General features: G+C 34.0%; 53 protein-coding genes and 5 tRNA genes (1 of these 58 running past the window's edge). 39 read left to right on the top strand and 19 right to left on the bottom strand.

All coding sequences use genetic code 11. The features are described 5' to 3' along the window. The 7 genes from Q1B37_RS18985 to Q1B37_RS18955 all read left to right on the top strand — a co-directional run. Window positions 1-725 carry the 3' portion of an SDR family oxidoreductase gene (locus Q1B37_RS18985; protein WP_299901297.1) on the top strand. It extends 226 nt beyond the left edge of the window, so only the last 725 of its 951 coding nucleotides appear in the window; its start codon lies off the left edge, out of view; its stop codon occupies window positions 723-725. A gap of 10 nt (window positions 726-735) precedes the next feature. After that, the gene (locus Q1B37_RS18980; RefSeq protein WP_299901294.1) at window positions 736-1248 is read left to right on the top strand and encodes a hypothetical protein; all 513 of its coding nucleotides are present in this window, start codon (window positions 736-738) and stop codon (window positions 1246-1248) included. A 7-nt stretch (window positions 1249-1255) separates the two neighbouring features. Then, a complete protein-coding gene (locus Q1B37_RS18975) occupies window positions 1256-2167 on the top strand; it encodes an AraC family transcriptional regulator (RefSeq protein WP_299901292.1) in 912 nt (303 codons plus the stop codon). 86 nt (window positions 2168-2253) lie between these two features. Beyond that, the gene (locus tag Q1B37_RS18970) at window positions 2254-4677 is read left to right on the top strand and encodes a penicillin acylase family protein (protein WP_299901289.1); all 2424 of its coding nucleotides are present in this window, start codon (window positions 2254-2256) and stop codon (window positions 4675-4677) included. Beyond that, window positions 4670-5026: a hypothetical protein gene (locus tag Q1B37_RS18965; protein WP_299901286.1), complete on the top strand. Its 357-nt coding sequence runs from the start codon at window positions 4670-4672 to the stop codon at window positions 5024-5026. The genes Q1B37_RS18970 and Q1B37_RS18965 overlap by 8 nt, the downstream gene beginning before the upstream one ends. Before the next feature lie 133 nt (window positions 5027-5159). Beyond that, the gene (locus Q1B37_RS18960) at window positions 5160-5642 is read left to right on the top strand and encodes a hypothetical protein (protein WP_299901283.1); all 483 of its coding nucleotides are present in this window, start codon (window positions 5160-5162) and stop codon (window positions 5640-5642) included. Between the two features lie 155 nt (window positions 5643-5797). Next, a complete protein-coding gene (locus Q1B37_RS18955) occupies window positions 5798-7423 on the top strand; it encodes an amidohydrolase (protein WP_299901281.1) in 1626 nt (541 codons plus the stop codon). 24 nt (window positions 7424-7447) lie between these two features. Here the strand turns inward: Q1B37_RS18955 and Q1B37_RS18950 are convergent, their stop codons facing one another. Both Q1B37_RS18950 and Q1B37_RS18945 read right to left on the bottom strand, forming a co-directional pair. Further along, complete coding sequence (locus tag Q1B37_RS18950) at window positions 7448-8128, bottom strand: glyoxalase (protein WP_299901278.1); 681 nt, start codon at window positions 8126-8128, stop codon at window positions 7448-7450. A 74-nt stretch (window positions 8129-8202) separates the two neighbouring features. Then, entirely contained in the window at window positions 8203-8973 is a 771-nt protein-coding gene (locus tag Q1B37_RS18945; protein ID WP_299901275.1) for a hypothetical protein, read from the bottom strand. A gap of 42 nt (window positions 8974-9015) precedes the next feature. On the opposite strand from Q1B37_RS18945, the gene Q1B37_RS18940 reads away from it, so the two are divergent. Next, complete coding sequence (locus Q1B37_RS18940; RefSeq protein WP_299901272.1) at window positions 9016-9546, top strand: DUF2059 domain-containing protein; 531 nt, start codon at window positions 9016-9018, stop codon at window positions 9544-9546. Here Q1B37_RS18940 and Q1B37_RS18935 read toward each other — a convergent pair. Continuing rightward, window positions 9524-10246, bottom strand: coding sequence for a class I SAM-dependent methyltransferase (locus tag Q1B37_RS18935; protein WP_299901271.1), 723 nt, complete (start codon window positions 10244-10246; stop codon window positions 9524-9526). The two genes, Q1B37_RS18940 and Q1B37_RS18935, sit on opposite strands and share 23 nt — an antisense overlap. A 52-nt stretch (window positions 10247-10298) precedes the next feature. Here Q1B37_RS18935 and Q1B37_RS18930 point away from each other — a divergent pair, with 52 nt between their 5' ends. After that, the gene (locus Q1B37_RS18930) at window positions 10299-10817 is read left to right on the top strand and encodes a YkgJ family cysteine cluster protein (protein WP_299901269.1); all 519 of its coding nucleotides are present in this window, start codon (window positions 10299-10301) and stop codon (window positions 10815-10817) included. 12 nt (window positions 10818-10829) lie between these two features. On the opposite strand, the gene Q1B37_RS18925 is transcribed toward Q1B37_RS18930, so the two are convergent. The 14 genes from Q1B37_RS18925 to Q1B37_RS18860 form a co-directional block, all read right to left on the bottom strand. Beyond that, window positions 10830-11306 (bottom strand): hypothetical protein, encoded by a 477-nt coding sequence (locus tag Q1B37_RS18925; protein WP_299901268.1) that lies wholly within the window; start codon window positions 11304-11306, stop codon window positions 10830-10832. 2 nt (window positions 11307-11308) lie between these two features. Further along, window positions 11309-11953, bottom strand: coding sequence for a hypothetical protein (locus Q1B37_RS18920; protein ID WP_299901267.1), 645 nt, complete (start codon window positions 11951-11953; stop codon window positions 11309-11311). Between the two features lie 50 nt (window positions 11954-12003). Next, window positions 12004-12873, bottom strand: coding sequence for a hypothetical protein (locus Q1B37_RS18915; RefSeq protein WP_299901266.1), 870 nt, complete (start codon window positions 12871-12873; stop codon window positions 12004-12006). Window positions 12874-12875: 2 nt separating this feature from the next. Further along, the gene (locus tag Q1B37_RS18910; RefSeq protein ID WP_299901264.1) at window positions 12876-13517 is read right to left on the bottom strand and encodes a hypothetical protein; all 642 of its coding nucleotides are present in this window, start codon (window positions 13515-13517) and stop codon (window positions 12876-12878) included. A gap of 134 nt (window positions 13518-13651) precedes the next feature. Beyond that, window positions 13652-14752 (bottom strand): DUF6620 family protein, encoded by a 1101-nt coding sequence (locus Q1B37_RS18905; protein WP_299901261.1) that lies wholly within the window; start codon window positions 14750-14752, stop codon window positions 13652-13654. 27 nt (window positions 14753-14779) lie between these two features. Next, window positions 14780-15829 carry an SPFH domain-containing protein gene (locus Q1B37_RS18900; protein ID WP_299901258.1) on the bottom strand — a complete coding sequence of 350 codons (1050 nt, stop codon included), beginning with the start codon at window positions 15827-15829 and terminating at the stop codon, window positions 14780-14782. Between the two features lie 20 nt (window positions 15830-15849). Beyond that, window positions 15850-16617 (bottom strand): hypothetical protein, encoded by a 768-nt coding sequence (locus tag Q1B37_RS18895; RefSeq protein ID WP_299901255.1) that lies wholly within the window; start codon window positions 16615-16617, stop codon window positions 15850-15852. A gap of 25 nt (window positions 16618-16642) precedes the next feature. Beyond that, window positions 16643-16843 (bottom strand): hypothetical protein, encoded by a 201-nt coding sequence (locus Q1B37_RS18890; RefSeq protein WP_299901252.1) that lies wholly within the window; start codon window positions 16841-16843, stop codon window positions 16643-16645. 127 nt (window positions 16844-16970) lie between these two features. Then, window positions 16971-17660, bottom strand: coding sequence for a Lipl32 family lipoprotein (locus Q1B37_RS18885; protein WP_299901249.1), 690 nt, complete (start codon window positions 17658-17660; stop codon window positions 16971-16973). 32 nt (window positions 17661-17692) lie between these two features. Then, window positions 17693-18034: a zinc-ribbon domain-containing protein gene (locus Q1B37_RS18880; RefSeq protein ID WP_299610033.1), complete on the bottom strand. Its 342-nt coding sequence runs from the start codon at window positions 18032-18034 to the stop codon at window positions 17693-17695. Window positions 18035-18158: 124 nt separating this feature from the next. After that, window positions 18159-18581 (bottom strand): hypothetical protein, encoded by a 423-nt coding sequence (locus Q1B37_RS18875; protein ID WP_299901247.1) that lies wholly within the window; start codon window positions 18579-18581, stop codon window positions 18159-18161. Window positions 18582-18875: 294 nt separating this feature from the next. Then, complete coding sequence (locus Q1B37_RS18870; protein WP_299901246.1) at window positions 18876-19520, bottom strand: response regulator transcription factor; 645 nt, start codon at window positions 19518-19520, stop codon at window positions 18876-18878. Further along, a complete protein-coding gene (locus Q1B37_RS18865; protein ID WP_299901243.1) occupies window positions 19495-21747 on the bottom strand; it encodes an ATP-binding protein in 2253 nt (750 codons plus the stop codon). The genes Q1B37_RS18870 and Q1B37_RS18865 overlap by 26 nt, the downstream gene beginning before the upstream one ends. An 88-nt stretch (window positions 21748-21835) precedes the next feature. Then, entirely contained in the window at window positions 21836-23170 is a 1335-nt protein-coding gene (locus Q1B37_RS18860; protein WP_299901240.1) for a DUF1343 domain-containing protein, read from the bottom strand. Between the two features lie 8 nt (window positions 23171-23178). On the opposite strand from Q1B37_RS18860, the gene Q1B37_RS18855 reads away from it, so the two are divergent. The 9 genes from Q1B37_RS18855 to Q1B37_RS18815 all read left to right on the top strand — a co-directional run bounded on the left by Q1B37_RS18855 (window position 23179) and on the right by Q1B37_RS18815 (window position 33908). Next, window positions 23179-24420 (top strand): FtsX-like permease family protein, encoded by a 1242-nt coding sequence (locus tag Q1B37_RS18855; RefSeq protein WP_299901238.1) that lies wholly within the window; start codon window positions 23179-23181, stop codon window positions 24418-24420. 98 nt (window positions 24421-24518) lie between these two features. Further along, window positions 24519-25880, top strand: coding sequence for a pyridoxal-phosphate dependent enzyme (locus tag Q1B37_RS18850; protein ID WP_299901235.1), 1362 nt, complete (start codon window positions 24519-24521; stop codon window positions 25878-25880). A gap of 160 nt (window positions 25881-26040) precedes the next feature. Continuing rightward, entirely contained in the window at window positions 26041-27021 is a 981-nt protein-coding gene (locus Q1B37_RS18845; protein ID WP_299901231.1) for an AraC family transcriptional regulator, read from the top strand. Window positions 27022-27501: 480 nt separating this feature from the next. Beyond that, entirely contained in the window at window positions 27502-28788 is a 1287-nt protein-coding gene (locus Q1B37_RS18840; RefSeq protein ID WP_299901228.1) for a DUF2851 family protein, read from the top strand. 23 nt (window positions 28789-28811) lie between these two features. Next, complete coding sequence (locus Q1B37_RS18835) at window positions 28812-29033, top strand: PspC domain-containing protein (protein WP_299610011.1); 222 nt, start codon at window positions 28812-28814, stop codon at window positions 29031-29033. A gap of 2 nt (window positions 29034-29035) precedes the next feature. Further along, the gene (locus Q1B37_RS18830) at window positions 29036-30043 is read left to right on the top strand and encodes a TrkA family potassium uptake protein (RefSeq protein WP_299610009.1); all 1008 of its coding nucleotides are present in this window, start codon (window positions 29036-29038) and stop codon (window positions 30041-30043) included. Between the two features lie 99 nt (window positions 30044-30142). Continuing rightward, the gene (locus Q1B37_RS18825) at window positions 30143-31744 is read left to right on the top strand and encodes a sodium:alanine symporter family protein (RefSeq protein ID WP_299610006.1); all 1602 of its coding nucleotides are present in this window, start codon (window positions 30143-30145) and stop codon (window positions 31742-31744) included. 103 nt (window positions 31745-31847) lie between these two features. Continuing rightward, a complete protein-coding gene (locus Q1B37_RS18820) occupies window positions 31848-32627 on the top strand; it encodes a helix-hairpin-helix domain-containing protein (RefSeq protein WP_299901225.1) in 780 nt (259 codons plus the stop codon). A 117-nt stretch (window positions 32628-32744) separates the two neighbouring features. Beyond that, window positions 32745-33908, top strand: coding sequence for an acyl-CoA dehydrogenase family protein (locus Q1B37_RS18815; protein ID WP_299610001.1), 1164 nt, complete (start codon window positions 32745-32747; stop codon window positions 33906-33908). A 31-nt stretch (window positions 33909-33939) separates the two neighbouring features. Here Q1B37_RS18815 and Q1B37_RS18810 read toward each other — a convergent pair whose 3' ends face one another. Next, window positions 33940-34293 carry a hypothetical protein gene (locus tag Q1B37_RS18810; RefSeq protein WP_299901222.1) on the bottom strand — a complete coding sequence of 118 codons (354 nt, stop codon included), beginning with the start codon at window positions 34291-34293 and terminating at the stop codon, window positions 33940-33942. 272 nt (window positions 34294-34565) lie between these two features. Here Q1B37_RS18810 and Q1B37_RS18805 point away from each other — a divergent pair, with 272 nt between their 5' ends. The 20 genes from Q1B37_RS18805 (at window position 34566) to Q1B37_RS18710 (ending at window position 51936) form a co-directional block, all read left to right on the top strand. Next, complete coding sequence (locus Q1B37_RS18805; RefSeq protein ID WP_299901219.1) at window positions 34566-35948, top strand: alpha-amylase; 1383 nt, start codon at window positions 34566-34568, stop codon at window positions 35946-35948. A gap of 106 nt (window positions 35949-36054) precedes the next feature. Then, a complete protein-coding gene (rpsU, locus tag Q1B37_RS18800; RefSeq protein WP_034242830.1) occupies window positions 36055-36249 on the top strand; it encodes a 30S ribosomal protein S21 in 195 nt (64 codons plus the stop codon). 126 nt (window positions 36250-36375) lie between these two features. Further along, on the top strand, window positions 36376-37266 hold the full coding sequence (locus Q1B37_RS18795; RefSeq protein WP_299901216.1) for a tyrosine-type recombinase/integrase: 891 nt from the start codon (window positions 36376-36378) through the stop codon (window positions 37264-37266). A 67-nt stretch (window positions 37267-37333) separates the two neighbouring features. Continuing rightward, window positions 37334-37636 carry a ribosome-associated translation inhibitor RaiA gene (gene raiA / locus Q1B37_RS18790; RefSeq protein WP_299611135.1) on the top strand — a complete coding sequence of 101 codons (303 nt, stop codon included), beginning with the start codon at window positions 37334-37336 and terminating at the stop codon, window positions 37634-37636. Between the two features lie 101 nt (window positions 37637-37737). Beyond that, window positions 37738-37811 (top strand) — tRNA-Thr (locus Q1B37_RS18785). A gap of 122 nt (window positions 37812-37933) precedes the next feature. Next, window positions 37934-38016: transfer RNA gene (locus Q1B37_RS18780), tRNA-Tyr, on the top strand. Between the two features lie 33 nt (window positions 38017-38049). Further along, window positions 38050-38122, top strand: a tRNA-Gly gene (locus Q1B37_RS18775). Between the two features lie 124 nt (window positions 38123-38246). Beyond that, a tRNA-Thr gene (locus tag Q1B37_RS18770) sits at window positions 38247-38318 on the top strand. A gap of 58 nt (window positions 38319-38376) precedes the next feature. Continuing rightward, window positions 38377-39564: an elongation factor Tu gene (gene tuf, locus Q1B37_RS18765; protein ID WP_280931104.1), complete on the top strand. Its 1188-nt coding sequence runs from the start codon at window positions 38377-38379 to the stop codon at window positions 39562-39564. A gap of 57 nt (window positions 39565-39621) precedes the next feature. Beyond that, window positions 39622-39694: transfer RNA gene (locus tag Q1B37_RS18760), tRNA-Trp, on the top strand. Window positions 39695-39787: 93 nt separating this feature from the next. Continuing rightward, window positions 39788-39985, top strand: a complete 198-nt coding sequence (secE, locus tag Q1B37_RS18755; RefSeq protein WP_299901213.1) for a preprotein translocase subunit SecE — start codon at window positions 39788-39790, stop codon at window positions 39983-39985. Window positions 39986-39990: 5 nt separating this feature from the next. After that, window positions 39991-40545 carry a transcription termination/antitermination protein NusG gene (nusG, locus tag Q1B37_RS18750; RefSeq protein ID WP_299611127.1) on the top strand — a complete coding sequence of 185 codons (555 nt, stop codon included), beginning with the start codon at window positions 39991-39993 and terminating at the stop codon, window positions 40543-40545. Between the two features lie 76 nt (window positions 40546-40621). Then, a complete protein-coding gene (gene rplK, locus Q1B37_RS18745) occupies window positions 40622-41059 on the top strand; it encodes a 50S ribosomal protein L11 (RefSeq protein WP_219011423.1) in 438 nt (145 codons plus the stop codon). 17 nt (window positions 41060-41076) lie between these two features. Further along, entirely contained in the window at window positions 41077-41772 is a 696-nt protein-coding gene (gene rplA / locus Q1B37_RS18740) for a 50S ribosomal protein L1 (RefSeq protein WP_299611122.1), read from the top strand. Between the two features lie 15 nt (window positions 41773-41787). Then, window positions 41788-42309, top strand: a complete 522-nt coding sequence (rplJ, locus tag Q1B37_RS18735) for a 50S ribosomal protein L10 (RefSeq protein WP_299901204.1) — start codon at window positions 41788-41790, stop codon at window positions 42307-42309. 68 nt (window positions 42310-42377) lie between these two features. Continuing rightward, entirely contained in the window at window positions 42378-42755 is a 378-nt protein-coding gene (gene rplL / locus Q1B37_RS18730; protein ID WP_299611116.1) for a 50S ribosomal protein L7/L12, read from the top strand. A 126-nt stretch (window positions 42756-42881) separates the two neighbouring features. Continuing rightward, a complete protein-coding gene (gene rpoB / locus Q1B37_RS18725) occupies window positions 42882-46691 on the top strand; it encodes a DNA-directed RNA polymerase subunit beta (protein WP_299611113.1) in 3810 nt (1269 codons plus the stop codon). A gap of 105 nt (window positions 46692-46796) precedes the next feature. Then, complete coding sequence (gene rpoC / locus Q1B37_RS18720; protein WP_299901198.1) at window positions 46797-51098, top strand: DNA-directed RNA polymerase subunit beta'; 4302 nt, start codon at window positions 46797-46799, stop codon at window positions 51096-51098. Between the two features lie 67 nt (window positions 51099-51165). Continuing rightward, a complete protein-coding gene (locus Q1B37_RS18715) occupies window positions 51166-51480 on the top strand; it encodes a DUF3467 domain-containing protein (RefSeq protein ID WP_299611107.1) in 315 nt (104 codons plus the stop codon). A gap of 135 nt (window positions 51481-51615) precedes the next feature. Beyond that, window positions 51616-51936, top strand: a complete 321-nt coding sequence (locus Q1B37_RS18710; protein ID WP_299901195.1) for a DUF962 domain-containing protein — start codon at window positions 51616-51618, stop codon at window positions 51934-51936. A 158-nt stretch (window positions 51937-52094) separates the two neighbouring features. Here Q1B37_RS18710 and Q1B37_RS18705 read toward each other — a convergent pair whose 3' ends face one another. After that, window positions 52095-53681: a peptide chain release factor 3 gene (locus Q1B37_RS18705; RefSeq protein ID WP_299901192.1), complete on the bottom strand. Its 1587-nt coding sequence runs from the start codon at window positions 53679-53681 to the stop codon at window positions 52095-52097. 316 nt (window positions 53682-53997) lie between these two features. Between Q1B37_RS18705 and Q1B37_RS18700 the strand changes: the two genes are divergently transcribed. Next, a partial coding sequence (locus Q1B37_RS18700; RefSeq protein WP_299901189.1) for an SdrD B-like domain-containing protein occupies window positions 53998-57671 on the top strand: 3674 nt, incomplete at its 3' end.

The raw sequence follows: 57671 nt of genomic DNA, 5'->3' as shown, positions 1-57671 counted from the left end.
TAAACATTCGTATGGATTTGGTAGAACAAGCTTCTGTAAGGGAAGCGGCAGCAGAAGTATTAAATACAATTCCGCGTATTGATGCTTTACTTTGTAATGCTGCCATTGCTCAAGTACCACAACAAAAGTTGACCGTTGATGGTTTCGAAAGCCAATTGGGAGTGAATCATTATGGGAACTTTTTGCTACAAGCCCTATTATACCCGAGAATAGAAGAATCGAAAGGTCGTATTGTTGTTGTAGGTAGTATGGGATACAATATGGGTATTAAAACCATACAATTTGATGATATGAATTGGGATAAGAATTACAGTCCTAATAGCGTATATAGTCAGAGTAAATTGGCGCAGATTATGTGTGTGTACGAATTACAAGATCGACTAAAAGAAGCTGGAAAAACAGATGTTAAATCATATGCTTGTCATCCAGGAGCTTCTAGAACTTCACTCATAAAAACAAGCGGAGGTCTCATGACACGATTTGTTTGGCAATTGATGAAGCTTTCTCCATTTGTACAATCTGCAGAAAGAGGAGCCTATCCGCAATTGATGTGTGCTACAGAACCTGATTTAGATCAAAGAGGTTTTTATGGTCCTACTGGAAGAGGTTACTGGACAGGTCCCGTTGGAGCATGTAAACTAGAACCTCACGCAAAAGATAAAGTAGTGGCTGACAAGCTATGGGAAGTCTCAGAAAAAGCAATTAATTTTAAGTGGAATTTTTAAATTTAAGGACATGGAAATTTTGAAAGCAGCAATGAATTGGGCAAAAGCTGAAGTTTTTTCATCAGTATTTTTTATTCTATTCGGAATGATATTTTTATGTGCTACCATTGGTTTCTGGCAATTAGGAAAAACCGAATTCTCAAAAGCTTTTATTATACCAACATTAATAGCTGGTACGTTACTTTTGATTATTGGATTTGGACTCGTATATTCCAATAAATCGAGGATTGCTAGTTTTCCAGATGCCTATGAAAATGACGCTTTTACCTTTGTACAATCAGAAATTTCAAGAACGGAGAAAACCATGAAAGAGTATCAACTAATAGTTTTCAAAGTTATTCCAATAATGAGTATTGTTGCTGCTTTGTTGATTATTTTTATAGATAAATCAGGTTGGAGAGTCGGTAGTATGGTTACCATCGCATTATTAGCTGTGGTGGTGCTTATTGATAGTAACGCCAATGCCAGAATTGAAGCGTATCACCAACAATTATTACAAGCCGAAAAAGAATTAAAAAATTAAAACTGGGATGCAACATTTTAAAACACTTGCGGCGTATTTAGAGTATATGGAGCTTCCACGTCCAGAACATCCGATGCTGAGCGTATTATTTGCCAATGAAGAAAGTTTTCTTCCATGCCCTAGAAAAAGTTCTGCTCCCATTACAAACGAATGTTATACTATAAGCTTAAAGAAAATTGTAAAAGGCGATTTAAACTACGGACGAACAAAATACGATTTCACCAATGGAGCATTAATCTGCTTAGCCCCCAGACAAGTTTTGCAATGGGATAGTAGTGTAGTTTTCGAACAAAAAGGTTTTTCGATAAATTTCCATGAAGATTTTATCAAAGGAACAGAACTAGTTCAGCAAATAAAAAAATATGGTTTCTTTTCGTATTCTGTAAATGAAGCATTACACCTTTCTCCAAAAGAAGAAAAACTCATAGAATCCATAGTCGAGAATATAGAAACCGAATATCATAATAATCAGGATGAGTTTAGTAAAGAAATCATCATTTCGCAATTAAGTACCCTTTTAAAATATGCCAATCGTTTCTACGAGCGACAATTTATACATAGAAAGGAGCTGTCGAATAATCTATTGGAACAATTTAATGATCAGTTGACGGTATATTTTGAATCCGGGCGATTACAGGAAGAAGGAATTCCAAGTATCGAGCAAATAGCAGAAAAGTTGTCCATTTCTCAACGTTACCTTAGTGATACCTTAAAAAAAGAAACGGGTAAAACCACTACAGAACACCTACAATTATATCTTATTGATGAGGCGAAAAATATTTTATTGAAACCAGATAAAAGTATCTCTGAAGTAGCCTATGATTTGGGATTTGAATATCCACAATATTTTTCAAGAGTATTTAAAAAGAAAGAAGGCATGAGTCCGTCAGCCTATAGAGAAAAATATAGAATGAATTAATAGCAAATAAATATTGAAGAGATCCAGCTATTTCATTAGGTTACAATAATATTTGGTATTTTTAAGTACTCATAACAATACACTTAATGAAATACTTTAAACTTCTCATTTCCTTTGGTCTCACCATTGGAATTTTTTACGTTTTAAATACACAACTTGGTAACATTCCGCCTTTGGGCAAGTTTTTAAATCCTGTATCTGGAATTTGGCAAAACGAAACGAATGAAGCTATAATAGGTGATATTTCTATTCCTGGATTAAAAGATGAAGTAACAGTTCATTATGATGAATTGATGATTCCGCATGTATTTGCTCAAAACGAAGCAGATTTGTACAAAGCCCAAGGCTATATTACTGCAAAACATCGGTTGTGGCAATTAGAGTTTCAAACCCACGCAGCCGCAGGACGAATATCAGAACTCTTTGGAGAAAGAGCTTTGGACTACGATAGATCAGAGCGAAGGCGTGGAATGGTTTATGGAGCAGAACAAGTGATGGAGTATCTAGAAAAATATGATCCAGTAACCTTAGGCTTTATACAGAATTACTCTGATGGAGTAAATGCTTATATAGATCAACTTAATCTTGATCAATATCCGGTAGAATATAAATTGTTGGATTACAAACCTGAAGCATGGACCCCTAAAAAAACAGCATTGCTTTTAATGTATATGACTAAGATGTTAGCAGGTTATGATGATGATCTAGAATATACCAATGTTTTACGACTTGTAGGAAAGGAGAACTTTGAGTTATTATTTCCAGACTTTTTCGATATCACGGATCCAGTAATTCCTAAAGAGACAGACTGGAGTTTTATAGATGTACCACAAACCCCTTTGCCTGCTAGCAAAGCTGTATTGGATACGATTACAGAAACTATAGAAAAACCTCATCCAGATAACGGAAGTAATAATTGGGCAGTTTCTGGAGCAAGATCGGTAACAGGTAATCCAATACTGGCCAATGATCCGCATTTAGGTCTCAAGTTGCCATCCATATGGTTTGTAATGCAATTAAGTACACCAGATCATAATGCTTTTGGAGCCACCATTCCAGGAGCATTGGGTGTTATCTCTGGATTTAATCAATATATCGCTTGGGGAGAAACAAATGCCACTAGAGATGTTATTGATTGGTACAAAATAGCCTTTAATGAAGACCGTTCGAAATATAAATATGATAACCAATGGAAAGATGTTATTACACGTGTAGAAGAGATTAAAATAAGAGAAAAAGAAAGTTATAAAGACACAGTGCTTTATACGCATCATGGTCCTGTGGTATATGATAAAAACTTTAAGTCAGAAAATCAGCGTTCTGGATATGCGATGCGTTGGATTGCACATGACGGAAGTAATAATCAAAAAACCTTTATTGAGCTTAATAAGGCAAAAAATTATGATGATTATGTCAGCGCTTTACAATATTGGAATGCACCAGCGCAGAACTTTGTATTTGCATCAACAGAAGGCGATATTGCATTATGGATACAAGGGAAGTTTGCAAATAAATGGGAAGGACAAGGAAAATTTTTGATGGATGGGAGTAATCCAGAAAATGACTGGCAATCCTTTATACCACAGCAATTCAATGCGCATACCAAAAACCCTGAACGTGGTTTTGTGAGTTCTGCCAATCAACATCCTGTAGATGAAAACTATCCTTATTATGTTTTTAATGATGGATATGAAACCTACAGAAATCGAGTGATTAATGACTTTTTTAATTCTAAAGATAAGTTTAGCGTACAGGATTTTAAAGAGTTACATAACAATAATTATAATCTGAAAGCTGCCGAATTAGTTCCACATATGTTAGAACATATGGAAACCTCATCTTTATCTGAGGATGAAAAAGCTATTTATGAAGAAATCAAAGCTTGGAATTTTAATAATGATATCGACGAAGTAGGTCCGAGTATTTGGAGACAGTGGTATGGGAAATTATACAATATGCTTTGGGATGAGTTGGATGTGGAGGATATGGCATTGACTTCGCCATACACCTATCAGACCATTTATTTATTAAAGAATTGTGGAAATCATAAATTTATGGATATTGTGGAAACAAAAGATAAAACAGAATCATCCAAAGATTTGTTTCTATTAGCTTTTCAAGAAGCGGCCAAACGTTTAAAAGAACTAAAAGAAAGAGATGGGGATTACACTTGGGTAAACTATAAAGGCACTTATGCGGGACATTTGTTACAAAGCTTACCAGCCTTTTCAAGATTTGATATTCCAATCGGTGGTGATCGTAATATCGTTAATGCTACTTCCGAAGATCATGGACCTTCTTGGAGAATGATTGTAGAGATGACCTCTCCACCAACCGCGTTAGGGATATATCCAGGTGGTCAATCTGGGAATCCTGGCAGTCAGTATTATGATAATTTTATCGATGATTGGGCAGCTGGAGACTATTACAGTCTTAACTTTTTACAATCTAACGAAGCTACGGATGCCATTATAGGAACACAAACTTTAAAGCCAACTCATCATGACTAAGAATAGTATCAACTTTATTATAACCATTATATTAGCGTTTGTATTATCCCTTTTTCTGCCATGGTGGTCTATAATGATTGCAGCTGGTATTACAGCTATAAGTATTCCGTTAAAAAAGGCAGCGGTGTTTTTTATACCTTTTTTAGCCATATTGGTATTTTGGTCTATCTATTGTTTTACGATTAGCAGTGCTAATGATTTTACATTAGCCAAAAAAATCTCTCAATTATTGCAAATGGGAGGGAATGCTTATTTACTTATTCTACTTACTGGAATTATTGGAGGATTGGCAGCAGGTATCGCTGCTATTTTTGGAAAACAAATTGCTGTCCTTAGAAAGCAACAATAAAAACTATAGGTATATAGTAAGAAGTATTTTATAAAATAAAAGATAAGAATATAACATGTGTCGATATTCGATGGCAAATTATAAACCTCATTATGCATGTTTTAACTGTAGAAAAACATTTAAAAGAAGACTTTTGAGGGATATTAGAAAAGGCACCCAGAAAGATGAGAACGCATCGTTGGCAAGATGTCCCGAATGTGGTAACTTAATGGCTAATATGGGGCTAGATTTTAAATCTCCAAAGAAAACAGATGTAAAAGCTTGGAAACATATGTGTACATTGTATGAAGTAGGAATTACATTTCATTCTTGTGGTTGTAATGGACCTGGTTACATTCCAAATGATTCTAAAGCTTTGGTGAATTATTTTGAAGAAATTAAAAAACAGTATTTAGCACATCAACACTTTTGGGCACAACGACAAGAAGATCCAGATGAACAAAGTGAGATTGCTAAAGATCAAAATCAAAATTGGAGCTTTCTCAGTCGTATTCCAAAGGAATTAAAGACTGGTTCCCCAAATAAACCCGAATACGATTCTCAAAAAGCACAAATATACTGGAATAAGAAAGTTAAATTAATAGAAGAGAACCTACGGAAATTAAGAAGAAAATAGATTGCTTTAAAAGGAGGAAGAAAAGAAATAGTTTGATTAAAAATTAAAACAACTAACTTATTTATCTTCTAACAAAAGTTAAGAAAACGATAAAACCTTTACAAGATCATTTTTATATTTATTTTTGGTCTTTCGCACATTTCAAACTCAACATTATGAAAAAATTACTTCTAAGTACACTTTGTGTCGTTCTTTTTATTTCTTGTGAAGAACCTAAAGAAGCAGCAGATTTACTCGTTTTTAATGCCAATGTCTATACAGTCGATGAAGCACAACCTAAAGCAGAAGCCTTTATAGTAAAAGATGGAAAATTTAAAGCCATTGGAACTTTAGAAGCATTAAGTAAAACATATACCGTTACAGATTCTATCGATGCAAAAGGTAAAACTGTGCTACCAGGATTAATCGATGCGCACTGTCATTTCTATGGATTAGGAATGCAGCAACAAAAAGTAGATTTGGTAGGAACCACCAGTTATGAAGATGTAATAAAGCGTATCATAAAATTTCAGGAAAAGAAAAATGTACCCTTTATAACAGGTAGAGGTTGGGATCAGAACGACTGGGAGGTACAAGAATTTCCTACTAAAGAAAAATTAGATAGTCTTTTTCCAAAAACACCTGTGGCATTAACACGTGTTGATGGTCACGCAATGTTAGCAAACCAAGCTGCATTAGATCTGGCAAAAATAACGATAGATACTGAAGTTTCTGGTGGGGAGATCATTAAGAAGGATGGAGTGTTAACAGGAGTGTTAATCGATAACCCTATGGAATTGGTAGAAGCTATCTTTCCTAAACCAACCGTAGCAGAGCAAGTAACAGCATTAAAAGATGCGCAAGCAATTAACTTTAGTTATGGATTAACCACGGTTGATGATGCAGGATTAAGTCCACAAGTGATTTCAGTAATTGATAGTTTACAGAAAGCCGAACAATTAAAAATCAGAATGTATACTATGGTAAGTAATGTTCCTGAATATGTGGATTATTATTTGAAACAAGGAGTATATAAAACAGAAAAGCTTAATGTATCATCTTTTAAGGTATATGCAGATGGAGCTTTAGGATCAAGAGGAGCTGTACTTAAAAAACCATATTCGGATAAACATGATCACCATGGAGCGATGGTCATAGGAAATGAAGAATTTAAGAATCTTGCCAAAAGATTAGCAGCATCTCCTTTTCAGATGAATACACATGCGATCGGTGATTCTGCAAATGCTGTTGTAATGAATACTTATTACGACGTGCTAAAGGATAAAAAGGATAGAAGATGGCGTGTAGAACATGCCCAAGTGGTAGCACCTGAAGAGTTTGAAATTTTAAATGATAACTTGGTCATGAGTGTACAACCTACGCATGCTACGAGTGATATGTATTGGGCAGACGAACGATTAGGAGAAGAGCGAATCAAAGGAGCATATGCCTATAAGCAGTTATTGGATAAAACAGGTAAATTAGCATTAGGAACGGATTATCCTGTGGAAAATGTAAGTCCTTTTTATACATTTTACGCAGCCGTAGCTCGTAAAGATTTGAAGCAATATCCAGAAGGAGGATTTCAGAAACAAGATGCGTTAACCAGAGAAGAAACTTTAAAAGGAATGACTATCTGGGCTGCTTATAGTAATTTTGAAGAAAATGAAAAAGGAAGTATCACCGCTGGTAAATTTGCTGACTTTGTTATCCTTGAAGAGAATATCATGGAAGTACCGGAAGATCGGATACCAAATATTAAAGTGCAAGCTACGTATGTAGGTGGAGAAAAAGTATATTAAGTTAACACGTAACACCTTTTTCTATTACGAGAAAGGTGTTACACTTAATTCTTCGTTTTTGTAAAACAATCGAAAAGTTTTGTTCACATGTTGAATAACAGCTTCAAAAGGGTTTGGTTTTATTTTTAAATCTGTAGGAAACCAAATATCTTTTACCTCATAGTTTGGTAGCAGTAAGATTCCTTCCTGAGAACCATTGGTGCCGAATCTATCAATATCTCCTTTCCAAAACTTGGTGTCTAACTCGCTTTCTAATTGCTCATTTATTTTCCTTACATTATTGGTAGGCATTCCCATTTCGTTAATGCCTAAAACCTTAGAGATGTCAAAAGTAGCATGATCATCATTTTTTAAATCATACCGAACTATAAATTCTGCGATATTGCCACTTGCATCATAGAAGTAAAAGGAATCGGCATTCCAGGATTCGAAATTTTGCGTTTTTCTACCATTTTCAATATCAATAACTTCTGTTCTGTTTTCCATCCATTCCAACGCAGTATGTAAATGATTCGCAGGAATGAGAAAGCAATAATGATATGCGTAAGCCGTTTCCGATTTTTCAAAAGTTAATTCACTCCAACCGATTTTAACTGTAAACGAAGTTGGATCAGAACTGAGCAATTCGAAACCTAAAGTTTCTGTGTAGAATTTTAATTCGGAAGATAATTGTGTTGTGAAAAGCTTTAATTTTTTAAATTTCATTATGGTGTAACAAAAGAATATTTTGATTAAAAATAAATCCGTCTTATTTGGAAAGTAGGAGTTACGGTTGCTTATTACCTTCCTCCATTGGCTTGTAAATCTGCTATGCATAATGGATCTAAAGTAGGAACACTATTTCCTATTAACCCCATCATCCCAGTTTCGAATTCTATGGCCGCTTCCATCAAACAACTTTGTACATTACAATGCCCACGTGATACTGTATTTTCATGAGGTGATTGTAAAGGAGTACCAATATTTACCAATCCTAATAAATGCGCAAATTCATGATTAAGAGTAGCAGCTTCTATAGTGGAAAGCATAGGAGCGTTTGGATTGCTGCTTAGGTTTCGAAGGGTACTTTCGTAAATTACTATAGAGGTATTTAAATAAGCAGCTCCTAAGGTTACTCTATTACCATTATCGGTATCACTAGTGCCATCAGCAAAATAAATATATACAGTAATCTCATCACCCGCATTAAAAGCAGTTCTTTCTGCTGTCTCTATTTCTCTGATTTTTTCAATATTAAATGGAGACAACCCCGAAGAAGTTACTGTTCGTTGATTGATAGTAATTCCATCCGGCTTAAATAATCTATCTTCCAGAAAATTCCTAAAAGTATTTATAGCAGTCGTAGTTGGTGCAAATCCTTCTACTGATACAATTTCCACCGTTAATCCTCTAAAGTTAGTATCACTAAGGAGATCATTAGCAGAAGTTCCTAATGGTTGCGTATTGCTTGTTTCTCCATTAGGTACAAAAGTGTTTTCATCGTCATCGGAACATCCAACAACTATAAAAGATAAAAACAAAAGAATGCTTAAGAATTTTGTAATTTGCATAAAATATGATTTTCCAGAGGTAGTTAGTAAATAAACGAATTTATGAGATATTTAGTTTTTGTTTTAACGTTATTTTTAACAGTTACTGCAAATTTTGCACAAAGATCGTACCACGAAGATGCTATGCGATACTTTTCTTTAAACGGAACTGAGCAGCAATATGATGCAGCAATCGATCAGATGTTTACTTTGCTAAAACAACAGTATAGCGCGCAGCAAGTTCCAGATACTGTTTGGGAAGAAGTAAAAGGAGATAAGAAAGAACCGTTAAATAATATCAAATCTTTATTAGTATCTGCTTATCGTAGTAACTTTACCCATGAAGATATTAAGCAATTAATACGTTTTTATGAATCAGCGACTGGCCAACAAATGGTAAAAGATAGATTACAGCTTAGCGATAGCCAAAAGGTTGAGTTGTCTGATTTCTTTACTTCTGAAGTTGGACAAAAGATTCAAAATCAAAGTAATTCTCTAAGAACAATGGTTGCCGAGGTTAGTGAGCAATGGAGCAGGAATTTATATCAGGAAACCGTAAAGAAGTTGAAATCTAAAGGTTATCAGTTGCCATAGTTAGTTTTGCTAGATAGTCATTACTTTCTCCTTCTGTGATAAGTTCACATAATAATCCATTGGAGTTGGCTGCATTTTGTAGGGTATTGTAGTCTATATATAACCAAGGAAACCAATCTGAGGAATGGTTTTTATAGTTCATTTTATATTGCATTTCTCCATAATATCCTTTAGAAGTATCTACCCAAAAACTACCATCTTCTTCAGCGAATAAATAAGAAATATCCGAGGAATCCATTAAAATCTGGCCGTTGGGTTTGAGTAATTTTTTGAGATGTGTGAAGAACAGATCAATATCACTCAATTTCCCTATAATCCCACTACCATTCATTAAAAATAAGAGTGTATCATATTGTTTTTTTTGAAGCTTTAGGACATCTTGAACACTAGCTGTTTGAATACCTCTTTTTTTGCATATCTCTATGGCTCCTTCGGAAATATCAATCGCATGAACTTTCATTTTTTTATGTTCTTGAAGATATAAACTATGACTTCCTGCGCCACAACCTACATCAAGAACTTCTCCAATAGCGAGATCTAAAGCTTTTTGTTCTATTAACGGCATTTCTTCATAGGATCTGAATAAATACGGTATCGGTATGATATCATCATCGAAGTCTGGAGCCTGTACGATAATATCCTCTTTGTATTGGTTGTAATAAAAGTCTTTAATCGCTTCTCCAAAAATATCTTTACTCATGATTGTAGTTCTGAATTCAAAATTCGTTGTTCATAATTTGTAATTTTGCACTATGCAAGAATTCATAGATCAATTACCAGAACTGGCCAAAGATAAGCAGAACGAGAATAAAAAGTATTTTGCCAAACTAAAAAAGAAACCACCAAAACATTTAGATCGATTTATGCAAGATCTTCATGATGAAGAGTTTCAAAAAACAGATTGTTTAGAATGTGCTAATTGTTGTAAGACTACAGGACCTCTTTTTACCGATATTGATGTGGATAGAATAGCGAAGCATTTAAAAATGAAATCACATCAGTTCGAAGAGCAATATCTTAAGAAAGATGAGGATGGAGATTTTGTACTGCAACAAACACCTTGTGCTTTTTTAGCGGCAGATAATTATTGTTTGATTTATGATGTAAGACCCAAAGCTTGTAAAGAGTTTCCGCATACAGATAGGAAAAAGTTTTATCAGATTTCTAATTTAACGATGCAAAATGTTGGGGTATGTCCTGCAGCCTATAATATTGTCGAAAAAATGAAAGCTACCATGCCTTTGGAACACAAAAGTAATAGACGTGCCTAGTTTAAGGCAGTATTATAAGATTTTAGTAACTATAATTTTAATAAATCTATCATATTCAAATTTTTTTAATTGAATTTGGTAACCTTTCCAAAAGGTAAATCGAGCATTATTTTGTGAAGTTACAGAGACCGAAGTTCCATCTTCTTGTTTTATTGTTTTTGTATATTCAAATGAATTTAATTCTTTTTCAGATTTTAGATGATCATTGCTATACACAGATAAGAACTGTAAGATTTCTTCTTGTTGTAGGTTTAGTGTAATGTTTGCAGATGCTTTTGTAATACCTTTAAGGGAAGTTTTATGCGAAAAAGATTCCAAAGTAATGGATAAATTATCTTCAAAAACAATCGTTTCATTCGTTTTGACTTTGATTATGGTTCCGTATTTCATTTCCATTGCTTTCTGATGAGAGGGTGTTTTTTGACCATATATAGAACTGCTAAACAGGATTACATGAATTAGAAAACATATTTTTTTTAGAATGTTCATTTCTAATTATACGTTTCAGAAAAATAATCAGCATCCAAAATATACTCTGCAATAACTCTTAGTAAAACTTGTCCCATCTCTAAGTTTCGTGCTTCTTCAATAAGTACAGCTTCACAATCTCCGTGTGAGACAAAATATAGAGTTGGCTCCCCTAATTGGTTCATTTTTCCTGGGTGGGCAATAACCCAGTTTTGGCCATAATCAATAGCTCCTTCAGTATCTTCAATACCATAACCACTATTCTTTAATGATGTAATGAATTCTTCGTTTTCTTCTTCGGCTTCTTCCAAAAAGTAATATTCCCAGCTTTGTTCGATTGCAGATCCTCCTTCTTGAATACCATTAAACCCAATATATCCACCGCCTAATGATTCCCAGGATATCCCATTGTGAACTTTCGCTACTTCAATCCAGGATTTCGGGCCTTTTTCAGTTTCAAATGGTGCATCACATTCTAATACTACTTCTTCATCCTCGTATTCTTTATGCTGAAATGTAAGTAATAGTTGATCATTATTTATTTCAGCTTTTAAAAATTGAGCTATGATAAGATCAAGAACTTCTTCGTCTTCTTTATTTTTCGTCATAAAACTTAGATGTTCTTTAATTGACATTGGATCTTGCGTTTCTATTAGATGTTGCCACATAGTTTTGAATTATTTAATTGAATATGAATTTATATTTTATGTAATTATTACTAATGATAGAATTTCCAAACTCCATTCTTACGCCCTATTATACTCTTAAAGCCTACTGGAAATTCATTCTTATCTGATGTTCTAAATAACCAACTTCCATCGTCTCTCGTAACTTCGAATAGTTTCCCATTGGCTACAGGAGTTAATCGGATAGATATGGAATCAATATTATCATATATGTTTTGATCTGTAAAAACCATTTTTAAACCTTTAATCCATTCATTAATTAGATTTTCTTTAGAAATTTCTGGTTTAGATAAGACTTCATATCCTATGATGGGATCTGCGGCAGCAACCATTTCATTTATATTCCCTTCTTCCATAGTTTTATAAAATGATTTTGCAAATGCAATGGCTTCTTCTTTACTGTTTTTATTTGTGATTATATCAGTATCTATCCATGACCACTTTTTTAAATTAGAAGGTAATATCACTTGTTTATGAACTGGCGCATCATCATTTTTAACATTGATTTTTAGTAAAGTTTTACCATTATTCTCTCCGGTAATTTCACCTTTTTTATAAGTTGCTAAACGAATAGTCGCAGATCCTTTTTTTGATAATGGATATACCGAAACTGTATTGATATTTGGAATTGCATAATGGTTAGCTAGCGTAAAAGAGTTTCCATAACCTTCTTCGTTTTCAATCAAAAGCTCACATACCGGAATATCATTTAATCGAACTTTAATATTACTACCTTTTTCACCATATATTTCTATGCACAAAAAATTTTCTGTCTCTTCTTGATTTATAGCGGTATCACCATGATTGTTGCTTTGAGGAAATACCAAAGTGTTGAAAAAGAATATGAAAAAGCATGTAAGTTTTAGGTTGCTCTTGATTGCGACTATATTTTTGGTTTTCATTTTTAATTGGTTATTTCAATAAACTCTTCTTTATGCTCATCATCATCTGGTAGGATTGGAGCGGGTTCATAATGACCGTTTATTGATGAGATTACTTCTCCGGTTTTTTTATCTATTTCTTCTTCACTAAAAACACCACCTAAATAAGGATCTCGAGAGGAAAAAACTACTAAATAGCTATGTTCCATTTCTTTGATTGTGGTCAAAGGATAGACAATTCCTTTTTTGAAAATATCGGTATTGGTGCTATCAGGATTCAAAATCTCATTGATAATTTTCAGATCTGTATTTGTTGGTAAATAGAAGGATGAACGCGTTGTATTATTACTTTCAATGTTTTTAGTGATTGTGCCTGAAGGTAATTCTACAATGATATCGGAATAGTAAGCAGTATTTTTTGGAAGGTATATTACATTGTATCCAAATTGCACTAGTACTCTTTGATTACTAGCTTTTACTGATATAAAATGGAAATCCTCTTTATTTATCGTTGTATGTTCTTGCCTTTTTAGTTCGTTTATGGCCAAACCAATTATATGATTTCTACCACGCTTGAGCAGCTTTTTTACATCTTTGTTTGGTTCACTCATTTGAGAATGCATTGTAGAGATACAACATAAAGCAAATAGAAAGAGAGATTTCATTTTGGAATTAGCAGTTTTATGATAGTGATTTTTGATTGTATAAATGACCCGATTTTCATCGTTGTATTATCTAAATCTAATGTCATGGAATTATTGATGTCCATCGGGTCATTCCTCATCTAAAAAGAAAAATCCTAAAAATCAATATCATCTCCAGCTCCTGCAGTTGCAAATTCTGCGTTATATTTTTCCATTAACTCTCCCATTTTTAAGGCGAGTCTTGTATCTGTAGCCATTTTAGTAGTCCATTGTGCGCCTACAGTACTCCAATCGTTCACATTAAGCCCGTATTCATTAAGGATAGAAACCGCATCTTTTCCTTGGGTAGCTCCCATATTTTGGTGGCACATGATTTTGATATATAAATCAAAATCTTCCATTACATTATCTAACGAACTACCACCACTTGAACTAACAGCATCCGCTACTTCATTAGTTTCAGTAGCTGCAAATTTGCCAATATTCGAATTCATAAAAGCATCTCCGTAAACTTTGGAAATGGCAAAAGTTGTATCCTGAGACATTCTTGCAGTCCATTCTGCAGAAACTTCATCCCAGATAGGTTTTTCAGTTCCTACAACTTTAAGTACTTCTTCCAAATCCATTCCACCAGCAATTTTGGCATTGGCTGCAGCCCAGGTTTCCATATCAATTCCATTAATAGGATCTAATAAGCCTCCAGCTTCGGCAGCTTCGATATGAGCGTCCATCTGCGCGTCTAGCTTAGCCTTTTGCTCTTTTAGGAAGTCATCAGCAGCATCATAGGCTTTTCCTTCAGCTTTTTCAATTTTTATTAACGAAGATGCTACATGATCTTCTAAAGAAAAATGCTCGTTACTTTTAAAACCATATTGAGCAGCAATTTCTTCAAAGTTGTCATTGTTATTGATTTCATCTAATATTTCTCTAGCTCTATCTGTAGTAGTATTTAAAGCTTCGGGATAACCAAGAGTTTGTAAACAAGCATTTAATTTTCTTTCCTGACCATTGGCAAATTGATTTAGATCTACCCATCCTCCTGTAGTTCCATCATTATTTTTGCCATAACATAACCAAGGTTCTATATGCCCGATTTGATCAGGATCAATATCTGGCCAGCTAAAATCTGCAGCTTCTTGGGCCGTATAATCATAACTATTTTCTGCTGAGGATTGCTTATTTTTTATTCCTAATGCAATTGCCTTTTGACCTTGTTCGGTTTTATCGTGATCTGTGAATTTATGTAAATTACTCATTGTATTTGGTTTTAAATTTGTGGTGAATTAAAATTGAGATAAGATCTCTTGTTTTTTTTGTTTGTAATCTTGCTCATCGATAAGCCCTGCTTCAAACATCTTCTTTAGTTTTTCGAGTTTTTGAATGGGATCATCTGGATTTGGAGTAGATACTGGAGTGTTATTTTGTGGTTGATATGGTTGTTGCGGTTGCTGAGGTTGTTGATTTTGGTTATTCATCATATTACCCATCATTTGTCCCATTCCTAAACCTGCACCCATTTGCATTCCTAAATTTCCTCCTCCTTCATTCTTTGCCATATTTTTTAGTGCTTCGAGTTGCTGATAATCTTGGTAACTTACTCCAAGTTCTCTCATCGCCTGTGCTTCTGCACTCATATCTGCTATTCTACCAATTCTTGTTTTGGTCTCTTCATCGAAATTGGTTCCTTCGATTCTGAAATCAAGTAGTTGAAATCCTAAATCATTGAAAATAGATTCACAGGAGTTTCTGGAAAATTCAGCAATTTCATTTCGGTGTTTGTCGATATCTATATAGCTAAAAGAAGCTTTGGCAAGAAAATCGCTGATTGGCTGAGTGATTCTGGATAAAATTACCTTTTGAATGGATCTTACCGGATAATAATCCTCACCAGCAATTACATTGGAGAAAAAATCAACTGCTTTAGTAATCTTAAATGAAAAGTTTCCAAAAGCTCCTAATCCGACGGGAAAATTGTATACCGGATCTTTATAGGTAATAGGTGAAGGGGTTCCCCATCGAATGTTTTGCATTTCTACTTTTCGATAAAAATAGATACCTACTTTATGAGCAGATTCAAACTTATACATGATATTCTTAATGGTTGTCCAAAAAGGAATGTTTCCGGTTTTAAGATCATAAAGACCTTCTTCTTCAAAATAGCCTTCTACTTTTCCCTCAAACACAAAAAGGCATCCTTGTCCTGGACCAACAATAAGTTTGGAGGCATTTTTTATTTCATCTCCATCCTGAGTCCATTTCTCAAAAAGAGTATCCGGTTTAGGACTGTTCCATTCGATTACCGAACGTAATTGATTGCTAAATGAATTTGACATATATTTTCCTTTTTTTCGAATTATGAATAATCAATTATGAATGACATTTTTGCGCTAAGATCCTTCTCGTATCGTCCTTGATAATCAGGAATTACTTCGATACGTTTTTTTAAATAGGTCTCTACGTATTTGCGGTATGGAGTTATTAACTCATCTTTACTAAAAATGTCTCTATCTGATAGATAGTTCTGAAACTTAAGGTGTTCATATTTTAGATAATGTTCTAACGCCGCTTCTTCACCCAATGCATTAATGGCAAAGTGTTCTACATTTCTTGCTTTTGTTCCTGGTTCGAATGTGTTTACTGTCTGGCAATAATCACAAGTGGTATAATATGATCTGAAAAAATTATCTTTAATAGGTAGTTTAGCTTGACATTGTGTACAACAAAAATCTTTGGATAAAGTATCTTTTGCGTTAGATACCAACTTTTTGGCAGCATCAGCGAAGATTCGTACTTCATAAGATTTCAATTCCTGCTGTAACTCATGCTGCAATTTAAATCCTTTGTTACGTTCCTTAATAAACTGAGCATTGTCATAATCTATATCAAGATCTAGAAATGTTTGTTCTACCTTATCAAACCAAGTGTTTTCTATTTTATGAATAAGATCAGAAGCTTGTGAGTATATACCTTGCCAGGCATTTTGAAAAGTAATTGTTTCAAAATCCGTAGCCTCAAACAATAGCGGTAATGCTGCTTCTGTTTTATTGAGGACTTCATAAAAACGATCTCTTATTTTGGCTAGGAATGTATCCCATCTTTGTTGTGTGGCAATAAAAGACATGTTGGTGGTTTTAGATTATAAAGTTTTAGTAAAACTGGTTTCCACAGAAATCGCAGTACTGAAGATCAGTATCGCTAGGTCTTGCTGCTCCACAGCTTTTACATTTTTTGGTTTCAAGTCCAGCATTAGCTTCGTCAAACTTGTTAGTAGAAGAAATGGCATTACCTAATATGTCATCCAGCAGACTTTTCTCTTTATCATCATCCTTATTGGTTTTATCTGTCATTTTGTAAAATAGTTTATGATGTTTTCAAGAAAGAGAGCTAGCAGCTATTATGGAGATTGAGATAGCTATTCCAATAATTTGATTAGCCTAAGGAATAACTATCTCATTCATCTCTATTAAAAGAAGATTATTTGCTCATTCCTGCTTTTAGATCTGCGATCGTTTTAGCCATTACAACACCAGGAAGTTTTACAGGTGCGGCAACTTCTGCTAAGAAAGTACCTTTTACTTCACCAGTCTTGTAGGTTGTAAAACCGATTCTGTATAATCCAACAGTAAGAGCTTTTAAAGGATCGTTGATGTCACTTTTGTACCTTAAAAGAGAGTTGTAAGAACTACCACTTGGTTGTTTTGGCATTTCTCCGCTATCGTCATTACGTTCTAGAATTACCCAATTTGCACTATCCACAGCATCTTGGCTGATATTATCAGTACTAATAATGTCTGATCTTTCTAGTGTAATGTACGTGTCAAAATAATCCTTTGATTTAGCATTCTTTGTATATGCTTCTGATTTTATAGGATTTTTTGTTTTAGCTTTTCCTACTGGAGACATCATTCTTACTCCAAGTTCTGGAGCAACAGCAGGAACCCAAACATATATGTAATAAAATTTCTTTCCGTCTTTTACTTCATCTTCATTTCCTGGAGCAGCATATCCAAGGTATGATACTACATCCGTATACGGTACTTTTATTGTTTTTGGACCTATTTTTTTCTCAATAGAGCTTCCGAATTTCTTAAGCTTTTGTGCTTCTAAGGTTGATGTAGTTCCAAGTACAATAATGCTTAAAAGAAATAAAATTTTTGTTTTCATAATTTAATAATTTGAGTGATTTGATAATTTATTTAGTTTAAAAATGGTATTACTGAAATCGATGTGATTAGTAATAAAAAGATGATAATACCTGTGAAATGATACCACGGGATTTTAACTTTGTTTTTTTCGAATTCTTCAAAATTGGAGATAAGCTTTTCGCTCGTAATCTCTTGTTTTTCAAAGGCTCCTTTGCAATGACTACAAACTACATATAGTTTCTTCCAAAGAGGAAAAAAGGGAATCCAAAACACATGGAAGTATTTTCTGTATCCTTGAACCCACATTTGATTTTCTGTCTTGCAAAAAGGGCAATGGCCACCATCTAGTTTCGATGGGTTTATTGTAGAAGAACTGGTCCCGAATATAATCATGACGTTCTTGGTTTATGTTAGTGGTTTAAGAGTATTTTGTTTATTGATTTTTTGATTAGAATGGGAGAGAGAATACAACGGTTCAATGTTCATTTCTCCCTCCATTCTTCAACTAACTAACATATTACGTGAAGAAAAGGAATGATGCCACTATCATCCATCCTCCAACGATAAGTCCAAATACTCCTAATTTTCCTTGTTTAGGAGCAAGCTTTGCTCTTAATTCGTCTGCTTTTTCTTTTGCTGCTTGGTTTTTTGATAAGAAGAACTTATTGATAAGTCCAAATCCTAACATAAATCCTAGTGCAGCAGAGATTATATTTCCTGCTAATAATGATACCCACCAAATTGGATAGGTAGTAAGCCAACCTAGATTTAAAATTGCTGAAATAATTCCCCAAACTCCCCAGAAACAGAATGCAAACCCAATCCATCCTTGGTAAGGTTCAATTTTTTCTAAAAGTTCTTTTGCATTTGGTTTTTTGGAAAGTAATAACGATGGTACTGCTAAAATACTTAATAAAATTAATGAGATTCCCCAGATCATATCTTATGGTTTTATAGGGTTAGTAATTAGTTTATTTCGGTAAAATTTGATTTGTTGTTTATCAAAACCTACAGTACAAAGATGTCACTTAAATACACCCTTAGAAACACCTTTTCTGGTGAAAATGAGTACCCTGAAAACAGTGAGAATATGTCTAGAGATCCTATTGATTTAAAAAAAACGTGTTTTGTAAAGAATTTACAAAACACGTTTTTACTAAAGTTTATCTCCTAAAATTAATTAGTTGTTATTTGTCCTATGTAAAGGAAGATATATATGGTAAGCAATGGTCTCTTAATGCTCTATATATTTCATTTTTAAAGCATATTTAGTGAGCCCAGCAAGGTTTCTTACATTTAGTTTAGCAATTAAATTTTTTCGATAACTTTCTATGGTATGTTTACTTAAGAATAATTTATCTGCAATTTCTTGAGTAGTAAATTCCTGAGCAATTAAAGTAATTACATCAATTTCTCGTTGTGTTAGTTTTACTTCTTCATCTTTCTTTTTTGAGAACTTATTCTCCATATAAATATCCTTAATTTCTCTAGAAAAATATTTTTCTCCACTAAGAATAGTTTGTATAGCTTTTAATAACTCTTCTTTTTCTGCGTTTTTAGGTACATATCCATCTACATCATGCTCAATTAGAGTATCAATCATATCTGGATTATTGTGCATACTAACGACCAAAGTTTTAATATTTCTATTTCTTTCTTTTACAATTTTGTTTAGCGCAATACCATCCATTTCTGGCATCGTTATATCGGTAATAATCAAATCAATCTTCTCATCAGGATTGATCTCTACATATTTGGCAATGTGTTTACCATTTTTTGCAGTTAACAGAATGTTGTAGTCATTCTCGGAATTTAGAATACTCAATAACCCATCTAAAAACATTTTATGGTCATCAGCTATAATTAGGTTGTATTTCATGTATCGTATTGTTTACGTTGGTTATTTCTATATTGATGATGGTTCCTCTTTTTAATCGCGAATCTATATCAATGGTACCATTTATTTTTTTTAATCGGCTTTTTATATTTCTAAATCCAATACCTTCTACTTTTTTGTCCACATCAAAACCAACACCATCATCTTCAAAAAGGATATTGAGTTCATTTTTAACTAGGTTTAATTGTAATTCGATAATAGAACCATTTGCGTGTTTGATGCTATTAGTTACTAACTCCTGTACGATCTTAAATGCCTCTACTTGCAAGTTTTCGTTCAGACTATCTATGTTTTTTCTTGGATATGCATGAAACGAAGTTTTTAAATTGCTTGCTCCTTCGATATTACTAATATACTCTTCTAATACATCACAAAAATTATTTTTAATAAACTTTTTTGGAATAAGATCATGAGAAATGTCCCTAACCAATTCATAAGTGTCATCAATTTGCGCATTGATTCCTTTTAGTATCCCGTTATGGTTATCGTAAGAATTATTTAAGCGAAGCTTAATAGCTGCCAAATTTCCACCAATACTATCATGTAACTCTTGAGCAATACGTTTACGTTCTTTATCCTGTCCCTCTACAGACGCTTTTATTACCTGTAATTCCTGATCTTTTAATAGTGATGAAATTTTTTCTTCGTTTATTTCTTTTTGTTTTTGATTTAATTCGCTCTGTACTTTGATTTTTTGGTAATAGGTAATTAATAATCCAATTACCGGAATCAAAAGAATTAAAAAAGAATATAAAATGATGTTTTTGAATGTTTTTTGTCTATTAGTTTCATCCTGCTGAATTTTTAATTGTGCATCTTTAAGTTCTTGGTTTTTCTTAAGAATAATATTGTCTTTTAGTGCTTTTTCAGTAGTGTTTTGAAAGGAAAGTAATTTATTTTCGTTTTCTTTTCGAAGAAGTTCATTCTCTTTATTCTCGATTTCTTGTTTTAGTTTTAGATTACTGATAGCTTCTTCTCTGTTAGCTAGCTCAAGTTGTTTATTAGTGTTTTCTATTTGTAGAAATCTAATTTCTTTTTCCTTCTGTAATGTTTTGTACTTTACTTCTAGTTCACTAATTTCTTTGTCTTTATCTAGCGTTCTAATAGAGTCAGTTATGTTTTCATATTGTTCCTGATAGTCCAAAGCTTTTTTATAATCTTTCTGGGTGACAGCTACCTTTTTTAATCTCTCATAAATAGATTCTTGCTTATTCAGAAAACCTACTTCTTCAGCAATTTTCAGTCCAGAAAGCATTATTATTTCCGCCTCTTTAAATTTTTGTTGTTTGAGTAATAATTCTCCTTTTTCAAGACTGCTTATAATTTCCATATTATGAAATTTGTTGGCTTTAGCAATTATAAGAGCCTTATCAAAAAACGACATTGATTTTTCTAAATCACCAAGTAGTCTATAATTGATCGCAAGATTAACATTAATAGTTCCTATACAGCTTATTCTTTCCGCATCCGTACAGATTTTACGAGCTTTTAGCAGATATTCAATACTCTTGTCATAGTTTTCCTTGTAACCATAGATAGTAGCTATATTTACAATGGATCCAAATACAATTTCTTCATTATCTTTATATTCTCTGCACTTTTCTAATAGTTCTAATGCAGTATCGTACTCATCGGACTTTATATATTCGTCGGCAAGTCCAAAAGAATTTATATAATATATTCGTTTATCATTGTATTTACGGGAAATCTCAATTCCTTTTAAAAACCACTTTTTTGCTTTTTCGTTAAGTCCGTTAAAATTATTTGCTTGTCCAAGAGTATAATAAGCTAGTCCAAAGACATTTCTTCTTAGCGTATCGTTGCTAAAATTCTTTAGTTCTAGTATTTTATTAGCATAATATTTTATAGAATCAATCTGAGATGTATTTCTGTGATATGCACTAATGATAAGACTCAGATCTGCTTTAAATCTGTCACTTTTAACCTTAGGTTTTTTGAATTCTTGATGAGCTCTTACATAACTTTCTTTACGTTTTCCAGGAGTATTTGCCAAAACTTTAAGTTCGTCTACAATTTCCTTTTCGTTTTTGTTGGGGTATGGGAAAGTTCGTTTTGTATCAATTTGACTATGAGCTATAAAGCTGGATAATAGCAGAAGAGTTCCTATAGTACTTCTTAAAAAATCTAGTATGTTATTGCGAACAGGTTTCATTTGGTATTCTAAAAATAACCCAATATTTGATTTCAAAAATGTAAGCCCAAGAGTACTCAAAGGTATTAATTTCGGAAGTTTCCGATATCCCTGAAAACAGGGATCTTAGGATCTTAATTCGGGGTTATTTATAAAGTAGATATTGCGCTCTGATTTTTTTAAAGCTTTCAAGATCTTTTCTCCAAGTTTTTTTGATTTCCTGTTCTGTATAACCCTGGATAATTTGTTCTTGCAGTTTTTTGGTTCCCGCATGATTGGTAAATGACTTGGTATTAAAAAAACCTTCTTTATTCTTAGAATTACGGTAGGCATCGATAATCCATTGTAGACGAATACCGGACAACCTTTCTGTTTCTCTAAGATCTTTTCCATAACACACTTCGCCTTTATGTTTAGGATATTTTGCACCAAAATTAGGTTGAGGAGTATATGCAAAATCATATTGCTCTATTGGAAAATCCGGTGATCCAAAAATTTGAAATTGCATTTCTGTACCTCTTCCGGCGTTTATGGTAGTACCTTCAAAAAAACCAAGACTTGGATATAGGTTTATGGATCGATCGTTTGGTAAATTTGGAGAAGGTCTTATAGCCAAGCTATAATAGGTTTGATGTGTATAGTTTTGAACAGAAATAATATCTAATTTACATTTTAGATCATTGCCTAACCACCCTTCGCCATTAACCATTTTAGCATATTCACCTATAGTCATTCCGTGAACTAAAGGAATGGGATGAACGCCTAAAAAACTACTATGTTCTGATTTTAATGTAGGGCCATCGATATAATGACCATTAGGATTAGGACGATCCAATATTAACAGAGGAATATTATTCTCTGCACAAGCTTGCATTACGTAATGTAATGTAGAAATATAGGTATAAAAACGAGCTCCTACATCTTGGATATCAAACACTACAATATCTACATCCTTAAGTGATGAAGCTGATGGTTTTTTGTTTTTACCATGTAGAGAGATAATAGGTAATCCTGTTTTAATATCTTTTTCGTCTGCAACTAATTCTCCAGCATCCGCCTTACCTCTAAACCCATGTTCTGGGGCAAATACTTTTTTGATATCAATCTTTCGTGCCAATAAAGAATCTACCAGATGTGTATATTGACTTAATGAGTTCGTAGTAACTTTCTCTGTTTGTAAGAGAGGTTTTAAATTAGGGTATTTGAAAATTACAGAAGTTTGATTTCCAACGATAGCCACTTTTTTGTTTTGTAATAATGGGAGATATAAATCAGTCTGATTTGCCCCTACTATTACCGGTGCAAGAACGTCTAGAGAATCTTGAATGCGAGTTTCGGCAATTACACTTTTTTGATTTATTTTCGATTTTTCTTGCCCTTGCGATGGAGTAGAAGAGGGTTTTGTTCCGCTTCCACAAGAAATAAACAGAATAAAAAGGAATAAAAACGTATTTTTGAATGTATTTCTTATTAAAACCATAAGTAACATTGAATTTCGAATATTTTATTGCCAAACGCCTTATCAAAGGTAAGGAACATAAAAGTAGCATCTCATCTACCATCATAAAAATTGCAATATTTGCGATTGCCATAGGAATGATCATGATGTTAATTACCGTTGCTACTGGTATAGGATTACAACGTAAAATTAGAGAAAAAGTTGCCGCGTTTAATGGACACGTGATTATTACGAGCTATGATAATAACAATAGTTTGGAATCATTGATACCTATTAAGAAAGAACAACATTTCTATCCCAATTTTACCGATGTAACAGGGATTAAGCACGTTCAGGTCTTTGCTACAAAAGGAGGTTTAATCAGGACAGAGAATGATTTTGAAGGAGTTGTCGTTAAAGGTATTGGTGCAGATTATGATTGGTCTTACTTTAAGGAATACATCGTAGAAGGTACGATACCTGATTTTACAGATCCAAAAAATAATCAGATACTAATTTCAGCTTATACCGCTTCCAGATTGGGATTAGGGATTGGAGATAAGGCAAATACCGTTTTTTTAAAGAAAAATTCTAGTTCTAAAATACCTGCTAATATTAGAGCATTTGAAATTGTGGGTATTTATGATTCAGGTTTTCAAGAATTTGATGAGAAGTTTATTCTGGCAGACATTAGGCACATCCAAAAAATGAATAAATGGAAAGATGGAGAAGTTGGAGGTTTCGAAGTGTTTATAGACGATTTTAATCAAATTGATAGAAAAGGATTACAGATTTTTGAAAATATACCTTCCGATTTAGAAGCTGTTACGATCACATTAAAATATGGAAGCATTTTTGAATGGTTAAAGTTATTTGATCTTAATATTATTGGTATTATTAGTATTATCATACTCGTTGCAGGAATTAATATGATCACAGCATTATTGGTTTTAATTCTAGAAAGAACATCAATGATTGGTATACTTAAATCATTGGGTTCTAATGATTGGTCCATTAGAAAAGTGTTCTTATATAATGCTGGTTATCTAATACTAATTGGTTTGTTTTGGGGAAATCTCATAGGAATTGGCTTACTTTTCTTGCAGAAGCATTATGGGATTATTGGTCTTAATCCGGCAACATATTATGTTAGTACAGCTCCAGTTTATATCAATATTGGGTATATACTGTTGCTTAATATCGGAACTATGATTTTATGTTTATTAATGTTGCTGATACCTTCTTATGTAATTGCGAAGATCTCTCCTTCTAAAGCGATTCGTTTTCAGTAATATGAAATACTAAATCTTACCATTACTAAATAGCTTTGTATTCGTATCTTTGCACGGCATAAAAAACATATATTAAGACTATATAAATTAGTAAGCTTGTGAAGTACGCAAATAATATCTTAGAAACTATTGGAAATACTCCAATGGTAAAAATGAATGCTTTAGTTGAAGATGTAGATGCTTTGGTATTAGCTAAATATGAAACGTTTAACCCAGGAAATTCTGTAAAAGATCGAATGGCGTTAAAAATGATAGAAGACGCTGAAGCAGATGGAAGATTAAAACCTGGAGGAACCATCATAGAAGGTACATCAGGAAATACGGGGATGGGACTAGCCCTAGCTGCCATTGTAAAAGGATATAAGTTGGTATGCGTAATGGCAGATAAACAGTCCAAAGAAAAAATGGACATTCTAAGAGCTGTTGGTGCTAAAGTAATGGTTTGTCCTACTAACGTAGAACCAGAAGATCCAAGATCTTACTATTCAGTGTCTAAACGATTAGCAGAAGAAACTCCGAACTCTTGGTATGTTAATCAATATGATAATCCTTCGAATGCAAAAGCACATTATGAAAGTACAGGACCAGAAATTTGGGAGCAAACGGATGGTAAAGTAACTCATTTTATTGTTGGAGTTGGAACTGGAGGAACTATTTCAGGTGTTGGAAAATATTTAAAAGAGCAAAATCCTAATGTAAAAGTTTGGGGAATTGATACATATGGATCTGTTTTTAAAAAGTATCATGAGACAGGTATATTTGATGAAAATGAAATATATTCCTATATCACAGAAGGTATCGGAGAAGATATTTTACCAAAAAATGTCGATTTTTCTATTATCGATGGATTTACTAAGGTAACAGATAAAGATGCAGCTGTATATACACAACGGTTGGCAAAAGAAGAAGGAATGTTTCTTGGTAACAGTGCGGGAGCCGCTATAAAAGGGTTACTGCAACTAAAAGATCATTTTACAAAAGATGATGTAGTAGTTGTGCTTTTCCATGATCACGGAAGTAGATACGTAGGTAAGATGTTTAATGATGATTGGATGAGAGAACGCGGATTCTTAGAAGAAGAAGTTTCTACAGCCGTAGATTTGGTAAAGAACCATATTGATAAACCATTGATAACAGTAAAAACCGAGGAGCTAGTTTCTCATGCAATAGAGCGTATGCGTAAGTTTCAGATATCGCAAATTCCTGTAACGGATAGTGAAGGTTTTGTAGGGTCAGTAGACGAAAGTGCATTGTTTTCCGCTTTTTTAGAAGATAAGAATAGTGCAGACACACCGATTAAAGATGTTATGAAGGATCCTTTTCCAATAGTAAAAGCTACAACCTCTTTAGATGAAATTTCTGGGATGATCAAAAATGGTAATCCTGCGGTACTAGTTGAACTTGAAAACGGTAAGTATCATATCATTACGAAATATGATGTGATCAGCAATATAAAATAAATTATTTATATTTATATCATTAAAGGTTTCCCCTTTATTAGTTTTAATAGCTAATACAGGGGTTGTTTTTATACTTTATTCTGATTAAAGAATTATTTAACGCAACTTTTTGTCGAAAATGGGATCTTTAAGAAGAAGAATCGTATAAAATCGAAGGGTTATGCAAAAATATTCATTTGACTTTTCTGATATAGATGTATTAAGGAACTACTTTAGATCCCAATTAGATCCTGATGGAACTTCAGATCGTATTTATTTTCCACCACATATCGGTGAGGGATATCTTTGTTATTATAAAATCTCACCAGAGGTATTCCTTTTTATAAATAACTATAAAGCTCATGTGGATATCGAATATGTAAGAGAACCTATTGAAGAAAAAGATATTATCCTCCATTTTAGAAAGTATTCCTTAGATCATCAGATAAAGAAAAATGAAATCATAAGCTCCTATTCCGATGGATATACACCGGGTAATATGAGGTGTATGAATTCTCAACAAGGCGAAAGAGTGTATATTAATAAAGGAGCAGTTGTAAAATCTATTATGATTGTTCTAAAAAGTAAGTACACAAAACCATATTTCCTTAAAAACAATGATATGGCTGAAAAGATGGATCGGTATATCCGACATTCTCATCAACATATCAATAAGTTTTATCTGTCTTACAAACAATCAATTTTGTTTGATCAAATTGTTTCTCCGAATATAAATAAGGTAGAAAACTACCTGTTTTTTATTGCCAGAGGTATTCGGTTATTAGAGACGTTCTGGAAAGATGTTCTTATGTGGGAAACAGAAAGTAATCCATTTAATATTAATAGTACACAGGTAGGTAATATATATAAGGTAAGTACTTATTTAGAAGATAATTTACACGAGCCTTTTGTAGGTGTGGATCATTTAGCCTCCATGGCACATATGAGTAGAACTAATTTCTTTAATATGTTTAAGGAGATTCATAACCAGACTCCATTAGAATTTTTTAATAATAAAAAATTAGAAAGCTCGTATAATATGATTTTTACCGAAAGACTATCAATTAAAGAAGTTATGGATAATCTTAATTACTCTAATTCCTCAAAATTCAAAAAAGCGTTTTTTAATAAATTTGATATATATCCTGATATCCAAATTTAAAATACTTTAAATCATTTATTTCATATATAAAATAAAGATGGTTGCCATCTGACAACCATCTATAACCTAACACAAACTCAACTAAGCTTAGGATTTTAAAATCTTTATATATGTTTTTGAAAAATTTTCTTCCCTTTTGTTAGAACAAAGTAAAGAAATGATAACGTTGAAATAATTTCCATTAATACATAAAATCTTACCAATAGTACATTTTTACTGTTTTTAAGGCTTTTTTAAGAATAAAATGGAGAAAATAGCACTATTTCTATGTGAAAAGAGTAATTTTTTTAGGGAATTATTCCAGTTTTTGGGTAAAATGCCATCTAGGTCATTAATTTTCAAAGTTCTAAAACAATAAGCGATAGTTGTGTGAATATTTTAACTATTCACTAATTAGAGGTAACAATTCGGTTTCCAGAAACACAATATGATAGGAACACATTAGATGTTTTTGATCAGTATATTAAAATTGTTACTCTTATGAATGAAGATTTTCTGCATTATCTCTGGAAATATAAAAAAATAGATTTTTTACAACTTCTCACCACTGATTCCCAGAGATTGGTCATACAAAGGGTAGGAGATCATAATCTTACTAGATCTGGTCCGGACTTTTTTAATTCACAAATAATTATTGATCATCAAAAATGGGCAGGAAATGTAGAAATTCATTTAAAATCAAGTGATTGGTATGTGCATCATCATGAGATAGATCCAGCATATGATAATGTGATCTTACACGTAGTTTGGGAACATGATGTAGAAGTTTTTAGAAGAGATAACTCCAAAATACCAACCTTACAATTAAAAGATTATACAGAAAAAGATTTATTACATAAGTTTAGAAAATTTTTTCTTCATAAAGAGTCCAATTGGATACAATGCGAAAAGTTATTGCCCGAAGTTTCTGCTTTTACAATAGCAAACTGGCAAGAGCGATTATATATTGAAAGATTAGAACAGAAATCTAAACTAATTAATAAACTGTTGATCTCTTCCTCTAATGACTGGGAAGCAGTACTTTTTAAATTATTGGCAAGAAGTTTTGGATTGAATGTTAACAACGATGCTTTTCTAAGTCTCGCTAATTCTTTTGAGTTTAAAATAGTAAGAAAATGTAGTGAGGATGTTGAAAATATGGAAGCTTTGTTATTCGGTCAAGCAAATCTATTAGATGAGAAATTTGATAACCCTTATCAACAAAGGTTAGTCAAAAAATATGAATTCCTGAAGCATAAATACACTCTAAAAAATCATGGTGTATCTCCTTTTTATTTCTATGGATTAAGACCATCAAACTTTCCAACTATTCGCATATCGCAGCTAGCGAACCTTTATGTAAAGAATAAACAACTTTTTAGTGATATCATAAAAACTAATACTCTTACAACATTCTACGAGTTATTTGATGTAAGTGCTACTGATTTTTGGAAAACACATTATACTTTTGATAAAGAATCTACCTTTAGAAACAAGAAGTTGACAAAGTCTTTTATCCATCTAATTTTAATTAATACGGTAATTCCACTTAAATTTTTGTATGCTAAAAAGTTGGGGTATGATAGAGAAGAAGAAATTTTTAGTTTAATATCACAATTGCCTTATGAAAGAAATACAATTGTAAACAAATTTATATCATTACAAGTACCTATGGAAGATGCCTTGCATTCTCAGGCGATGATTCATTTAAAGATGAATTATTGTAACCAAAAAGCCTGCTTAAAATGTGCTATTGGTAATTATTTGTTGAATAGAAGAGGTAATTAAAGAGAATATAATTATTTTGCATTATGCTTTATAATCTAAGACAATTTTTAGAAAGAAACGGCTTTTATGTTTCAAGCAGACTAGCAGATCGTTTTGGAATGCGTGCAAAAAATGTACGACTGTTTTTTATTTATTTAACCTTCGCAACTGCAGGGTTAGGTTTTGTAATATACTTAAATATGGCTTTTTGGTTAAAAATAAAAGATTTGGTGTATACAAAAAGAACTTCAGTATTTGATTTATAAGTATGTTCAAAAGGTTTGGGTCTAAAATATATATAGCCTTAACACTACTAGTAACGGTTATAGCTGTTGGAGTACTAGGTTTTCGTTTTTTTTCAGATTATTCATGGACAGATGCCCTGTATATGACTGTCATTACGGTATCTACTGTAGGTTTTGGCGAAGTGCAACCACTGGACGATACAGCAAAGTTGTTTACCGTATTTTTAATAACTACAAGTGCTTTAATATTAGGATATTCTTTATCTGTAATTACAGAATATATCGTTGGGAAGAGTGATCCCGAAAGAGTGCAATATAGAAAACTGCAAAAAATGATTAGTAAATTAGAAAATCATATCATTATTGTTGGATATGGACGTAATGGTAAGCAAGCTGCTGATAAATTATCGGCATACAATAAACCATTCTTAATTATTGAAAATGATAAAGCGGTTATCGAAAAATATCAGAGTGATGAACGTTTCTTTTTAGAAGGAAATGCTACCGAAGATAGCGTGTTGATAGAAGCACAAATAAAAAAAGCATCATGTCTAATTTGTACATTGCCCGAAGATGCGGATAATCTATTCATTGTATTATCAGCTAGGCAAATAAATAAAGATCTAAAGATTATTAGTAGAGCTTCGCAAGATGCGTCTTATAAAAAAATAAGATTGGCAGGAGCAGATAATGTAATCATGCCAGATAGAATAGGAGGTGATCATATGGCATCGCTAGTAGTAGTCCCAGATTTGATTGAGTTTTTAGATAATTTATCTATTGTTGGTAAGCGATCCATAAATATCGAAGAAGTTTCATTTGAAGATTTGTTTGATGATAATAAGGAAAGGACTATTAGAGAAATAGCAATGAGATCCAGAACAGGATGCACTATCATTGGTTATAAATCTCCGGAAGGTGAATATATCGTTAACCCTGAAGCTGACACTGTGCTAAAGCCCGGTTCTAAGGTTGTTGTTTTAGGGCGACCGGAACAAGTAAATCAACTAAATAAAGAATTTAATATTTAGATGATTACCTAAGATTTAACCGTTAAATTATTGTAAACAATTGTTTTTTTTAGCATCTTGCTCACTTCTAAAAAATTAAATTCAATTAACTCACACATTATGAAGAGAATTCTTCTTTCAATTTTAGCAATAACAATTCCATTTTTAACTTTTGCACAAGAGACAGCAGAAAAAGGTCTGGATCAAAAAATAGATGAGGCGTTTCAACCTGTATCTGACTTTTTCTCAAAGGTTATATTTTTTGAAGTATTTTCTGGAGCACCTTTTGTAATTATATTATTGGTACTAAGTGCTTTGTTTTTTACGATTTATTTTGGATTTCCTAATATTCGATATTTTGGAAAAGCAATTAACGTAGTTAGAGGTAAGTATGATGACCTGGAAAATCATAGTTTAGGAGACCCTGATGCTGGAGTCGATGGAGATATTCGAGATACTATTAGAGACGAGAGTAAAGAAGGAGAAGTTTCGCATTTTCAAGCATTAGCAACCGCAGTTTCTGGAACTGTTGGAAACGGTAATATTGCTGGTGTGGCGTTAGCTATCGCATTAGGAGGGCCTGGAGCAACTTTTTGGATGATTATCTGTGGATTACTCGGAATGTCTACAAAATTTGTAGAATGTACGCTTGGTGTTCAATATCGTGATGTTGGAGAGGATGGAACTGTATATGGAGGACCAATGTACTATCTAAGTAAAGGATTGAAAGATAAGGGGTTTGCTACATTAGGTAAAATTGCAGCCGTTATTTTTGCTATCTTTTGTATCGGAGGATCTTTCGGAGGTGGTAACGCAGCACAATCCAATCAAGCAACAATCGTTCTAAAAGAATTAATGGGACTTGAGAGCACAGGAGCGGGTACTGTGATCGGAGTTATATTAGCAGTATTAGTAGGTATCATTATTATCGGTGGTATCAAAAGAATTGCTTCTGTTACGGAAAAAGTAGTTCCGCTGATGGCTGTAATGTATATCTTAGCTTGTTTATATATTATTTTCAGTAATTTTTCATTTATTGATGATGCTATTGGAATGATAGTAACCGAGGCATTTAACCCAAAAGCAATTGGAGTTGGAGGACTTATTGGAGTTTTATTAGTTGGATTTAAAAGAGCGGCCTTTTCAAATGAAGCAGGAGCGGGTTCTGCTTCGATTGCGCACTCTGCAGTAAAAACAAAATATTCTGCATCAGAAGGACTTGTTGCATTATTAGAGCCTTTTATTGATACCGTTGTAATATGTACAATGACAGCTTTAGTAATTATCATTTTTAACTCTGGAGGAGCTTTTCAATATGGAGGAGACGGAAGTGGATCAGTATTAATCGATGGAGTTTCATACGAAGGAGCAGGAATCACAGCACAAGCATTTGCTAAGTATATACCTTATTCTAATGTCTTTTTAACGATAGCGGTAGTGTTATTTGCTGTTTCTACCATGATCTCTTGGTCATATTATGGATTACAATCATGGAAGTTTTTATTTGGTAGAGGTAAAACTGCTGATTTAGTATATAAACTGTTGTTCTTAACGTTCATTATTATTGGTGCTGCTGCTAGTATGAATTCTATATGGGCATTTTCAGATGCGATGATTTTTGCGATGGTATTTCCAAATATGATAGGATTGTATTTCTTATTCCCAGTAGTTAAGAAACAATTGACAAGGTATTTTGATGCTATAAAAGCATCTAAAGAATAAGACTTTTACAAATATGAAATTTATAAAATCCCATTTCGAGATACATAAAAGGTTCCGGAATGGGATTTTGCTTTTAGCGTTATTAATATTTAGTCTAATTTTATTGATATACTTTTTTCCTACTAAAAGGGATGCAACAACTAATTTTGTTGCTTTAACAGAATACCAGTCGCAATTGGATGAGTTAAAAAAGGAAGCTGATGAAAAGAAAATATCATATCAATCAAAACCTTTTAATCCCAATTTTATAACTGAATATAAAGGGTATGTTTTGGGGTTATCTACTGTGGAGCTTAATAAACTATATGAATATAGAAAAAAGGGGGAATGGATCAATTCTACATCAGATTTTAAAAAGGTTACAGGAGTCTCCGACTCTTTACTAAAAGTAATTTCTCCGTTATTTAAATTTCCTGAATGGATTATTACACCAAAAAAATATAAATCCTATAAATCAAAATATCCCAAAAGGTCCTTTGAGCAGAAAAAAGATCTAAACCTGGTTACATCCAAAGAACTTCAGGAAGAAATAGAAGTTCCAGATTTTATTGCAGAAAGAATTATAAAGTATCGAGATCGACTAGAAGGTTTTGTAAATGATATACAATTGAAGGATATTAAAGGATTGTATGATAATCAATATCAAAAAATACTATCGCTATATACTGTGAAGACACCGAAAAAAATTACTAAAATCAATATTAACAAAGCATCGGTAAAGCAATTAATGGAGGTGCCATATTTCGACTTTGAAACCGCTTTGGAAATAAAAGATTTTATAGATGAGAACAATGGCGTATCTAATTTTGAGGAATTAGGAAAAATAGAAGGGTTTTCTTTAGAAAAAATAGATAGAATAGCATTATATTTGACATTAAATTAAAAATCGGAAAAAATTGCTGTGAATTTTGATAATATGTGAATTTGGTTGCAAATTTTAAATATCTTCTATTTACAGTGATATGTTAGCTATATAAATCAAAGTTATCATTTAAACAACATGTATTTTACAGAAGAGCACGAATTATTTAGAGAGAGTCTGAAAGACTTTTTACAAAAAGAAGTAGTTCCACATATTGAGAAGTGGGAAAAAACTGGAGATATCGAACGCTTTATTTGGGAGAAATTTGGCGAAATGGGGTATTTTGGTATTGCCTATCCTGAAGAGTATGGAGGCCTGGGACTAGATCTTTTTTATACAGTTATATTTTTAGAAGAATTACAGAAAATCAATTCTGGTGGTTTTGCTGCAGCAATGTGGGCTCATGTGTACCTAGCGATGACTCATGTAAATAAAGAAGGTGATGCTAGAATAAAAGAAGCCTATCTAAGACCTAGTATTTCAGGAGAAAAAATAGGATGCTTATGCATTTCAGAGCCATTCGGAGGTTCTGATGTAGCGGGTATGAGAACCACAGCTGTAAAAGATGGAGATTCCTATATAATTAATGGATCAAAAACATTTATTACCAATGGAGTGTATAGTGACTACTTGGTGGTTGCTGCTAAAACTTCTCCAGAATTAGGAAATAAAGGGATTAGTATCTTTATAATGGATCGAGATACTCCTGGAATTTCGGCAACTAAATTAGATAAACTCGGTTGGAGAGCTTCTGATACGGGAGAAATTGCTTTTGATAATGTAAAAATCCCGTTAGCAAACCTGATGGGTGATGAGGATAAAGGTTTTTCCTATATCATGCAACATTTTGCGTTAGAAAGATTAATTATGGGGATTAATGCACATGCTAGAGCGGAGTTTGCTCTGGATTATGCTATACAATACATGGGAGAGCGTGAGGCTTTTGGAAGAACCATTGATAAGTTTCAAGCACTTAGACATTCGGTAGCAGATATGGCTAGTGAAGTTGAAATGTGTAAAGAATTCAATTATTCTATTGCCAAAAGATTAAATGATGGTCAGTATGTAGTTAAGGAAGCTAGCATGTCTAAATTATTATCTACAAAAATAGCTGATGAAGTTATCTATAAATGTCTACAGTTATTAGGAGGTTATGGGTATATGGAAGAATATCCTTTGGCTAGACTTTTTAGAGACAGTAGATTAGGTCCTATTGGAGGTGGTACTTCTGAAATCTTAAGAGAGATTATCGCCAAAATGGTAATCGATAAGAAGGAGTACAAACCAGCTGTAGAGGCCTAACTGAGATTCGTATTTTGGCGAAAATGTTTTTTCATTTTCCAAAATGGTAATCGATAAGAAGGAGTACAAACCAGCTGTAGAGGCCTAACTGAGATTCATATTTTGGCGAAAATGTTTTTTCATTTTCCAAAATGGTAATCGATAAGAAGGAGTATAAACCAGCTGTAGAGGCCTGACTGAGATTCGTATTTTGGCGAAAATGTTTTTTCATTTTCCAAAATGGTAATCGATAAGAAGGAGTATAAACCAGCTGTAGAGGCCTAACTGAGATTCGTATTTTGGCGAAAATGGTTTTCATTTTCCAAAATGGTAATCGATAAGAAGGAGTACAAACCAGCTGTAGAGGCCTAACTGAGATTTGTATTTTGGCGAAAATGGTTTTCATTTTCCAAAATAGTAATCGATAAGGAGATAATTATTAATTATTCTTTAAAGACTTTATAAAATCCACAACGATTGATTAATGAATCAATATCGTTTGTGGATTTTTCTATTTTTTATGCGTAAAAATGTGATTTTGATGATAAAGTAGATGTAATTTTATGAAAATGTTAAAATTTTATCAACACGAAAACGTTTGAGTGATTATTCAAACGTTTTCGTTCATTGTAAAAACCCTACATTGTGAGCTAGTTAACACAAAAAACACTAATAATTATGAAAACTTTTAAGCTCGTTTATTTTCTATTAGCGATCACATTTCTTTTAGCTTCTTGTGGTAAAGATGAGATTTTAGACAATGTAGAACCCGAATCAGAAAAACCTGAAGAATTAGTTTCTACCAGAGCAGGCCTTAAAACTATTGGTTCTGGAGTAATGATGCAAGCATTTTACTGGGATGTTCCTGCGGGGGGTACTTGGTGGAATGTAGTAAAAGGAAAAGTTAGTTCCTGGAGTGATGCTGGTATAGATGCAATTTGGTTGCCACCAGTAAGCAAAGCTCAAAATGGTCCTTTTTCTATGGGGTATGATCCTTTTGATTATTATGATTTTGGAGAATATAACCAAATGGGAAGCACAGAAACTAGATTTGGTTCCAGATCCGAACTAGAGTCTCTCATATCTAGAGCACATAATAATGGGTTAAATGTAATTGCTGATATTGTAATTAACCATAATAGTGGAGGTGATTTAGAATCGAATGAATTTGCAGGGAAAGATACATATACCTTGTTTAATCCCATGTCTAATAAATTCAATAGAACAAAGTATGATTTTCATCCAAATGAAGCATATAATTCGGATAGTGGAATTTTCGGAGGTTTTCCTGATTTAAGTCATAATAAATCGTATGTACAAGATTGGTTGTGGAAAAGAAATAATTCTGTAGCAAAGTATTATAAGAATACGATGGGGTTTGATGGTTATAGATTTGATTATGTGAAAGGTTTTGCTCCTTGGGTTGCTAAAGAGTTTCGTAGATCTACAGGTGTGTTTGGAGTTGGAGAATACTGGGATGGAAATGTAAACACCTTAAAATGGTGGACAGATCAAGCACAAATGTCAGCTTTTGACTTTGGTTGTTATTATAAAATGAGAGATGCTTTTATGGGTAATAACCTAAATGCACTTAGTGGTGATATGCTATGGAAAAGAAATGCTAGTAGAGCGGTTACCTTTGTGGCAAATCATGATACGGACGAAATTATTAATAATAAATTATTAGCATATGCTTATATCTTAACACACGAAGGATATCCAGCAATATTTTATAGAGATTATGAAGATTGGTTAAGTAAGAGTAAGATGAACAATCTTATTTGGATTCATAATAACATTGCCGGAGGAAGTACTACTAATTTATGGACAGATAATGATGAGTACATCGCAAGAAGAAATGGAGGTTATGGTAAAAATGGTTTAGTTGTTTATATAAACAATTCTAATTCCTGGAAAGAAAGATGGATTCAAACAAATTGGTCGAGTAGAAGGATAAAGGACTATACGGGTAATTCTAACTGGGAACCAGTAACACAAGGTGGAAGATGGGTAAAAATACAAGCCCCACCAAAAGGATATACGGTGTGGTCTTTAAAATAAAAAAGGGTCATAATTACGCGACTAATTAAAATTATTAAAAAAAGCTTTGTAGATAATACTATTGTAGTATCTTTGCAGCCTAATTTTTAAAGAAAGGAGGTGCACTATGTTAATTATACCAGTTAAAGACGGAGAGAATATAGATAGAGCGTTGAAGCGTTTTAAGCGTAAATTCGACAGAACAGGAACAATGCGTCAGCTTAGAAAGCGTCAGGCATTTACAAAACCTTCTGTGGAGCGCAGAGCTCAGATCCAAAAAGCGCAATATATTCAGCACTTAAGAGATCAAGAGGAAATTTAATTAAAATGTAAAGCGTTGTATTTATTGGCTTTTTAGAAATAAAGAGTTAAACTTCGTTTTTTACTATATAAATTTAGACCATTGGGAAATAAAAGTTTTATACTTTTGTTTTTCAATGGTTTTTTTATGTTGATTGAAAAGTTTGTTGATTATCTGCTTTTAGAAAAAAAATACTCCAAGCATACTGTTATAGCTTACCATAAAGATTTAGTGTCTTTCTCAGAATTTTATTTACAAGAATTTGGAGATCAAGATATATCAAAGTCCAATTATTCTCAGATTCGTTCATGGATTGTTAGCTTGGTTGATCAGCAGGTCTCTAATAGAACTATTAATAGAAAGGTTTCTTCTTTAAAAGCTTATTATAGATTTTTGTTGAAATTGGGGGAGATAGAAAAAAATCCTCTGGCGAAGCATCAGGCTCTGAAAGTTTCTAAAAAAATACAGATTCCTTTTTCTGATAAAGAGGTGGATGTAGTCTTAAGTGAATTAGAAGGGAATGATGATTTTATAAGTGTTAGGGATCGGCTAATTGTGGAGCTTTTTTATGGTACTGGGATTCGTAGGATTGAGTTGGTGGATCTTAAAGTGGGAGATGTAGATTTTATGTCGAAGCAAATAAAAGTGGTAGGTAAAAGAAATAAAGAACGGTATATACCTCTAATCCCCTCGATTCTTCATACGGTAGATAAGTATTTATTGTTAAGAGAAGAAGTGCTTTCTGATCCAGAAGATAAAGCCTTGTTAATTACTCAAAAAGGAGTTAAAATATACGAAACACTTGTTTATCGAATCATAAATAGTTATTTTAGTAAGGTATCTTCGAAGATAAAAAGGAGTCCGCATATACTTAGACATTCATTTGCGACACATCTCCTAGGCGAAGGTGCAGATTTAAATGCCGTAAAAGAATTACTTGGTCATTCTAGCTTGGCAGCTACTCAGGTATATACAAATCAGAGTATAGCGCAGCTTGCAAAAATACACAAGAACTCTCATCCTAGGAATAAAAAGTAAAGTGAAGATATCTAGCTTCCTTCTTTTAGGCTTTTAATATTTTGTTCAACCAATTAAAATAATACCTATGAAAGTAAACTTGCAGTCCGTAAATTTTAATGTAGATCAGAAATTGGTAAATTTTACTCAAGCGAAATTAGATAAGTTAGAAAATCATTTTAGCCGTATAATTTATGCAGATGTTTTTTTGAAAGTTATGAATACAAGCGGAAAAGAAAATAAGATTACTGAAATTTTATTGAGTGTTCCGGGAGACGAGTTTATTATTAAAAAAATAAATAAAACCTTCGAAGAAGGTGTGGATGAGTGTGTTAGTTCCTTAGAAAGACAACTTCGAAAACGTAAAGAAAAATTAAATGCACATGTTTGATGATTTTTTTTCAAAAAATGTTTTGTGTAATAAATAAATTCTATACATTTGCAGTCCGTTAGAAATAGCGGACTTTTTTATGTTCAAAAACATAGTGAAAAGCCGATATAGCTCAGCTGGCTAGAGCAGCTGATTTGTAATCAGCAGGTCGTGGGTTCGAGTCCCTCTATCGGCTCTTTTAGAGTGATAATTTTGAAAGAAATTAACGCTTTTAAAATTTAATTTTGAATTGTAAAATATTTGTTTACTTTTGCGCATTCAAAATTGAAAAGTTCAGTATTAAATTAGTGAATTATTGGGGAGATACTCAAGCGGCCAACGAGGACAGACTGTAAATCTGTTGGTTTTTACCTTCGCAGGTTCGAATCCTGCTCTCCCCACACCTTCAATCTTAAATTATTAAGGTTGTAAAAGCGGGAGTAGCTCAGTTGGTAGAGCGTCAGCCTTCCAAGCTGAATGTCGCCGGTTCGAACCCGGTCTCCCGCTCAAAAGCATAGAGCTAATCTTGATGCATTTTTAGCATTGGATTTTTAATATAGAAATAATGATGAATCGGTTTTCTTTCGACATTAAATAAAGAAGTCTGGTTTATCATTCTGTACTTTAAAAAGCCGGTGTAGCTCAGGGGTAGAGCGTTTCCTTGGTAAGGAAGAGGTCACGAGTTCAAATCTCGTCATTGGCTCTTAGTTCAGAAGCATTAATTGAACACTAATATATAACTAAGATTAAATAAATTAATTATGGCAAAGGAAACTTTTGATCGTTCCAAACCGCACTTAAATATTGGTACTATTGGACACGTTGATCACGGTAAAACAACTTTAACTGCTGCGATTACTAAAGTATTAGCAGATGCTGGTCTTTCTGAGGCTAGAGATTTTGATACTATCGATAACGCTCCAGAAGAAAAAGAAAGAGGTATTACTATTAATACATCTCACGTAGAATACCAAACAGCTAATCGTCACTACGCACACGTTGACTGTCCAGGTCACGCCGATTACGTAAAGAACATGGTAACTGGTGCTGCTCAGATGGATGGTGCGATCTTAGTGGTTGCTGCTACTGATGGACCAATGCCACAAACTCGTGAGCATATCCTATTAGGACGTCAGGTAGGTATTCCAAGAATCGTTGTATTCCTTAACAAAGTGGATATGGTAGACGATGAGGAATTATTAGAATTAGTAGAAATGGAAGTAAGAGATCTTCTTTCGTTCTATGAGTATGATGGAGATAATGGACCTGTAGTTGCTGGTTCTGCTCTTGGTGCTCTTAATGGTGAGCAAAAGTGGGTTGACACTGTGCTTGAGTTAATGAAAGAAGTAGATGCTTGGATCGAGGAGCCATTACGTGAGATCGACAAAGATTTCTTAATGCCAATCGAAGATGTATTCTCTATTACTGGTCGTGGTACTGTAGCAACAGGACGTATCGAAACTGGTATTGCTAACACTGGAGATCCTGTAGAGATCATCGGTATGGGAGCTGAGAAGTTAACTTCTACTATTACAGGTATCGAGATGTTCCGTCAGATATTAGATAGAGGAGAAGCTGGTGATAACGCAGGTATCTTATTAAGAGGTATTGAAAAGACTCAGATCTCTCGTGGTATGGTAATTACTAAGCCAGGATCTGTAACTCCACATAAAAATTTCAAAGCTGAGGTGTATATCCTTAAGAAAGAAGAAGGTGGACGTCACACTCCATTCCATAATAACTACCGTCCTCAGTTCTACGTACGTACAACTGACGTAACTGGAAACATTGCGCTTCCTGATGGAGTTGAGATGGTAATGCCTGGAGATAACTTAACAATTACTGTTGAGCTTATTCAGCCAATTGCAATGAATGTAGGTCTTCGTTTTGCTATCCGTGAAGGTGGTAGAACAGTAGGTGCTGGTCAGGTAACCGAAATTTTAGACTAAATAATATATAGATATAAGGAAAGGTATTCGTTACGACGAATACCTTGACTTATGTATACGGGTTTAGCTCAGTTGGTAGAGCACTGGTCTCCAAAACCAGGTGTCGGGAGTTCGAGCCTCTCAACCCGTGCGATAATAATATTACAATCTTATGCTTGTGACATAAGGTTTAAAGAATGAATTTAATAATGACAATTTTGTTGTCATTTTAAAGAACAATAAGATGGCTGGATTAATAAATTACATTACGGAATCGTATAATGAGTTGAAAAACCATGTAACATGGACTCCTTGGGCTGAGGCACAGAGGTTGACCTTAGTTACTATAGTTTTTTCAGTTATTTTTTCTTTAGCTATCTGGGGGGTAGATACATTGTTTAGTAATCTTATAGAGTATTATTTTACGTTAGTTAAATCTTAATAATAATGGCTGAGGTAAGTAATACAAAAAAGTGGTACGTTGTTCGTGCTGTAAGTGGTCAGGAAAATAAAGTAAAAGACTACATCGAAAGAGAGATTGCTCATTTGGGTATGGAGGATTATGTTTCTCAGATTTTGGTACCTACTGAAAAGGTTGTTCAGATTCGTAATGGAAAGAAAATAAATAAGGAGAGGGTTTACTTTCCTGGTTATGTAATGATAGAGGCTAATTTGTCTGGAGAGATTCCACATATTATTAAGTCTATAAACGGAGTTATTGGTTTTCTTGGTGAAGTTAAGGGAGGTGATCCTGTTCCTTTAAGAAAGGCAGAGATTAACAGAATGTTAGGGAAGGTTGATGAGCTTGCTGTTAAAACCGATAATGTCGCTATTCCTTATACAGTTGGAGAAACCGTAAAAGTAATAGATGGTCCTTTTAATGGATTCAATGGATCTGTAGAAAAGGTGAATGAAGAAAAGCGTAAGCTTGAGGTAATGGTTAAGATTTTCGGTAGAAAAACACCATTAGAGTTAAGTTATATGCAAGTAGAAAAAGTATAATAATTGTTACATTATATATCTGAATTGTTCTTATTGCTTCCACTTTATAGAACGATTCTAATTTAAAATTAGAAAAATGGCTAAAGAGATAAGTAAGGTTGTAAAACTTCAGGTACGTGGAGGAGCGGCTAACCCATCCCCACCAGTTGGACCTGCTTTAGGTGCTGCCGGAGTTAATATCATGGAATTCTGTAAGCAATTCAATGGTAGAACACAAGATAAAGCTGGTAAAGTATTACCAGTAGTTATTAGTGTTTACAAAGACAAGTCTTTTGACTTTGTAATTAAAACTCCTCCAGCAGCAGTTCAAATACTGGAAGCAGCAAAAACAAAGAAAGGTTCAGGAGAGCCAAACCGTAAAAAAGTAGCTAGTGTTACTTGGGATCAAGTTCGTACGATCGCAGAAGATAAAATGCAAGATTTAAATGCATTTACTGTGGAGTCTGCTATGAAAATGATTGCTGGTACCGCTCGTTCAATGGGTGTTAACGTAAAAGGAGAAGCTCCTTTTTAATCCAAAACGTGTAGAAAATGGCAAAAGTAACTAAAAAGCAAAAAGAAGTTAGAGCTAAAGTAGATAAGAATAAAGCTTATTCATTAGATGAGGCTTCTGCTTTAGTAAAAGAAATAACAAACGTAAATTTTGATGCTTCTGTAGATTTAGCAGTTCGCTTGAACGTAGATCCACGTAAAGCAAATCAGATGGTACGTGGTGTGGTAACTTTACCTCACGGAACAGGAAAAGATGTTAAAGTTCTAGCATTGGTAACTCCAGACAAGGAAGCTGAAGCTAAAGAAGCTGGAGCAGATTTTGTTGGTTTAGATGAATATCTAGATAAAATTAAAGGAGGTTGGACTGATGTAGATGTTATCATCACAATGCCTAGCGTAATGGGTAAGTTAGGACCATTAGGTAGAGTTTTAGGACCTCGTGGTTTAATGCCTAATCCAAAGACTGGAACTGTAACTATGGATATTGCGAAAGCTGTATCTGATGTGAAAGCTGGTAAGATTGATTTTAAAGTAGATAAGACAGGAATTGTACATGCTGCAATAGGAAAGTCTTCTTTCTCTGCTGATAAGATCGCTGGAAACGCAAAAGAGTTATTGACAACATTAGTAAAGTTAAAACCTGTAGCTGCTAAAGGGACATATATAAAGTCAATTTATATATCATCTACTATGAGCCCTGGTGTAGAGATTGATTCTAAAAACTTTGCTGGGTAATTAAGAAACACGATTATGACAAGAGAAGAAAAATCACAAGTAATTGAAGACTTAACTGCTCAGTTAGCTGAAAATTCTAATATTTATTTAGCAGATATTTCAGGATTAGATGCAGGTACAACGTCGAACTTACGTAGAGCTTGTTTTAAAGCGAACGTATCATTAAAAGTAATTAAAAACACACTCCTTGCAAAAGCAATGGAGAATTCAGATAAGGATTTTGGAGAGTTACCAAATGTATTAAAAGGTAATACCTCTATAATGTTCTCTGAAACTGGTAACGCACCGGCAAAGGTAATTAAAGAGTTTCGTAAGAAATCAGAAAAGCCTTTATTAAAAGGAGCTTTTGTAGAAGAAGCAATTTTTGTAGGTGATGAAAATCTTGAAGCGCTTGTTAATATCAAGTCTAAAGAGGAAGTTATCGGAGATATTATTGGCTTGCTACAGTCTCCAGCTAAGAATATTATTTCGGCATTAAAGTCTGGTGGAGGTACGATAGCAGGTATCCTTAAAACATTATCCGAAAAAGAAGGATAATCTAAGCGTGTACGCACTTTTTAACAAATTATATTTCAATTAAAAAAAATTATTTAAAACGATAGAAAATGGCAGATTTAAAAGAATTCGCAGAACAACTAGTTAATTTAACAGTAAAAGAAGTTAATGAATTAGCTGATATATTAAAAGAGGAGTATGGTATCGAGCCTGCTGCTGCTGCTGTAGCTGTTGCTGGTGGTGGTGCTGCTGGTGGTGGTGATGCTGCAGAGGAGAAGTCAGAGTTTGACGTAATCCTTAAAGCTCCAGGAGGTGCTAAGTTAGCTGTTGTTAAGTTAGTAAAAGAATTAACTGGTCTTGGTCTTAAAGACGCTAAAGGATTAGTTGATGGTGCTCCAAGTGCAATTAAAGAAGGAGTAGCAAAAGACGAAGCAGAAGCTCTTAAAGCTCAATTAGAAGAGGCTGGAGCTGAGGTTGAGCTTAAGTAAGCTTACCAAATATTGACATAGAGGTTTAGACCTGGAGAATTTTCTCTAAGGTCTAAACCATTTTGCGTATATAACTATTAAGTTACTTACGCCATTTTTAAAATTTTAATTTAATTCCGTCCATTGATGTTAGCAACGCAAACTGAAAGATTGAATTTTTCTTCCGTAAAGAATAGACCAGAATATCCGGATTTTCTTGATATTCAGATCAAATCTTTTCAAGACTTTTTTCAATTAGAAACAAAGTCCGAAGAAAGAGGAAATGAAGGTCTTTATAATACCTTCATGGAAAACTTCCCGATTACGGATACACGTAATCAATTTGTACTAGAATTTTTAGACTACTTTGTAGATCCACCAAGATATGATTTACAAGAGTGTATTGAAAGAGGACTTACGTATAGTGTTCCTTTAAAAGCACGTTTAAAACTTTTCTGTACAGATCCTGAACATGAGGATTTTGAAACTATAGTTCAGGATGTTTATTTAGGTACTATTCCTTATATGACACCTAGTGGTACATTTTGTATCAATGGTGCAGAACGTGTTGTTGTATCGCAATTACACCGATCTCCTGGTGTGTTCTTTGGACAATCATTCCATGCAAATGGAACTAAGTTATATTCTGCAAGAGTAATTCCTTTTAAAGGTTCTTGGATAGAATTTGCTACAGATATCAATAGCGTGATGTACGCATATATTGATAGAAAGAAAAAATTACCAGTTACGACGCTTTTCCGTGCGATAGGTTTCGAAAGAGATAAAGATATTTTAGAAATTTTTGATCTAGCGGAAGAAGTAAAAGTTTCAAAATCTGGATTGAAAAAAGTATTAGGTCGTAAGTTAGCTGCACGTGTTTTAAATACTTGGCATGAAGATTTCGTAGATGAAGATACTGGAGAAGTTGTTTCTATAGAAAGAAACGAGATCGTTTTAGATCGTGATACTATTTTAGATAAAGATCACCTAGATGAGATTGTAGATTCTGGAGCTAAAACTATTTTACTTCATAAAGAAGACAATCAAAAAGGTGATTATGCTATTATTCATAATACACTACAAAAAGATCCTACTAACTCTGAAAAAGAAGCAGTAGAACACATATATCGTCAATTACGTAATGCAGAACCGCCTGATGAGGAGACTGCAAGAGGTATAATTGACAAATTATTCTTTTCTGATCAACGATATAACCTTGGTGAGGTTGGACGTTACAGAATGAATAAAAAGTTAGGTCTTAATATCGAAATGGATAAGCAAGTACTTACCAAAGAGGATATTATTACTATTATCAAATACTTAATCGAGTTAATTAATTCTAAAGCTGAGATAGATGATATCGATCACCTTTCTAATCGTCGTGTTAGAACGGTGGGAGAACAATTGTCACAGCAATTTGGTGTTGGTTTAGCGCGTATGGCTCGTACGATCCGTGAGCGTATGAATGTTAGGGATAATGAAGTTTTTACACCAATTGACTTAATTAATGCAAAGACATTATCTTCTGTAATTAATTCATTCTTCGGAACGAATCAGTTGTCTCAGTTTATGGATCAAACAAATCCATTAGCAGAGATTACTCATAAGCGTAGACTTTCTGCTCTTGGACCTGGAGGTCTGTCTAGAGAGAGAGCTGGTTTCGAGGTTCGAGATGTTCATTATACGCATTATGGTCGTTTATGTCCTATCGAAACTCCAGAAGGACCAAATATTGGATTAATTTCTTCTCTTGCGGTATTTGCAAAAGTAAATTCTATGGGATTCCTAGAGACTCCGTATAGAAAAGTAGAAGATGGAAAAGTTGATTTAAGTGAATTTAAATACTTAAGTGCTGAAGAAGAAGAAGAAAAATTAATCATGCAAGCCAATCTTCCATTAAAAGAAGATGGTACTATAGAAAGTGATAAGGTGATTGCTCGTATGGAAGGTGACTTCCCTGTTATCGAGCCAGGTAACGTAAATTATGCCGATGTTGCACCTAATCAGATTGCTTCTATTTCTGCTTCGTTGATTCCTTTCTTAGAACATGATGATGCAAACCGTGCTTTGATGGGATCAAACATGATGCGTCAAGCAGTTCCATTATTAAGAGTCGACGCGCCAATTGTAGGTACTGGATTAGAAAGACAAGTTGCTTCAGATTCGAGAGTATTAATTAATGCAGAAGGAGAAGGAGTTGTAGAGTATGTGGATGCACAAAAAATTATCATTAAGTACGACCGTACGGAGGAAGAGAGAATGGTAAGTTTTGATAGTGATTCTAAAACATATAACTTAATTAAATTCCGTAAAACTAACCAAGGGACTTCTATCAATCTAAAGCCAATTGTTAGAGCTGGAGATAGAGTTACTAAAGGTCAGGTTTTATGTCAAGGTTACGCTACAGAAAATGGAGAGCTTGCATTAGGAAGAAATATGAAAGTAGCTTTCATGCCTTGGAAAGGATATAACTTTGAGGATGCGATTGTAATTTCTGAAAAAGTAGTTAGAGATGATATCTTTACTTCTATCCATATAGATGAGTACTCATTAGAAGTTCGAGATACCAAATTAGGTAATGAGGAGTTGACTAATGATATTCCAAATGTTTCTGAAGAAGCGACTAAAGATCTTGATGAAAATGGAATGATCCGAGTTGGTGCAGAAATCAAGCCAGGAGATATTCTTATAGGTAAGATTACACCAAAAGGAGAAAGTGATCCAACACCTGAAGAGAAACTTCTTAGAGCTATTTTTGGAGATAAAGCAGGAGATGTAAAAGATGCCTCATTAAAAGCTTCACCATCATTACATGGAGTGGTAATAGATAAAAAGTTATTCGCTAGAGCTATAAAAGATAAGCGTAAGCGTTCACAGGATAAAGAAGATATTTCAATATTAGAAAGATCTTATGATGCTAAGTTTGCTCTTCTTAAATCTGAGTTAGTTGATAAACTATTTGTAATTGTTGGAGGTAAAACTTCACAAGGAGTTATCAATGATTTAGGAGAAGAAGTACTTCCAAAAGGTAAGAAGTTTACTCAGAAAATGCTTAACAGTGTTGATGATTATGCACATCTTACTAAAGGAACATGGACAACTGATGACCATCTAAATAAAATGGTTGCAGATTTGATCCATAATTTTAAGATCAAAGAAAATGATTTACAAGGTAACCTACGTAGAGAGAAGTTTACGATCTCTGTTGGGGATGAATTACCTTCTGGAATTATAAAACTAGCTAAAGTTTATATCGCTAAAAAACGTAAACTTAAGGTAGGAGATAAGATGGCAGGTCGTCACGGTAACAAAGGTATCGTAGCAAGAATCGTAAGAGAAGAAGATATGCCATTCTTAGAAGATGGAACACCTGTAGATATCGTATTAAATCCGTTAGGGGTACCTTCTCGTATGAATATTGGTCAGATCTACGAAACCGTATTAGGTTGGGCAGGTCAAAAATTAGGTAGAAAGTATGCTACTCCAATTTTTGATGGTGCTTCACTAGATCAGATTAATGAGTTTACGGATGAAGCAGGTATACCGAGATTTGGACATACATATCTATATGACGGTGGTACGGGAGATCGTTTTGATCAGCCGGCAACTGTAGGTGTGATCTATATGCTTAAGTTAGGGCATATGGTTGATGATAAAATGCACGCACGTTCTATCGGACCATACTCGTTGATTACTCAGCAACCACTTGGTGGTAAGGCACAGTTTGGAGGTCAGCGTTTTGGAGAGATGGAGGTATGGGCTCTGGAAGCATATGGAGCTTCTGCAACCCTTCGTGAGATATTGACTGTTAAATCTGATGATGTTATTGGAAGAGCTAAAACATACGAAAGTATCGTAAAAGGTGAGCCAATGCCAGAACCTGGATTACCAGAATCATTCAATGTATTAATGCATGAATTGAAAGGTCTTGGTCTGGATATCAGATTAGAAGAATAATAATAAGTAAAACTTTTTTCCCTGGATTTTATATCTGGGGAGAGGTTTTTCTAACGAGTTATTATTCAAATTTAAATTACAATAATTCTTAAGTAACCATATATTATGGCAAGAAATAATGATAAGAATACAGTAAAGAGATTTAATAAAATCTCTATTGGTTTGGCATCTCCAGAGTCAGTTTTAGCTGCATCTCAAGGAGAGGTTTTAAAACCTGAAACTATTAATTATCGTACTCACAAACCTGAGCGTGATGGTTTGTTCTGTGAGCGTATTTTTGGTCCTGTTAAGGACTTTGAATGTGCTTGTGGTAAATATAAGAGAATCCGTTATAAAGGAATCGTATGTGATCGATGTGGTGTAGAGGTAACGGAAAAGAAAGTTCGTAGAGATCGTGTAGGACATATCAACTTAGTGGTTCCTGTAGCACACATTTGGTATTTCCGTTCTTTACCTAACAAAATAGGATATTTATTAGGGCTTCCTTCTAAGAAGCTTGATATGATCATCTACTACGAAAGATATGTAGTAATTCAACCTGGTATTGCTAAAAATGAAGAAGGTGAACCAGTTCAGAAAATGGATTTCCTTACAGAAGAGGAATATTTAAATATATTAGATAGTCTTCCGCAGGAAAATCTATATTTAGATGATACTGATCCAAATAAATTTATCGCTAAGATGGGGGCTGAATGCCTTATCGAAATCTTAAAGAGAATCGATCTTGATGAATTATCTTATGAGTTAAGACATAAAGCGAATAACGAAACTTCTAAGCAGCGTAAGACAGAAGCTTTAAAGCGTTTACAAGTTGTAGAGTCGTTACGTGATGCAAATAAAAATAGAGAAAATCGTCCTGAGTGGATGATTCTAAAAGTGGTTCCTGTAATTCCGCCAGAATTACGTCCATTAGTGCCTTTAGATGGAGGTCGTTTTGCTACTTCTGATTTAAATGATTTATATCGTCGTGTAATCATACGTAATAATCGTTTAAAGCGTCTTATGGAAATTAAAGCTCCAGAAGTAATCTTACGTAATGAGAAGCGTATGTTACAGGAGTCTGTAGATTCTTTATTTGATAATACACGTAAAGCATCTGCTGTAAAAACAGATTCTAACAGACCATTAAAATCTTTATCAGATTCTTTAAAAGGTAAGCAAGGTCGTTTCCGTCAAAACTTATTAGGTAAGCGTGTAGATTATTCAGCACGTTCTGTAATTGTTGTAGGGCCAGAATTGAAATTATTTGAGTGTGGTTTACCTAAGAATATGGCGGCAGAATTGTACAAGCCATTTGTGATTAGAAAATTAATCGAGCGTGGTATTGTAAAGACAGTTAAGTCAGCAAAGAAAATTATAGATAGAAAAGAGCCTGTTGTTTGGGATATCTTGGAAAATGTTCTTAAAGGACATCCAGTATTACTAAACCGTGCTCCAACGCTTCACAGATTAGGTATTCAGGCTTTCCAGCCAAAACTTATTGAAGGTAAAGCGATTCAGTTACACCCATTGGTATGTACGGCATTTAATGCAGATTTTGATGGTGACCAGATGGCGGTACACTTACCTTTAGGACCTGAAGCTATATTAGAAGCTCAGTTATTAATGCTTGCTTCTCATAATATTTTGAACCCTGCAAATGGTTCTCCAGTTACCGTACCTTCTCAGGATATGGTACTTGGGTTATATTATATGACAAAATCACGTAGATCGACTCCAGAGTTAGTAATCAAAGGAGAAGACCTAACATTCTATTCTCCAGAAGAAGTAATTATAGCTTATAACGAGAAGAGACTTGATATCAATGCTAACATTAAAGTTAGAACTAAAGATATCGATGAGAATGGTGAACTGGTAACTAAGATTATAGAAACTACTACGGGTAGAGTTTTATTTAACGAAAAAGTACCGGAAAAAGCGGGATATATCAATGAAGTTTTAACTAAAAAATCATTGAGAGATATTATTGGAGGTATTTTAAAGGTAACTAGTGTTCCTGAAACTGCAATCTTCTTAGATGAGATTAAGACGTTAGGATATGAGTTCGCATTTAGAGGAGGTTTGTCGTTTAGTTTAGGAGATATTATTATTCCTGAAGAAAAACATAAAATGATCGCTGATGCTAATGGTCAGGTAGATAATATTGTGGCTAATTATAACATGGGTCTTATTACAAATAATGAGCGTTATAATCAGGTTATTGATATTTGGACCTCTACCAATGCGGAATTGACAGAATTGTCGATGAAACGTATTAGAGAAGATCAGCAAGGATTCAACTCAGTGTATATGATGCTTGATTCTGGAGCAAGGGGATCTAAAGAGCAGATTAGACAGCTTACCGGTATGCGTGGATTAATGGCGAAACCTAAAAAATCTAATTCTGCAGGTGGTGAAATTATTGAAAACCCAATTCTTTCTAACTTTAAAGAAGGTCTTTCAATTCTTGAATACTTTATCTCTACACACGGTGCTCGTAAAGGATTAGCGGATACGGCATTAAAAACTGCAGATGCTGGATATTTAACACGTCGTTTAGTGGATGTTGCACAAGATGTTATTGTTAATATCGAAGATTGTGGAACGTTAAGAGGAGTAGAGGTTACAGCTTTAAAGAAGAACGAAGAAATTATAGAAGGTTTAGCTGCTAGAATTACAGGTAGAACTTCATTAGTGGATGTAATTAATCCATTGACTCAAGAAGTACTTGTAGAAGCAGGAGTGGAAATTGATGATGCTACGGCAAAAATCATCGAAGATTCTCCAGTAGAATCTGTAGAAGTTCGTTCAGCTCTTACTTGTGAGGCTAAGAAAGGAATCTGTGTAAAATGTTATGGACGTAACTTAGCTACAGGAAAAACGGTTCAAAGAGGTGAAGCGGTAGGTGTTGTTGCTGCACAATCGATTGGAGAACCTGGTACTCAGCTTACACTACGTACATTCCACGTTGGAGGTATTGCAAGTAACATTTCTGAAGAAAATCAATTAAAAACCAAATTTGCTGGTAAAGCAGAGATAGAAGAATTAAAGACTGTAAAAGGTGAAGATTCTGAAGGTAATGAGATTGATGTAGTAATTTCTCGTACTTCTGAAGTTAAGGTTGTAGATCCTAAAACTAAGATAGTACTTAGTACTAATTTAATACCATATGGATCACAGTTGTTTATTAATAGCGGTGATATGGTTGAAAAAGATCAAAGTATCTGTCAATGGGATCCATATAATGGTGTAATTATTTCAGAGTTTGCCGGTAAAGTGAAATATGAAAATGTAGAACAAGGTGTTACTTATCAAGTAGAAATCGATGAGCAAACTGGATTCCAAGAAAAGGTAATCTCAGAATCTCGAGATAAGAAAAAGATTCCTACCCTTCTTATAATGGGAAGTGGCGATGAAGTACTTCGTTCTTATAACCTTCCAGTAGGTGCACACCTTATGGTAGATGATAATGATAAAATTAAGGTTGGTAAGATCTTAGTAAAAATACCACGTAAGTCTGCAAAAGCAGGGGATATTACAGGAGGTCTTCCACGTGTAACAGAATTATTCGAAGCACGTAACCCTTCTAATCCAGCTGTTGTTAGTGAGATTGACGGTGTAGTTTCATTTGGTAAAATCAAGCGTGGTAACCGTGAAATTATTGTAGAATCAAGAATTGGAGAGATTAAGAAATATCTTGTTAAGTTATCGAATCAAATTCTTGTTCAAGAGAACGATTTTGTACGTGCAGGAATGCCATTATCGGATGGTTCTGTGACTCCAGAGGATATTTTGAAAATCAAAGGACCTTCTGCAGTACAGCAATATTTGGTGAATGAAGTACAGGAAGTATATCGACTACAGGGTGTGAAGATTAATGATAAGCACTTTGAGGTGGTAGTACGTCAGATGATGCGTAAAGTAAGAATCCAAGATCCAGGAGATACTATTTTCTTAGAAAACCAATTAGTTCATAAATCTGACTTTATTCAGGAGAATGATGCTATATTCGGAATGAAAGTAATTGAAGATGCTGGAGATAGCCAAAAGTTGAAGGCTGGACAGATTGTTTCACCGAGAGATTTAAGAGATGAAAATTCTATCTTACGTAGAGAAGATAAGAACTTAGTAGAAGCTAGAGATGTTACTCCTGCAACTGCAACTCCAATACTTCAAGGTATTACAAGAGCGTCACTTCAGACTAAATCATTTATTTCTGCAGCATCCTTCCAGGAAACGACAAAGGTTCTTAACGAAGCTGCTGTAAGTGGTAAAGTTGATGATCTAGAAGGATTAAAAGAGAACGTAATCGTAGGACATAGAATACCTGCCGGAACAGGTATGAGAGACTACGAAAGTATTATCGTAGGTTCCAAAGAAGAATTCGAAGATCGAATGGAACAACGACAAGAAGTAAATTATAATTAAAATATGGAAAGCCTGCCAATTGGCAGGCTTTCTTTTTTATATCCATTATTTTATAAAGAAATAGAAAATGGCAGATCAAAAAAACCAAAAACAAAATCAATTAAATATAGAGTTAGATGATGCAGTAGCTGATGGAATATATAGCAACTTGGCAATTATAAACCATTCGGTGTCAGAATTTGTAGTTGATTTTGTAAATATTATGCCTGGTAGACCTAAGAGCAAAGTGAAGAGCAGAATTATATTAACTCCACAACATGCAAAACGTTTATTAAAAGCATTAGGTGATAATGTAGCTCGATTTGAAGCAGCGCATGGAGAAATAAAGGACTACGAGCAACCGCCAATTCCTTTGAATTTTGGACCTACGGGACAAGCATAAAAAAATATGTGTTTATAACAAAAGATTTTAGACCCACTAGTTTTATAATTAGTGGGTTATTTATTATAAATACAACCTTGATATGGATATATTTTTTTAGTATCTTAAACACGCTTTATGGCTAATTAGTGAGATATGTCTGATCGAATTAAAACTTATTCTGAATTTTATAAATTCTATCTTAGTGAACATCAAAATAGAACAAGTAGAACGCTCCATTTTATTGGCACTTTTTTAGTTTTTATAATAATTGGTATAGCTATTTATTATGGTTGGGGTTGGAAATGGTTTTTAGTTCCAGTGGTAGGATATGGTTTTGCTTGGATAGGTCATGCCTTCTTCGAAAAAAATAAACCGGCAACATTTAAGTATCCATTGTGGAGCCTATTATCAGATTTTAAATTGTTTTTTGAGATTCTAATCGGAAAACGTGCCTTCGATAATTCGAAAGATTGATATTTGATTTTATTATTGATTTTTTATAAACTATAGATTTTAATTATCATTCATAGTAAATCGCATTCTATAAACCCTCTTTAATGAGTTTTAATTTTTTAAGAATGGTAATCTTAAGGTTTCTTAGAGAAAACTCTGGAAAACCACTTAAAATCGATTTAAAACTCAGAAGTAAAATGAAATGTAATAGAAGGATACTTTTGTTGCGTCATTTGTAAACTAAATGAAGAATCAGCAAGAAATACGAGTTGACCTTGTTTGTCCTTTGCTAAAAACTTGCCTTTAACTCTTTTGAAATCTTTGAATTCGTCATTATTTTCATCTTCGGCATCTACCCAACATGCTTTATGAACATTTAGATTTTCGTAAGTACATTTAGCACCATATTCATGTTCTAATCTATATTGAATTACTTCGTATTGTAAAGCTCCAACAGTTCCAATAACTTTTCTGCCATTTAATTCTAATGTGAATAATTGAGCTACGCCTTCATCCATTAATTGATCAATACCTTTTGCTAACTGCTTGGATTTCATAGGGTCAGCGTTGTTGATGTATCTAAAATGCTCAGGAGAAAAACTAGGAATACCTTTATAGTTTAGTTTTTCACCAGTGGTTAATGTATCTCCAATTTTAAAATTACCCGTATCATGTAGCCCCACAATATCTCCTGGATAAGATACATCTACGATTTCCTTTTTTTCTGCGAAGAATGCATTAGGACTAGAAAATTTTAATTTTTTATTGTGTCTGGTATGTAAATAAGGGACATTTCTTTCGAAAGTTCCAGATACAATTTTTATAAATGCTAAACGATCTCGATGTTTTGGATCCATATTTGCATGAATCTTGAATACAAAACCAGTAAAGTCTTTTTCGTCAGGCTGTACTATTCTAATATCACTCTCCTTAGGTCTCGGAGTTGGAGCAATGGATATAAAACAATCTAATAATTCACGAACACCAAAGTTGTTTAATGCAGATCCAAAAAAGACTGGTTGCAACTCTCCTTTTTGATACAAATCTTGTTCAAAATTAGAGTAGATACCATCCACTAATTCGATTTCTTCTCTCAAGGTTTCCGCAGCATCTTCTCCAATTAACGTGTTTAATTCAGCTGAATTTAGATCAGATATCTCAGTAGTTTCTTCAATGTTTTTTCTACTATCTCCACTAAATAAATTGATGTTTTTTTCCCAGATATTGTATATTCCTTTAAAATCATATCCCATACCGATAGGGAAGCTTAGAGGAGTAACCTTTAATCCTAATTTTTGCTCCACTTCATCTAGAAGTTCAAAAGCGTCTTTCCCTTCACGATCTAATTTGTTGATAAATACGATCATAGGGATATTTCTCATTCGGCAAACGGAAACAAGCTTTTCAGTTTGTTCCTCTACCCCTTTTGCTACATCGATTACCACAATAACACTATCTACAGCTGTTAGAGTTCTAAATGTATCTTCAGCAAAATCTTTATGACCTGGTGTATCTAAAATATTGATTTTTACGCCTTGATATTCAAAAGCTAAAACAGAAGTTGCTACAGAAATTCCTCTTTGACGCTCAATTTCCATAAAATCACTAGTGGCTCCTTTTTTAATTTTATTAGATTTTACCGCACCAGCTTCTTGGATGGCTCCACCAAATAAAAGTAATTTTTCAGTTAATGTGGTTTTTCCCGCGTCTGGGTGAGAAATGATACCAAAGGTTCTTCTTCTGTTGATTTCTTCTGAGAATTTCATTGTCGTTCTATTGCTAAAGTTTGCAAATATACTATATATATGAACAAAGAATAAAAAAGTGACTTTCAAGATATGAAAATAGAATTATTGTTTTTTTCATGTGTTTTACGGCTAAAAATTGTGTATTTCATCGAAAAAGTGAAAAAAACAAGGGAAAATAGATGCTAAAATCATAAATGTATCGCCATATTTGTACAAGGTCTTAATTACGTTAAAACCGTAATTTTGATTAAAATTTATGAAATAAAAAGTATTATAAGATACTTGTAAAAGCGATACCCAGTTGTTTTTTCAAGTTTTTGTAAACCATCGTCATATGAAAAGAATTACCCAAGTCTTATTGGGCCAAAAAGGATTTGTTTTCCTTATGGCCTTAATGTTTTTATTCACCTATAACAATATCTTTAGTCAAGAAGGTAAAGATGGTGATCTTACAGTAACTACTGCTAATACAATTTTAAATACTTATAGTCCAGTCACCTCGGATATTTCTGCAGGTGATACCACTATCGACGTAAATGATGTAGCAGCAGATCTGGGAGGATTAGCTAGTGGTGATCTCGTTTTAATCTATCAAGCACAAGGAGCAACTATTAACACCACTAATACAGTTAGTTATGGTGATATAACGGACTATGGGAGTTCAGGTCTTTATGAGTTTGCTTACGTTTCTTCCACAGCGATCAACACGATCACATTAACTTGTGCTATTGCGAATTCTTATTTTGTAGCAGGGAGAACACAGGTTATTAAAGTTCCACAATATAATGTACTAACCATTGATGCTGGTGCATCCGTTACTGCTTTACCTTGGGAAGATTTTGCGGGTAGTAGACGTGGAGGAGTAGTTGTAATTACAGCAACTACTATAAATATTAATGGTGATATAGATGTCTCTGGTCTTGGGTTTAGAGGTGGAGTAGTTGATAACAGCACATCACCTACTGGTGTTAACTTAGAAGCGGATTATGTTTCATCCAGTAATGGAGATTCTGCAGAAAAAGGTGAAAGTATTGTTGGTTTTCAAGCGGACTATGATGCTTTAGGAGGAAGATATGGAAGAGGAGCACCTGCCAATGGAGGTGGTGGTGGAAATGGTCATAACTCCGGAGGTGGAGGAGGTTCCAATGGAAATAATGGGAATGTCTGGTTTAATGGGGCAGGTGTTATGTGTACTGGATGTACAGGATCAGCGGCTTGGACTTTAGATCCCGATTATATAGCAAATGGTAATGCTCTTACTACTTCTTCTGGAGGAGGAAGAGGTGGATACTCTTTTGGATCTAGTAATCAAAATGCTTTAACCTTAGGTCCAGGTAACAGTGCCTGGGGAGGTGATCATAGAGACGCTGTTGGAGGATTAGGAGGAAGACCACTAATCGCAAATGAGCAAAACAGAATATTCCTCGGAGGAGGAGGAGGAGCTGGAGATAGAAATAATAGTGCTAGTCAGGATGCTGCCAATGGGGGTGGTATTATTTTGTTAGGTGCTGATACTATTGCAGGTTCTGGTAATATAATTACAAATGGGGCTAATGCTTTACCTACAGTACCAAATCATAACGATGCACCTGGAGGAGGTGGAGGTGGAGGTAGTATTGTTTTACGTGCTGCTTCTATCGCCAATTCTCTGACTTTAAGTGCAAATGGAGGTAATGGTGGAGATCAGTTGATAACCAATAATGAAAGTGAAGGTCCCGGTGGTGGTGGTGGAGCTGGTTTTGTAGCTATTTCTGCCGGGACACCGACTATTAATGTAAATGGAGGTTCTAATGGTATTACAAATAGTGGTGCGGTAACTGAATTTCCAACTAATGGAGCTACAGAAGGAGCTAGTGGAGAGTCTGTTACTGGTATCAGTAGTAGTGCTATTACTTGTTCTAATCCAGGTACAATTAGCGGATTGGTATATAATGATGCGGATGGAAATGGTGTACAAGGTGGTGGAGAATCAGGTATAGGAAGTGTTACCATAGTAATTACAGATGTAAATGGAAATACGCAAACGATACAAACAAATCCTGATGGTACTTATACGGCTACGTTGCCGCCAGGAAATGCTACAATTGATGTTTTAGATTCTGATACAGATTTACCAACAAATGCGGTTCAAACGGAAGGAGATGACCCTACAAGCATCACAGTTGTTGCGGGTACAAATACTGCATCAACTCCTGATGGTTTTGTAATAGATACAGATGGGGATGGTATTGGAGATCCTTCAGATAATTGTCCGGTAGTTTCAAATGGAGATCAGACGGATACAGATTCTGATAATGTAGGAAATAGCTGTGATAATGATGATGATAATGATGGAATTCTAGATACAGATGAAGGGCTTAATTGTGCTGCATCCGATATTAATGTAGGTACAGCTCCAACAGGTAATCAAAATGGAGTAGGTTCTATTAGTGATATTTATGATTTCGACGGAGTAGATGTAGATGTTACAACTACAATTAATCAGGTAAATGGAGGTTCTTTAAATATATTAGAAGTTGAGGATACTACAACTTTAAGAATTCAGGGAGAAGAAATAGATGATGGAGCATCAGAAAGTTTGGTATATACTTTTACGTTTAGCGAAGCAGTAACTGGTGTTAAGTTTAGATGGTCTGGTATTGATCAAGGAGATAATGTAACAGTTACAGCAGCTGGACCAAATGTGCAGAGTATTTCATTAGGGTCTCTAATGGGGGCCACCACTTTTCCAAATAGTGATTATACTATCGCTTCTGGAGGTGCGTCTCATATCATAACGAGTAATAATACTTTATCTCCAACCATAACTTCTTTCACAAATGGTTCTGGTGATACATCATTAAATTATTCGGATATAACGATAGAAGGATTAGTTACATCTTTTTCGATTACTACAAATAAATTTAGACAAGATGGTGATGTAGCAAATAATGGACTTATTACATTTCTATTTTCTAATTTTACATATTGCACATATGAAGATGCTGATGGAGATGATATTCCTAATCATTTAGATTTAGATTCGGATGATGATGGTTGTAGCGATGCGAATGAGGCTTATAATGATGCGAATGCAGATGGTGGTGATGGTGGTCAATTTGGTACAGTAGACCCTGCAAATGTTGATGCGAATGGACTTGTTACGGAAACAGGTGTTGATTATACCTTGGGAACGAATACTAATGTTACTGCGGGAGGAGCTAATATTTGTACAGCTCCAGCGCCAGTTACATTGCACCAAAATCCAGCTTGTACAGACACCGTATATAATTTAATATGGGATGGATTTGCTCCTAATGGAATTGATGAGTTTGATTGGACACCAGATGGAGCTTTAACGAATACTTTTAATGATGTTGATGGTTCAGGAATAAATATAACGCATACTTTTTCTGGAGAAACTGGAACCCTAGGGACTTGGCCTACAACTGGATCCACTCAAAGCCCTTCCGTAGATTCTAATGGTTCTGGAAACCTAGCCGATGAAGTGCTAGAGTATTTTACTACTGGTTTTGCGACAAATGAAAATATCACTCAAACGATAACTTTTAGTGCCAATATATATTCCATAGGATTTGATTTATATCATATCAATAGGAGTAATGCGGGGAATGGTGATTTGTTTACTGTAACCGCTATTGATGGACTCGGGAATACAATTTTCCCAACTTTTACTGATTCAGGAACACCTTCTTATGTTTCTGATCAAAGTGATGGAACTATTAATGCGGATGATCCTTCTACCACGGGTACGAATGATCAAATAGGTGTTAATTTTGAAGATTTAGATGGAATAGCAAGCATTACAATCGTATGGCAAAACTGTTCCACTTGTAATGCAGGAGCTGTACATGGTTCTGCTATTGGTGGTTTTGATTTTTGTACAGAGATACCTGACACTCCCAACATAGAATTATTAAAAGCAGGAGTCTATGATGATGCTAATAATGATGGTATTGTAAATGTAGGGGATCAGATTTTATATAGTTTTACAGTAACCAACAATGG

This window comes from uncultured Aquimarina sp. (assembly GCF_947492965.1).
Lineage (GTDB): Bacteria > Bacteroidota > Bacteroidia > Flavobacteriales > Flavobacteriaceae > Aquimarina.
The sequence above is the reverse complement of the archived record's forward strand: the minus strand, read 5'-3'. Positions and strand labels throughout refer to the sequence as shown.

What these genes read in the sequence shown, in the direction of transcription:
- Q1B37_RS18945 (WP_299901275.1), bottom strand. Translation starts at nt 8,973, where the DNA reads ATGCAAATTACAAAATTCTTAAGCATTCTTTTGTTTTTATCTTTTATA.
- tuf (WP_280931104.1), top strand. Translation starts at nt 38,377, where the DNA reads ATGGCAAAGGAAACTTTTGATCGTTCCAAACCGCACTTAAATATTGGT.
- rplA (WP_299611122.1), top strand. Translation starts at nt 41,077, where the DNA reads ATGGCAAAAGTAACTAAAAAGCAAAAAGAAGTTAGAGCTAAAGTAGAT.
- Q1B37_RS18900 (WP_299901258.1), bottom strand. Translation starts at nt 15,829, where the DNA reads ATGTCAAATTCATTTAGCAATCAATTACGTTCGGTAATCGAATGGAAC.
- Q1B37_RS18875 (WP_299901247.1), bottom strand. Translation starts at nt 18,581, where the DNA reads ATGATCTGGGGAATCTCATTAATTTTATTAAGTATTTTAGCAGTACCA.
- rplK (WP_219011423.1), top strand. Translation starts at nt 40,622, where the DNA reads ATGGCTAAAGAGATAAGTAAGGTTGTAAAACTTCAGGTACGTGGAGGA.
- Q1B37_RS18815 (WP_299610001.1), top strand. Translation starts at nt 32,745, where the DNA reads ATGTATTTTACAGAAGAGCACGAATTATTTAGAGAGAGTCTGAAAGAC.
- Q1B37_RS18965 (WP_299901286.1), top strand. Translation starts at nt 4,670, where the DNA reads ATGACTAAGAATAGTATCAACTTTATTATAACCATTATATTAGCGTTT.
- Q1B37_RS18915 (WP_299901266.1), bottom strand. Translation starts at nt 12,873, where the DNA reads ATGAAAACCAAAAATATAGTCGCAATCAAGAGCAACCTAAAACTTACA.
- Q1B37_RS18705 (WP_299901192.1), bottom strand. Translation starts at nt 53,681, where the DNA reads ATGAAATTCTCAGAAGAAATCAACAGAAGAAGAACCTTTGGTATCATT.
- Q1B37_RS18715 (WP_299611107.1), top strand. Translation starts at nt 51,166, where the DNA reads ATGGCAGATCAAAAAAACCAAAAACAAAATCAATTAAATATAGAGTTA.
- Q1B37_RS18910 (WP_299901264.1), bottom strand. Translation starts at nt 13,517, where the DNA reads ATGAAATCTCTCTTTCTATTTGCTTTATGTTGTATCTCTACAATGCAT.
- Q1B37_RS18940 (WP_299901272.1), top strand. Translation starts at nt 9,016, where the DNA reads ATGAGATATTTAGTTTTTGTTTTAACGTTATTTTTAACAGTTACTGCA.
- Q1B37_RS18970 (WP_299901289.1), top strand. Translation starts at nt 2,254, where the DNA reads ATGAAATACTTTAAACTTCTCATTTCCTTTGGTCTCACCATTGGAATT.
- Q1B37_RS18905 (WP_299901261.1), bottom strand. Translation starts at nt 14,752, where the DNA reads ATGAGTAATTTACATAAATTCACAGATCACGATAAAACCGAACAAGGT.
- Q1B37_RS18920 (WP_299901267.1), bottom strand. Translation starts at nt 11,953, where the DNA reads ATGTGGCAACATCTAATAGAAACGCAAGATCCAATGTCAATTAAAGAA.
- Q1B37_RS18845 (WP_299901231.1), top strand. Translation starts at nt 26,041, where the DNA reads ATGCAAAAATATTCATTTGACTTTTCTGATATAGATGTATTAAGGAAC.
- Q1B37_RS18975 (WP_299901292.1), top strand. Translation starts at nt 1,256, where the DNA reads ATGCAACATTTTAAAACACTTGCGGCGTATTTAGAGTATATGGAGCTT.
- Q1B37_RS18860 (WP_299901240.1), bottom strand. Translation starts at nt 23,170, where the DNA reads ATGGTTTTAATAAGAAATACATTCAAAAATACGTTTTTATTCCTTTTT.
- Q1B37_RS18805 (WP_299901219.1), top strand. Translation starts at nt 34,566, where the DNA reads ATGAAAACTTTTAAGCTCGTTTATTTTCTATTAGCGATCACATTTCTT.
- Q1B37_RS18810 (WP_299901222.1), bottom strand. Translation starts at nt 34,293, where the DNA reads ATGAAAACCATTTTCGCCAAAATACAAATCTCAGTTAGGCCTCTACAG.
- Q1B37_RS18980 (WP_299901294.1), top strand. Translation starts at nt 736, where the DNA reads ATGGAAATTTTGAAAGCAGCAATGAATTGGGCAAAAGCTGAAGTTTTT.
- Q1B37_RS18835 (WP_299610011.1), top strand. Translation starts at nt 28,812, where the DNA reads ATGCTTTATAATCTAAGACAATTTTTAGAAAGAAACGGCTTTTATGTT.
- Q1B37_RS18890 (WP_299901252.1), bottom strand. Translation starts at nt 16,843, where the DNA reads ATGACAGATAAAACCAATAAGGATGATGATAAAGAGAAAAGTCTGCTG.
- rplL (WP_299611116.1), top strand. Translation starts at nt 42,378, where the DNA reads ATGGCAGATTTAAAAGAATTCGCAGAACAACTAGTTAATTTAACAGTA.
- secE (WP_299901213.1), top strand. Translation starts at nt 39,788, where the DNA reads ATGGCTGGATTAATAAATTACATTACGGAATCGTATAATGAGTTGAAA.
- rpoC (WP_299901198.1), top strand. Translation starts at nt 46,797, where the DNA reads ATGGCAAGAAATAATGATAAGAATACAGTAAAGAGATTTAATAAAATC.
- Q1B37_RS18935 (WP_299901271.1), bottom strand. Translation starts at nt 10,246, where the DNA reads ATGAGTAAAGATATTTTTGGAGAAGCGATTAAAGACTTTTATTACAAC.
- Q1B37_RS18955 (WP_299901281.1), top strand. Translation starts at nt 5,798, where the DNA reads ATGAAAAAATTACTTCTAAGTACACTTTGTGTCGTTCTTTTTATTTCT.
- Q1B37_RS18885 (WP_299901249.1), bottom strand. Translation starts at nt 17,660, where the DNA reads ATGAAAACAAAAATTTTATTTCTTTTAAGCATTATTGTACTTGGAACT.
- Q1B37_RS18925 (WP_299901268.1), bottom strand. Translation starts at nt 11,306, where the DNA reads ATGAACATTCTAAAAAAAATATGTTTTCTAATTCATGTAATCCTGTTT.
- Q1B37_RS18830 (WP_299610009.1), top strand. Translation starts at nt 29,036, where the DNA reads ATGTTCAAAAGGTTTGGGTCTAAAATATATATAGCCTTAACACTACTA.
- Q1B37_RS18795 (WP_299901216.1), top strand. Translation starts at nt 36,376, where the DNA reads ATGTTGATTGAAAAGTTTGTTGATTATCTGCTTTTAGAAAAAAAATAC.
- raiA (WP_299611135.1), top strand. Translation starts at nt 37,334, where the DNA reads ATGAAAGTAAACTTGCAGTCCGTAAATTTTAATGTAGATCAGAAATTG.
- Q1B37_RS18880 (WP_299610033.1), bottom strand. Translation starts at nt 18,034, where the DNA reads ATGATTATATTCGGGACCAGTTCTTCTACAATAAACCCATCGAAACTA.
- Q1B37_RS18930 (WP_299901269.1), top strand. Translation starts at nt 10,299, where the DNA reads ATGCAAGAATTCATAGATCAATTACCAGAACTGGCCAAAGATAAGCAG.
- Q1B37_RS18825 (WP_299610006.1), top strand. Translation starts at nt 30,143, where the DNA reads ATGAAGAGAATTCTTCTTTCAATTTTAGCAATAACAATTCCATTTTTA.
- rpsU (WP_034242830.1), top strand. Translation starts at nt 36,055, where the DNA reads ATGTTAATTATACCAGTTAAAGACGGAGAGAATATAGATAGAGCGTTG.
- nusG (WP_299611127.1), top strand. Translation starts at nt 39,991, where the DNA reads ATGGCTGAGGTAAGTAATACAAAAAAGTGGTACGTTGTTCGTGCTGTA.
- Q1B37_RS18840 (WP_299901228.1), top strand. Translation starts at nt 27,502, where the DNA reads ATGAATGAAGATTTTCTGCATTATCTCTGGAAATATAAAAAAATAGAT.
- rpoB (WP_299611113.1), top strand. Translation starts at nt 42,882, where the DNA reads ATGTTAGCAACGCAAACTGAAAGATTGAATTTTTCTTCCGTAAAGAAT.
- rplJ (WP_299901204.1), top strand. Translation starts at nt 41,788, where the DNA reads ATGACAAGAGAAGAAAAATCACAAGTAATTGAAGACTTAACTGCTCAG.
- Q1B37_RS18710 (WP_299901195.1), top strand. Translation starts at nt 51,616, where the DNA reads ATGTCTGATCGAATTAAAACTTATTCTGAATTTTATAAATTCTATCTT.
- Q1B37_RS18895 (WP_299901255.1), bottom strand. Translation starts at nt 16,617, where the DNA reads ATGTCTTTTATTGCCACACAACAAAGATGGGATACATTCCTAGCCAAA.
- Q1B37_RS18870 (WP_299901246.1), bottom strand. Translation starts at nt 19,520, where the DNA reads ATGAAATACAACCTAATTATAGCTGATGACCATAAAATGTTTTTAGAT.
- Q1B37_RS18950 (WP_299901278.1), bottom strand. Translation starts at nt 8,128, where the DNA reads ATGAAATTTAAAAAATTAAAGCTTTTCACAACACAATTATCTTCCGAA.